The 54,537-nt window shown below is 69.0% G+C and carries 46 protein-coding genes; 30 read left to right on the top strand and 16 right to left on the bottom strand.

Annotation, left to right across the window (positions count from 1 at the left end):
• Positions 1-719: EAL domain-containing protein (locus tag J5T34_RS11565; protein WP_208579862.1), on the top strand; the 719-nt coding region annotated here is incomplete at its 5' end.
• A 1-nt stretch (position 720) separates the two neighbouring features.
• Here the strand turns inward: J5T34_RS11565 and J5T34_RS11560 are convergent.
• Positions 721-2,454 (bottom strand): hypothetical protein, encoded by a 1,734-nt coding sequence (locus tag J5T34_RS11560; RefSeq protein ID WP_208579861.1) that lies wholly within the window; start codon positions 2,452-2,454, stop codon positions 721-723.
• A 724-nt stretch (positions 2,455-3,178) separates the two neighbouring features.
• Between J5T34_RS11560 and J5T34_RS11555 the strand changes: the two genes are divergently transcribed.
• The 4 genes from J5T34_RS11555 (at position 3,179) to J5T34_RS11540 (ending at position 8,605) form a co-directional block, all read left to right on the top strand.
• Positions 3,179-4,489: a dicarboxylate/amino acid:cation symporter gene (locus J5T34_RS11555; protein WP_208579860.1), complete on the top strand. Its 1,311-nt coding sequence runs from the start codon at positions 3,179-3,181 to the stop codon at positions 4,487-4,489.
• Between the two features lie 322 nt (positions 4,490-4,811).
• On the top strand, positions 4,812-6,764 hold the full coding sequence (locus tag J5T34_RS11550; RefSeq protein ID WP_432207660.1) for a sensor histidine kinase: 1,953 nt from the start codon (positions 4,812-4,814) through the stop codon (positions 6,762-6,764).
• Complete coding sequence (locus J5T34_RS11545) at positions 6,745-8,073, top strand: sigma-54-dependent transcriptional regulator (protein WP_208579859.1); 1,329 nt, start codon at positions 6,745-6,747, stop codon at positions 8,071-8,073. Before J5T34_RS11550 ends, J5T34_RS11545 begins: the two co-directional genes overlap by 20 nt.
• Before the next feature lie 160 nt (positions 8,074-8,233).
• Positions 8,234-8,605, top strand: coding sequence for a hypothetical protein (locus tag J5T34_RS11540; protein ID WP_174108371.1), 372 nt, complete (start codon positions 8,234-8,236; stop codon positions 8,603-8,605).
• Here J5T34_RS11540 and J5T34_RS11535 read toward each other — a convergent pair.
• Together J5T34_RS11535 and J5T34_RS11530 are read right to left on the bottom strand one after the other, a co-directional pair.
• Positions 8,602-9,678, bottom strand: a complete 1,077-nt coding sequence (locus J5T34_RS11535; protein WP_208579858.1) for an ornithine cyclodeaminase — start codon at positions 9,676-9,678, stop codon at positions 8,602-8,604. The two genes, J5T34_RS11540 and J5T34_RS11535, sit on opposite strands and share 4 nt — an antisense overlap.
• A 41-nt stretch (positions 9,679-9,719) precedes the next feature.
• Positions 9,720-10,628 (bottom strand): dimethylarginine dimethylaminohydrolase family protein, encoded by a 909-nt coding sequence (locus J5T34_RS11530; RefSeq protein WP_208579857.1) that lies wholly within the window; start codon positions 10,626-10,628, stop codon positions 9,720-9,722.
• Between the two features lie 191 nt (positions 10,629-10,819).
• Between J5T34_RS11530 and J5T34_RS11525 the strand changes: the two genes are divergently transcribed.
• The 5 genes from J5T34_RS11525 (at position 10,820) to J5T34_RS11505 (ending at position 15,482) form a co-directional block, all read left to right on the top strand.
• Entirely contained in the window at positions 10,820-11,242 is a 423-nt protein-coding gene (locus J5T34_RS11525; RefSeq protein WP_208579856.1) for an Lrp/AsnC family transcriptional regulator, read from the top strand.
• A gap of 293 nt (positions 11,243-11,535) precedes the next feature.
• Positions 11,536-12,225: a paraquat-inducible protein A gene (locus J5T34_RS11520; protein WP_432207659.1), complete on the top strand. Its 690-nt coding sequence runs from the start codon at positions 11,536-11,538 to the stop codon at positions 12,223-12,225.
• Positions 12,222-13,007 (top strand): paraquat-inducible protein A, encoded by a 786-nt coding sequence (locus tag J5T34_RS11515; protein WP_208579855.1) that lies wholly within the window; start codon positions 12,222-12,224, stop codon positions 13,005-13,007. The genes J5T34_RS11520 and J5T34_RS11515 overlap by 4 nt, the downstream gene beginning before the upstream one ends.
• A 121-nt stretch (positions 13,008-13,128) precedes the next feature.
• On the top strand, positions 13,129-14,778 hold the full coding sequence (locus J5T34_RS11510; protein ID WP_208579854.1) for an intermembrane transport protein PqiB: 1,650 nt from the start codon (positions 13,129-13,131) through the stop codon (positions 14,776-14,778).
• Positions 14,775-15,482, top strand: coding sequence for a PqiC family protein (locus J5T34_RS11505; RefSeq protein WP_432207658.1), 708 nt, complete (start codon positions 14,775-14,777; stop codon positions 15,480-15,482). Before J5T34_RS11510 ends, J5T34_RS11505 begins: the two co-directional genes overlap by 4 nt.
• Here the strand turns inward: J5T34_RS11505 and J5T34_RS11500 are convergent.
• Positions 15,479-15,991 carry a nucleoside 2-deoxyribosyltransferase gene (locus J5T34_RS11500; RefSeq protein WP_208579853.1) on the bottom strand — a complete coding sequence of 171 codons (513 nt, stop codon included), beginning with the start codon at positions 15,989-15,991 and terminating at the stop codon, positions 15,479-15,481. The two genes, J5T34_RS11505 and J5T34_RS11500, sit on opposite strands and share 4 nt — an antisense overlap.
• 187 nt (positions 15,992-16,178) lie before the next feature.
• Here J5T34_RS11500 and J5T34_RS11495 point away from each other — a divergent pair, with 187 nt between their 5' ends.
• From J5T34_RS11495 to J5T34_RS11475, 5 genes are all read left to right on the top strand, one after another.
• Positions 16,179-17,120: a 2-hydroxyacid dehydrogenase gene (locus tag J5T34_RS11495; RefSeq protein WP_208579852.1), complete on the top strand. Its 942-nt coding sequence runs from the start codon at positions 16,179-16,181 to the stop codon at positions 17,118-17,120.
• Between the two features lie 113 nt (positions 17,121-17,233).
• Positions 17,234-17,734 carry a helix-turn-helix transcriptional regulator gene (locus J5T34_RS11490; RefSeq protein WP_208579851.1) on the top strand — a complete coding sequence of 167 codons (501 nt, stop codon included), beginning with the start codon at positions 17,234-17,236 and terminating at the stop codon, positions 17,732-17,734.
• Positions 17,735-18,003: 269 nt separating this feature from the next.
• The gene (modA, locus tag J5T34_RS11485; protein WP_244258850.1) at positions 18,004-18,726 is read left to right on the top strand and encodes a molybdate ABC transporter substrate-binding protein; all 723 of its coding nucleotides are present in this window, start codon (positions 18,004-18,006) and stop codon (positions 18,724-18,726) included.
• A 41-nt stretch (positions 18,727-18,767) separates the two neighbouring features.
• Positions 18,768-19,439, top strand: coding sequence for a molybdate ABC transporter permease subunit (gene modB / locus J5T34_RS11480; RefSeq protein ID WP_174108381.1), 672 nt, complete (start codon positions 18,768-18,770; stop codon positions 19,437-19,439).
• A 13-nt stretch (positions 19,440-19,452) separates the two neighbouring features.
• A complete protein-coding gene (locus tag J5T34_RS11475) occupies positions 19,453-20,145 on the top strand; it encodes a sulfate/molybdate ABC transporter ATP-binding protein (RefSeq protein WP_208579849.1) in 693 nt (230 codons plus the stop codon).
• 204 nt (positions 20,146-20,349) lie between these two features.
• Here J5T34_RS11475 and J5T34_RS11470 read toward each other — a convergent pair whose 3' ends face one another.
• A complete protein-coding gene (locus J5T34_RS11470; RefSeq protein WP_208579848.1) occupies positions 20,350-21,168 on the bottom strand; it encodes a TOBE domain-containing protein in 819 nt (272 codons plus the stop codon).
• 182 nt (positions 21,169-21,350) lie between these two features.
• Between J5T34_RS11470 and J5T34_RS11465 the strand changes: the two genes are divergently transcribed.
• The 3 genes from J5T34_RS11465 (at position 21,351) to J5T34_RS11455 (ending at position 24,037) form a co-directional block, all read left to right on the top strand.
• A complete protein-coding gene (locus tag J5T34_RS11465; protein ID WP_208579847.1) occupies positions 21,351-22,487 on the top strand; it encodes an HPP family protein in 1,137 nt (378 codons plus the stop codon).
• Positions 22,488-22,722: 235 nt separating this feature from the next.
• Complete coding sequence (locus tag J5T34_RS11460; RefSeq protein ID WP_208579846.1) at positions 22,723-23,418, top strand: transglycosylase domain-containing protein; 696 nt, start codon at positions 22,723-22,725, stop codon at positions 23,416-23,418.
• 151 nt (positions 23,419-23,569) lie between these two features.
• On the top strand, positions 23,570-24,037 hold the full coding sequence (locus J5T34_RS11455) for an MgtC/SapB family protein (RefSeq protein WP_208579845.1): 468 nt from the start codon (positions 23,570-23,572) through the stop codon (positions 24,035-24,037).
• A 32-nt stretch (positions 24,038-24,069) separates the two neighbouring features.
• On the opposite strand, the gene J5T34_RS11450 is transcribed toward J5T34_RS11455, so the two are convergent.
• From J5T34_RS11450 to J5T34_RS11430, 5 genes are all read right to left on the bottom strand, one after another.
• Positions 24,070-24,291, bottom strand: coding sequence for a formate dehydrogenase subunit delta (locus J5T34_RS11450; RefSeq protein ID WP_208579844.1), 222 nt, complete (start codon positions 24,289-24,291; stop codon positions 24,070-24,072).
• A 2-nt stretch (positions 24,292-24,293) separates the two neighbouring features.
• Positions 24,294-25,115 (bottom strand): formate dehydrogenase accessory sulfurtransferase FdhD, encoded by an 822-nt coding sequence (gene fdhD / locus J5T34_RS11445; protein ID WP_208579867.1) that lies wholly within the window; start codon positions 25,113-25,115, stop codon positions 24,294-24,296.
• Between the two features lie 61 nt (positions 25,116-25,176).
• Positions 25,177-28,059: a formate dehydrogenase subunit alpha gene (gene fdhF / locus J5T34_RS11440; RefSeq protein ID WP_208579843.1), complete on the bottom strand. Its 2,883-nt coding sequence runs from the start codon at positions 28,057-28,059 to the stop codon at positions 25,177-25,179.
• 46 nt (positions 28,060-28,105) lie between these two features.
• Positions 28,106-29,713, bottom strand: a complete 1,608-nt coding sequence (locus J5T34_RS11435) for a formate dehydrogenase beta subunit (protein WP_244258844.1) — start codon at positions 29,711-29,713, stop codon at positions 28,106-28,108.
• Positions 29,710-30,255 (bottom strand): formate dehydrogenase subunit gamma, encoded by a 546-nt coding sequence (locus J5T34_RS11430; protein ID WP_208579865.1) that lies wholly within the window; start codon positions 30,253-30,255, stop codon positions 29,710-29,712. Before J5T34_RS11430 ends, J5T34_RS11435 begins: the two co-directional genes overlap by 4 nt.
• Before the next feature lie 164 nt (positions 30,256-30,419).
• Here J5T34_RS11430 and J5T34_RS11425 point away from each other — a divergent pair, with 164 nt between their 5' ends.
• Positions 30,420-31,532, top strand: a complete 1,113-nt coding sequence (locus tag J5T34_RS11425) for a substrate-binding domain-containing protein (protein ID WP_208579842.1) — start codon at positions 30,420-30,422, stop codon at positions 31,530-31,532.
• Here the strand turns inward: J5T34_RS11425 and ppk2 are convergent.
• A complete protein-coding gene (ppk2, locus tag J5T34_RS11420; protein ID WP_174108392.1) occupies positions 31,526-32,443 on the bottom strand; it encodes a polyphosphate kinase 2 in 918 nt (305 codons plus the stop codon). The two genes, J5T34_RS11425 and ppk2, sit on opposite strands and share 7 nt — an antisense overlap.
• Positions 32,444-32,568: 125 nt before the next feature.
• Positions 32,569-33,477, bottom strand: a complete 909-nt coding sequence (locus J5T34_RS11415; protein ID WP_208579864.1) for a LysR substrate-binding domain-containing protein — start codon at positions 33,475-33,477, stop codon at positions 32,569-32,571.
• A 226-nt stretch (positions 33,478-33,703) separates the two neighbouring features.
• On the opposite strand from J5T34_RS11415, the gene J5T34_RS11410 reads away from it, so the two are divergent.
• Positions 33,704-37,342 carry an indolepyruvate ferredoxin oxidoreductase family protein gene (locus tag J5T34_RS11410; RefSeq protein ID WP_208579841.1) on the top strand — a complete coding sequence of 1,213 codons (3,639 nt, stop codon included), beginning with the start codon at positions 33,704-33,706 and terminating at the stop codon, positions 37,340-37,342.
• Between the two features lie 27 nt (positions 37,343-37,369).
• On the opposite strand, the gene J5T34_RS11405 is transcribed toward J5T34_RS11410, so the two are convergent.
• Positions 37,370-39,394 (bottom strand): aconitase family protein, encoded by a 2,025-nt coding sequence (locus tag J5T34_RS11405; RefSeq protein ID WP_208579840.1) that lies wholly within the window; start codon positions 39,392-39,394, stop codon positions 37,370-37,372.
• Positions 39,395-39,675: 281 nt separating this feature from the next.
• On the opposite strand from J5T34_RS11405, the gene J5T34_RS11400 reads away from it, so the two are divergent.
• Together J5T34_RS11400 and J5T34_RS11395 are read left to right on the top strand one after the other, a co-directional pair.
• Complete coding sequence (locus tag J5T34_RS11400; RefSeq protein WP_208579839.1) at positions 39,676-40,590, top strand: LysR family transcriptional regulator; 915 nt, start codon at positions 39,676-39,678, stop codon at positions 40,588-40,590.
• 137 nt (positions 40,591-40,727) lie between these two features.
• A complete protein-coding gene (locus J5T34_RS11395; RefSeq protein WP_208579838.1) occupies positions 40,728-41,753 on the top strand; it encodes a tripartite tricarboxylate transporter substrate binding protein in 1,026 nt (341 codons plus the stop codon).
• A gap of 118 nt (positions 41,754-41,871) precedes the next feature.
• On the opposite strand, the gene J5T34_RS11390 is transcribed toward J5T34_RS11395, so the two are convergent.
• Together J5T34_RS11390 and xseA are read right to left on the bottom strand one after the other, a co-directional pair.
• Positions 41,872-42,453, bottom strand: a complete 582-nt coding sequence (locus tag J5T34_RS11390; RefSeq protein WP_006576536.1) for a superoxide dismutase — start codon at positions 42,451-42,453, stop codon at positions 41,872-41,874.
• Positions 42,454-42,635: 182 nt separating this feature from the next.
• Positions 42,636-44,021, bottom strand: a complete 1,386-nt coding sequence (xseA, locus tag J5T34_RS11385) for an exodeoxyribonuclease VII large subunit (RefSeq protein WP_208579837.1) — start codon at positions 44,019-44,021, stop codon at positions 42,636-42,638.
• A 962-nt stretch (positions 44,022-44,983) separates the two neighbouring features.
• On the opposite strand from xseA, the gene J5T34_RS11380 reads away from it, so the two are divergent.
• The 6 genes from J5T34_RS11380 to adk all read left to right on the top strand — a co-directional run bounded on the left by J5T34_RS11380 (position 44,984) and on the right by adk (position 49,378).
• Positions 44,984-45,604 (top strand): MotA/TolQ/ExbB proton channel family protein, encoded by a 621-nt coding sequence (locus tag J5T34_RS11380; protein ID WP_208579836.1) that lies wholly within the window; start codon positions 44,984-44,986, stop codon positions 45,602-45,604.
• A 13-nt stretch (positions 45,605-45,617) separates the two neighbouring features.
• On the top strand, positions 45,618-46,046 hold the full coding sequence (locus tag J5T34_RS11375; protein WP_208579835.1) for an ExbD/TolR family protein: 429 nt from the start codon (positions 45,618-45,620) through the stop codon (positions 46,044-46,046).
• A 219-nt stretch (positions 46,047-46,265) separates the two neighbouring features.
• Complete coding sequence (gene lpxK / locus J5T34_RS11370; RefSeq protein WP_208579834.1) at positions 46,266-47,378, top strand: tetraacyldisaccharide 4'-kinase; 1,113 nt, start codon at positions 46,266-46,268, stop codon at positions 47,376-47,378.
• Positions 47,359-47,547 carry a Trm112 family protein gene (locus J5T34_RS11365; RefSeq protein WP_208579833.1) on the top strand — a complete coding sequence of 63 codons (189 nt, stop codon included), beginning with the start codon at positions 47,359-47,361 and terminating at the stop codon, positions 47,545-47,547. Before lpxK ends, J5T34_RS11365 begins: the two co-directional genes overlap by 20 nt.
• Before the next feature lie 10 nt (positions 47,548-47,557).
• Positions 47,558-48,367, top strand: a complete 810-nt coding sequence (gene kdsB / locus J5T34_RS11360) for a 3-deoxy-manno-octulosonate cytidylyltransferase (RefSeq protein WP_208579832.1) — start codon at positions 47,558-47,560, stop codon at positions 48,365-48,367.
• A gap of 345 nt (positions 48,368-48,712) precedes the next feature.
• Complete coding sequence (gene adk / locus J5T34_RS11355; protein WP_208579831.1) at positions 48,713-49,378, top strand: adenylate kinase; 666 nt, start codon at positions 48,713-48,715, stop codon at positions 49,376-49,378.
• A gap of 91 nt (positions 49,379-49,469) precedes the next feature.
• Here the strand turns inward: adk and J5T34_RS11350 are convergent, their stop codons facing one another.
• Entirely contained in the window at positions 49,470-51,116 is a 1,647-nt protein-coding gene (locus tag J5T34_RS11350) for a hypothetical protein (RefSeq protein ID WP_208579830.1), read from the bottom strand.
• A gap of 398 nt (positions 51,117-51,514) precedes the next feature.
• Here J5T34_RS11350 and J5T34_RS11345 point away from each other — a divergent pair, with 398 nt between their 5' ends.
• The gene (locus tag J5T34_RS11345; RefSeq protein WP_208579829.1) at positions 51,515-52,273 is read left to right on the top strand and encodes a 3-hydroxyacyl-CoA dehydrogenase; all 759 of its coding nucleotides are present in this window, start codon (positions 51,515-51,517) and stop codon (positions 52,271-52,273) included.
• 139 nt (positions 52,274-52,412) lie between these two features.
• On the top strand, positions 52,413-54,347 hold the full coding sequence (ggt, locus tag J5T34_RS11340) for a gamma-glutamyltransferase (protein ID WP_432207657.1): 1,935 nt from the start codon (positions 52,413-52,415) through the stop codon (positions 54,345-54,347).
• The last annotated feature ends 190 nt before the right edge of the window (positions 54,348-54,537 follow it).

The raw sequence follows: 54,537 nt of genomic DNA, 5'->3' as shown, positions 1-54,537 counted from the left end.
GTATCGTTGACGATCTTGAAGCGGTCCAGGTCGATGAAGCACTGCGCATGGTCGACGAGCAAGGCAGCCTGGTAATGCCCGGCGCCTTCATTCCGGCGGCCGAACGCTACGACCTGATGGGCCATGTCGACCGCTGGGTCATCCAGCATGTGCTGCGCGATTTCGGCGCGCGGCTGCTGGCGGTGCCCGGGCTGTCGGTGTCGATCAACCTGTCGGCCAATTCGCTGGGCGAGCCGTTCCTGCTGCCTTTCCTGCATGCGGAACTGTCGAACTCGGTGCTGCCGGCCAGCCGCATCCGCCTGGAGATCACCGAGACCGCGCTGATCAACAACATGGCCGCGGCCAACCGGCTGGTCGCCGACATGCGCAAGGCGGGCTGCACCATGGCGCTGGACGACTTCGGCGCCGGCCTGTCGTCGTTCGCCTATCTGAAGCAGTTTCCGGTCGACTATCTGAAGATCGACGGCAGCTTCATCCGGCATCTGGCCGCCAGCGCGGTCGATCGCGAGATCGTCAGTTCGATCAACGACATCGGCCACCGGCTGGGCATCCGCACCGTGGCCGAATCGGTGGAGGACGAAGCCACGCTCGACGTGCTGCGCGAGATCGGCGTCGACTATGCGCAGGGCTATGCGATCGGCCGCCCGATGCCGCTCGAGGATTACCTGGCGCGCTGTGCCGCCGTGCCAGGCGAGGCGGCGCAGCGCCCGGGCCGGTAAGTCAGCCGGCGCGAGCGCCGTCGGCCATGCCGGCCAGCAGCGGCGTGCGGGCGTCCTCCTTTGCCGGCCGCGTGCCATTCGACGCGCCGTCGGCGTCGGCGTCGCTCGCGCAGGTACCCGGTTGCTGGGACTCAGGATCGATGCAGCGGCCATCGAGGTAGCGCAGCACCACCTTCAAGGCCAGCCGGCATTGCTTGGGCGTTTGCGCAGCCTCGATCCCCGCGATCACCTCGGCATCGGCACCCAGCGCGCGCATCAGCGCGCGTGCCATGGACCGCTCGGCCAACGCCTGTGCGGAACCGCGCGCCTGCAGATGTTCGATCACGCGGGTCGCAATCAGATGACTGTTCGTGTCGGCCTTGCCCGCACCGACACCCGCACACGCCTCGGCGACGGTCTTGCCGGGCGCGGCACCTTGCGGGGTCAGGGTCTCGAGCGCCTGCCGGGCGGTCTGCGCGGCCGCCCGCGCCTCCCGTCGGGCCCGCCACCACTTCACCATCTTGTAGATCGCGAAGCCCAGCCAGCACGCTCCCAATACGCCGCCGGCCACCATCAGGCCCATCCCGGCCGTCGCCGCCGTCACCGTGGTCAGCGCGGCGACTGTCAAGCCAAGCATGGCGCCGTTGACCCCAAGCGTGCCGGAGCCGTAGCCGATGCGCAGCTCGGCGTTGCGGGCGTCGTCCCTGGCCGATTGCCGGGCGGCGCTCACCTTGTCGTCGCAGTGCTGCAGCACGTTGCGATAGAAGGCCGTCAGTTGCCGCGTCTGCGCCTCGTCGGCGCCGCCAACGATACCCTGCTGACGCGCCGACAACGCTGCTGCCGCGCAGACGGTGGCCGCCGCGCCTTGCTTCTCCAGCCCGGCAAGCGCGGTGGCCAGCGGCGAGCGACGCAGGGCTTCGCCGCGGCGTTGCCACAGCGCACTGTCCTTGCGTGCGTCGTACCGCTGCACGATGCCGGTGACGACCTGAGTCAGGGACATCGCCACCGAGGCCACGCAACCGGCGATACCGACCCCTGGCAGGGCCATGGCCACCGTCGGCAGGAAGCGGCAGAGGATCTGTGCCGCACCGGTGGTCACCACCCCGCCCTGCACCACCGTGTCGCGCGCGAGGGCCAGCCCCGCCTGCCGGCGCTTGCCCTGGCTGTCGCGATACTCGGCGAGCGCGTGGCGGTGCGCCAGAAAGGCATCGAGGCTGCCGTTGTTTCGCATGGCTTGCCGCTGCTCGCGCCGCTGCGCACGCTCGGCAAGCGGCGCCGCCTCGGTGCGCGAGGCCAGCCGCTGGCGCAGCGCCGCCTCGCAATGTCCGTGACTGCCGGCGGTCGCCGCGATCCGCTGTTGCAGATCGCCGCGCTTGCGCACCACGCGGACCCATTTCGCGAACGTGACGCCGATTTCCACCGTGGCGAGCACAGGCATCGCCTCGGCCAGCCGGGAGCCGGCGGCGCCAAGCCATGCGGCGGGGGACACAGCGTGTGCGATGGCCGGCAACTGGGCGGACCGCGCCGCGGTCAGAAGCGCGGCCACGCCGGTCCAGGACCCATACAGCAGCGACTCGATGCAGCGAATCCAGCCGCTCGACGCCGTCGCCTTGCCGGCCGCGATGCGGCACGCGGCGCCGCCCAGCACAACGGGTCCGGCGCCCACCTTGCCGGTCGCCAGATCCGGAGGCGTCTGCCGCCATGGCGCCGACTGGGGCATACGAAGGGAAGCGAAAGCAAAACCGGTCAGGGGCATGATGGTCTTCCTCGCAACGGCCGCCAGGCCAGGTGGCGACACATCGCAAATACACTGCGGACACAAGACCGACGCACCGTATGGTGCGGCGCACTATCGAATTCGGGATGGCGGGAATGTACGACGTGTGCAACTGCAAAAGTCACGCGGAATGCGTGCTTCTTTAGTTTCCGGGCAAGCGAATCGGAAGGACCTCGCCTCGATCTTGATCCGCAGAGGTGGGAAGGCATCGTGCGTGAACGCACAGAGACCGCGAACGCGGCATAGCGCAGGGGGGGCAACGCCGGCAGCCGTCGCCCGAGCTGCCGTTCGGGAATCCGAACACGCCCACGCCACGCCCGCTCGGAAATCCGAACGACGCCGCGGACACGTCGAATTTTTTCCTTTCGCCTCAAGGACTTGCAGGAGGCTTTGCCCTGCACAAGCTGGCACGCCTCGTGCGAACTAGGCCCCATCTATAGCGTCGCCGCCCCCGGCCGCGCCACAACGATGGAGGAAACGACATGGCTGCCCCCGCCCCGCGCATTTGCGCCCTGCAACGCTCCCGACAGCGTTCCCGCCTGCACTGAAGCCGGCCCGCGCCGCCGCACGGGCGCTTCGGCGTCCGGCGGCCCGTGCGGGGCGGTGCGCCGCCTTGCGCGTCTTGCCAGCCCTGTCCTTGCGCCTTGTCCTTGCGTTTACCAAGCTGTCCGGCCCGCGCCGGACGCCTCAGGTTTGAATCACGATGAAACTGAACCGACTGCCCACCCTGATTCTGTTCGCCATGCTGCTGGGCCTGCTGGCCGGCACCGCCGCGCACCACCTCGCCCCGGATGCGGCCGCGGCCAAATCGATCGCCGGCCATCTGTCGATCCTGACCGACGTGTTCCTGCGGATGATCAAGATGATCATCGGCCCGCTGGTGTTCGCCACGCTGGTCAGCGGCATCGCCAGCATGGGCGACGGCAAGGCGGTGGGCCGGATCGGCCTGAAGGCGATGGGCTGGTTCGTGATCGCGTCGGTCACCTCGTTGCTGCTCGGCCTGGTGATGGCCAATCTGCTGACGCCCGGCCACGGCATGAACCTGCCGCTGCCGCCGGCCGACGCGGCCTCGAACCTGAAGACCGGCGCGCTGAACCTGCGCGACTTCATCACCCACATGTTCCCGAAGAGCATCGCCGAGGCGATGGCGAACAACGAGATCCTGCAGATCGTCGTGTTCTCGCTGTTCTTCGGCTTCGCGCTGGGCGCCGTCAAGGACGGTCCGGGCAAGCCGCTGCTGGCCGCGATCGAAGGTCTGGCCAAGGTGATGCTGAAGGTCACCAACTACGTGATGGCGTTCGCCCCGATCGGCGTGTTCGGCGCCATCGCCGCGGTGATCACCGCCGAGGGCCTGGGCGTGCTGACGGTCTACGCCAAGCTGCTCGGCAGCCTGTACCTGTCGCTGGCGCTGCTGTGGGCGGCACTGATCTTCGGCGGCTATCTGTTCCTCGGCCGCGACGTGTTCCGCCTGCTCAAGACGCTGCGCGCGCCGCTGATGATCGGCTTTGCCACCGCCAGCAGCGAGTCGGCCTATCCGAAGGTGATCGACCAGCTGACCCGCTTCGGCGTCAAGGAGCGCATCACCAATTTCGTGCTGCCGCTCGGCTACTCGTTCAACCTCGACGGCTCGATCATGTACACCTCGTTCGCGGCGCTGTTCGTCGCGCAGGTCTATGGCATCGAGCTGACGCTGACCCAGCAGATCACCATGCTGCTGGTGCTGCTGGTCACCAGCAAGGGCATCGCCGGCGTGCCGCGCGCCTCGCTGGTGGTGGTCGCCGCCGTGCTGCCGATGTTCGGCCTGCCGGAGGCCGGCATCCTGCTGGTGCTCGGCATCGACCACGTTCTCGATATGGGCCGCACCGTCACCAACGTGCTCGGTAACGCCATTGCCACGACCGTCGTCGCCAAAAGCGAAGGCGCGATCGGCGCGCCGGTGCCGGAAGAAGCGGACGACACCGCGGAAGACGGCGCTGCCGACCTGGCACCCGTCCAGGTCCTGGCGAGCAAGTAGCCTCCCTGCTTGCTCTCTGGGGCGTGCCAGGGGCCCGACCGCCAATCCGGCGGCCGGGCCTTTTTCTTTGGCGATGTCGGCGACAGGTTTTCTCCCCTCTCCCGCCTGGACGTCCGCCGCAGGTTTTCTCCCCTCTCCCGCCTGGCGGGAGAGGGGCCGGGGGAGAGGGAAAGGGATTCGTCATGTGCGACCGTGTGTCGGTACACCACCGCCCTTGCCCTCTCCCCCACCCCTCTCCCACAAGTGGGAGAGGGGAGCCATCGCCCGGCGTACGGGTCAGCTCACCGGGTGTGATAAAAGAGAGCGCATGCAGATAACCGCAATGCCGAACCGTCAGTCCTCCGCCGTGTCTTCCCCACCTTCCCGCCCGGCCCGCTCCTCGCAGCCTCGTCCGCCCCGCCGCCAGCGCGGCCTGGCCGCCGCTGCGCAATTGCTCGCGCTGCTGGCGCTGGCCGGGCTGGTGGGCCTGGCCGGCTGGCTGGGCTACCGCTATACCTTCGACGCCGCGCTGGCGCGCCAGGCCGAGCGCGGCCAGGTGCAGCTGCGGCTCTACGGCCAGGCGCTGTCGAGCGAACTGGCCCGCTACGACTTCGTGCCGAGCCTGCTGTCGCTGGACGACGAAATCAGCGCGCTGCTGGCGCGCCCCGACGATCCCGCCCGCGTCGCGGCGGCCAACGCGCATCTGGCCGCCGTCAATGCGCGCGCCGGCACGCTCGCCGTGTTCGTGCTCGACCGCCAGGGACGCGTACGCGCCACCAGCAACTGGCAGCGCCCCGACAGCTACCTGGGCGAGGACCTGAGCTTCCGGCCCTATTTCCAGGCGGCCATCGACGGCCAGCTCGGCCGCTTCTACGGCGTCGGCACCACGCGCGACGAATCCGGCTATTACCTGTCGGCGCCCTTGGGCAATGGCAACGGCAACCGGCCAAGCGGCGTCGCGGTCGTCAAGGTCGGGCTCGAACCGCTGGAGCAGCGCTGGCAGAGCGCCGACATGCAGATGCTGTTGTCCGACGAGAACGGCGTGGTGATCCTTGCCTCGGAGCCATCGTGGAAGCTGCGCGCACGCCGGCCGCTGAGCGCGGCGCAGCGCGAGCGGCTGAACCGCAGCCTGCAGTACAACCGCGCGCCGCTGGTTCCGCTCGAATTCACGCGCGTGCGGGCGATGAACAACGGCGACGCGCTGGTGCGCATGCGCCGCGGCCCGTCGATGCTCGAGCAGAACGCCATGCTGCCGGGCACCGACTGGCAGCTGACGCTGCTGACCGATACGTCGCAGGCGCGCATGGCGGCGCTGAACACCGCCGCGCTGTGCGGCGTGCTGACCGCCTTCGTGCTGCTGCTGGGCGCCGCCTGGAACGTGCGCCGCCGCATCGTCAGCGAGCGGCTCGCGGCGCGCGCCGCGCTGGAGGCCGCCAACAGCGAACTCGAGCGCAAGGTCGCCGAACGCACCGCCGACCTGACCAGCGCCAACCACCTGCTGCAGACCGAGATCGCCGAGCGGATCCGCACCGAGCGCGAACTGCGCCAGGCCCAGGACGGCCTGCTGCAGGCGGGCAAGCTCGCCGCGGTCGGACAGATGTCGACCGGCATCGCGCACGAGCTGAACCAGCCGCTGGCGGCGCTGCGCACGCTGTCGGGCAATACGCAGAAGTTCCTGGCGCGCGGCGACCTGGCGACGGCGCAGGCGAACCTCGGCACCATCATCGGCCTGGTCGAAAAGATGGGCCGCATCACCGGTGCGCTGAAATCCTTCGCCCGCAAGCCGGGCCGCAACGGCAAGGGCAGCGCGCTGCTGGCCGACGCGATCGACAACGCGCTGTTCCTGCTGGAGACGCGCGTGCAGGCCGTGCGGCCCGAGATCGTCCGCGATGTCGACCGCACGCTGACGGTCGCCTGCGATCCCAACCGGCTCGAACAGGTGCTGGTCAATCTGATCGGCAATGCGCTCGACGCGATGGGCTCGGACCCCGGCACGCGCGGCGCGTCGCCTCGCCTCGAACTGCGCGCGGCGGTCGCCGAAGGCATGGTCCGCTGCACCGTCCGCGACAACGGCCCCGGCCTGTCCGAGGAAGCGTTCGCGCGGCTGTTCGAGCCGTTCTTCACCACCAAGCCGGCGGGACAGGGTCTCGGCCTCGGCCTGACGCTGTCGGCCGGCATCCTCGACGAATACGGCGGCACGCTGGTCGCCAGTAATCACCCCGACGGCGGCGCCTGCTTCACGATGGTGCTGCCGATGGCCGGCAAGGAGACGCAGGATGGCGCCCACACTCAATGATCTGTCGGTGCTGATCGTCGAGGACGACCCCGACGTCCGGCTCGGCTGCGAGCAGGCGCTGCGCCTCGAAGGCATCGCCACGCGTGCGGTCGGCACCGCCGAGGCCGGGCTGCAGGCGGTGACGCCGCACTTCCCCGGCATCGTCGTCAGCGACATCCGCCTGCCCGGCATCGACGGCATGGCGCTGCTGACCGAGCTCAAGGCCCGCGATGCCGCGCTGCCCGTGGTGATGATCACCGGCCATGGCGACGTCGGCCTGGCCGTGCAGGCGATGAAGCAAGGCGCCTACGACTTCCTGGAAAAACCGTTCGCCCCCGAGCGCCTGGTCGAAGTCGCGCGCCGCGCGCTGGAACAGCGCCGCCTCGCGCTAGAGGTCGAAGAACTGCGCGACCGGCTGGCGGGCCGCGAACGGCTCGAGGCGCGGCTGATCGGCGTGTCGCCGGCGATGGAACGGCTGCGCCGGCTGATCGCGGATCTGGCCGACACCAGCGCCAACGTGCTGATCCACGGCGAGACCGGCACCGGCAAGGAACTGGTGGCGCGCTGCCTGCACGACGCCAGTACCCGCCACGCGCGCAACTTCGTGCCGATCAACTGCGGCGGACTGCCCGAGCAGCTGTTCGAAAGCGAGATCTTCGGGCATGAGGCGGGCTCCTTTACCGGCGCCGCCAAGCGCCGCATCGGCAAGATCGAGCATGCCGAGGGCGGCACGCTGTTCCTCGACGAGATCGAGAGCATGCCGATGTCGATGCAGATCAAGCTGCTGCGCGTGCTGCAGGAGCGCGTGGTCGAACGGCTCGGCTCCAACACGCCGGTACCGGTCGACGCGCGCGTGGTGGCGGCCACCAAGGCCGATCTGAAGGCGCTGTCCGACGCCGGGCAGTTCCGCGCCGACCTCTACTACCGGCTCAACGTGATCACGCTCGAACTGCCGCCGCTGCGCGAGCGGCGGGAGGACGTGCCGCTGCTGTTCGACCACTTCGTCGCCCAGGCGGCCCTGCGCTTCGAGCGCGACGCGCGGCCGGCCTCCCCCGCCGAACTGGCGCGGCTGGTCGCCTATCCGTGGCCCGGCAACGTGCGCGAGCTGCGCAATCTGGCCGAGCGGCATGTGCTGGGGCTGGGGTGCAATCCCGAACAGGGCACCGAGGAACCGGCGCTATTGCCGCTGGGGCAGGCGGTGGAACAGTTCGAGCGGGCGTTGATTGCGGATGCGCTGCGGCGGCATGATGGCAATCTGAGCCGGGCCAGCGAGGCGCTCGGGGTCGCCAAGACCACGCTGTTCGACAAGGTCAGGAAGTACGCGCTGTAGCGGCCGTGGGGTCCGCATGCTCTGTCGGCTAGCGAACAGAGCGGCGGCCAGCGCAACGGGGATACTCTGCGCAAAGCGCCGCGGCCACGATTCGCGGTGCGATGCCCGGAGCGGCCGCACGGCGGCTGGCCCGGCCCGTTCCCTGCCAGGAAGCCCCGCGATGAAGCCCGATCCCAGATCCTGCGCCGGCATGGCGAGTCACCGGGCGCCGTTCGAAAGGACCGTGCTGACGCGCGGCAAGGCGACGCTGATCACCTATATGGGCGCCGGCGATTCGCACCCGACGCTGGTGCTGTGCCAGGTCGAGCGCCTGCGCGAAAGCGATCTCGAGCCGCTGGAGAAGCTGCAGGCGTTCTGCACCGCGCGCCACGTGCTGTTCGCCGTCGTGGCGCCCGACGAGGCGGCGCGCGGCATGGCCGAGACCCTGCAGCGCTGGGGCATCATGGTGTTCCTCAAGGCCCCGACCGACGAGGAAGTCGAGGCCTTCGTGCGAGTGCAACGATTGATGCGCCATCCGGCGGTCTGGGTTTAGGCCGCCACCCTCCGGCCGCCTTCCACCTCGTCCTGCCGCATCAGCCAGCCATACAGATCGCGCGGTTCGTCGGGCGCCGCTACCAGTTCGACATGGCGGCCCGCATGGCGTGCGCATGCCGCGGCGTACAGCCAGCGCAGCGTCGAATAGTCTTCCAGCGCGAAGCCGACCGAGTCGAACAGCGTGATGTCTTCGACGGCGGTGCGGCCCGCTACTTCGCCATTCAAGATCCGCCACAGCTCGATCACGGGGAAGTCCGCCGGCATCTGCTGGATCTCGCCTTCCAGTCGCGACTGCGGCTCGTACTCGACCGCCACGCGCGCGCGCCGCAGCAACGCCGGATCGAGCTCGGTCTTGCCCGGGCAGTCGCCGCCCACCGCGTTGATATGCACGCCGGGCGCGATCTGGTCGTCGCGCAGGATGATGGCGCGGGTCTTGTCGGCGGTCACGGTCGAGACGATGTGCGCGCCGGCCAGCGCTTCGTCGATGGACGTCATCGGCACAATGCGCAGCGCGCCGGCACCGGTCAGCCCGCTCAGGTTCCGCTGCAGCCTGGCAGTCGCGGCCGGGTCCACGTCGTAGGCGCGGATCTCGCGCACGCCGAGCATCGCGTGAAAGGCCAGCACCTGGAATTCGGCCTGTGCACCATTGCCGATCAGCGCCATCGTGGTGGTGCCGCGCGGCGCCATTGCCCTGGCGGCCAGCGCCGAGGTGGCGGCGGTGCGCAAGGCGGTGGCCAGCGTCATGTCCGCCAGCAGCAGCGGAAAGCCGGTGGACACCTCGGCCAGCGCGCCGAACGCCATCACGGTCGGCATCGCATGCGCGGCATTGCGCGGATGGCCGTTGACGTATTTGAACGCGTACTGCTCGCCGTCGGTGACCGGCATCAGCTCGATCACGCCGACCGGCGAATGGCTGGCCAGCCGCGCGGACTTCTCGAAGCGATGCCAGCGCAGGAAGTCCTGCCGCACATGCTCGGCCAGTTGCCGCAGCGCGGTCGGCACGCCGATGCTGCGCACCAGCGCCGCCACCGCCGTCGCATCGAGGAAGCGGGTCATCGCGGTTTCCTTCATCGTGGTCTCCTTGTCGTTTTGTATTCAGTGGCGGCGTGCGCTCACGCTGCCGCAACCGTGCGCGTGCTCCCCGCTGCTTCGCCGATCCCTTGCCGCGCGCCGCTGCTGCGATCCAGGCGCAGCGTCATGCAATAGGCGCCGCCGCCCGACAGCATGAACGGCGCGAGATCGACCTCCTGCACGCGGTAGCCGCGCTTGCCGAGCGCGTCGCGCAGACGCGGCGTGGTGCGCGCCATCACGATGCGGTCGTGCAGATTGACCGCATTGACGCTGAAATGCCGCAAGTCGTCGGCGCTGGCCTCGATGCGCTGACTGGCCGGCAGGCGCGCGTGCAGCTCGCGCAGCGACGCCTCGGTGAAGGCCGGCGGGTAGTACAGGATCTCGCCGCCGGCCAGCGGGCAGAAGCAGACGTCGAGGTGGTAGCTCTGCGCCGTGGCCAGCTCCAGGGCGACCACCTCGCGCCCGAAATACGCGCCGACCGCATCGGCGGCGCAGCGCGCGGAACGCGGCCCGAACCCGGCCCAGAAGTGTCCGCGCACCGCGTCCCAGATACAGTCGCCCGCGCCTTCCTGGTAGCAGCCCTCGGCGAGCGTCGCCACCTCGTCGATCAGGCCGCGCTCGCGCAGCCCGGCGAAGACGCGGGCGAACGGCGCCTCCTCGCCCTGCCGCTGTGGATAGCGAAAGCGCGCGAGCAGCGCGCGGCCGTCGAGCACCACCGCGGCATTGGCGGGAAACACCATGTCCGGCAAGCCCGGTTCGCCTGCGGCGACCTCGACCGCGAAGCCGGCCCCTTCCAGGGCTTCACGCAGCTCGGCGAAGGCGCGCAGCGCGCCGCGATGCATGCCGTGCGGATCGGCAGCCCAGCGCAGCGGGTCCATCCACGGATTGATGCTGTACGACACGTCGTAGTGGGTCGGCTCGACAAGCAGGATGGTGGGTTCGGTGATCACGCCGGCTCCTTCCGAGAGTCAGGGTTGCTGTCGGAATGGATTGTGGTGCACACCGGCGCCATCGGATAGCGCACAAACTGCGCAAAAAGCGCGGTGGCCATGACAGAATGCCGGCATGCGCTGGCGTTTTGCAAAGCCATCCGCCCCGCCTTTCCGCCGCATCGATCTGCCGTACGCACCTGCGAGCCGCCATGGACGATATCGACCGCCAACTGCTGGCGCTGCTGCGCGACAATGCGCGCACGCCGGCCACCGCGCTGGCCAAGGCGCTGCGGCTCTCGCGCGCGACCGTGCAGAACCGGATCGACAAGCTGCAGGAGGCCGGCGTGATCGTCGGCTATACCGTGCGGCTCAAGCCCGAGGCGGAGCCGCACCGCATCCGTGCGCTGACGATGATCTCGGTCGAAGGCAACCGCATCGGCAAGGTCCTGCAGGCGCTGCGGGGCGAACCGAACGTGCAGACGCTGCATACGACCAACGGGCGCTGGGACATCATCGCGGAACTGCGCGCCGACACGCTGGAGGCGTTCGACCGGACGCTGGACCGGATCCGTCTGATCGAGGGGATCGCGGCGACGGAGACCAGCATTCTGTTGTCGACGTACAAGCTGTGAGGCCTTGGGATGGTGTCGGGATGGCGATCGGTGGTTGCCCTCTCCCCCAACCCCTCTCCCGCAAGCGGGAGAGGGGAGCAATCCGCAGAGGGCAGCAAATCGCAGGGGTTGGCAATGCTGCACGGCGTTCTCCCTCTCCCGCTTGCGGGAGAGGGTCGGGGAGAGGGCAGCGGCGGTCGCAAACCAGCGCCGCATACGATCTTTCGAACTGTGACCCAGAAGCCCCACCACCAAATTCCGATATATTGACGTGTTTCCCGCCTGCAAGGCGGAGTAGTTGGAGATCTGTCCGAATGACGTCCGGCAATCCGGTTGAGAAGTCGATGGAGCGGGTCCCGTCGGCGCCCGCCGTTGCCGACCCGGCCGAGCTGGACCGGCTGGTGGCCTGCGAATATTGCGACGCGGTCTACCGCCGCCTGGTCCTCGCCGCCGGCGAACGCGCGCAGTGCCTGCGCTGCGGCGGCGAGCTGTACCACGAGAGCCGGCGCGCCTATCGGCGGCTGCTGCCGCTGGTGCTGACCGCGCTGATCCTGTTCATCGTGTCGAACGCCTACCCCATCGTCGAGATGGACCTGCAGGGCGTGCGCACGCGCACCACGCTATGGGGCGCGGTGCAGGCGCTGCAGGCCGACAACATGACGCTGGTGGCGCTGCTGGTGTTTGCCACCACCATCGTGTTCCCGCTGGCCGAGATGCTGATGATGGCCTATCTGCTGGTGCCGCTCGCGCGCGGCAGCGTCCCCCCTGGCTTCGAATGGATCATGCGCGGCATCCGCCAGACCCGCCCGTGGGGCATGCTCGAGGTATTCATGATGGGCGTGCTGGTCACGCTGGTGAAGCTCTCGACGATGGCCCAGGTGCTGCCCGGCATCGCGCTGTGGTCGTTCGGCGCGCTGGTGATCGTGCTGGCGACGATGCTGACCTACGATCCGCGCGATCTGTGGCGCCACGCCGAGCGGCGCCAGGAGGCTGGGCAGCGATGAACGCCAACGAGCCCAAACCCACCGCGCGCCAGCGCGCGCTGCGCCGCTCGCGCGAGGTGGTCGCCGGCGTGGTGCAGGAGCTGGCCGACGACGACGAGCGCACGCCGCTGCCGGAGGTGCCCACCGCCACATCGATGGGGCTGCTGTCCTGCCACGCCTGCGACGCGCTCAGTCCGCTGGACCAGGAAGGCCAGCCGTGCCGCCGCTGCGGCGCGACGCTGCACCATCGCAAGCCGGCCAGCCTGACGCGCACCTGGGCCTTCCTGCTGGCGGCCTACATTCTGTACATTCCGGCCAACGTGCTGCCGATCATGATCACCCGCTCGATCCTCGGCACGCAGGAGGACACGATCCTGTCCGGGATCATTTATCTGTGGGTGTCGGGCTCGCGCATGCTCGCCATCGTGGTGCTGATCGCCAGCATCGTGGTGCCGCTGCTGAAGATGATGATCCTGACCTTCCTGCTGCTGTCGGTGCATCTGCGCTCGACCTGGCGGCTGCGGCAGCAGACGAAGCTGTACGGACTGGTCGAGCTGATCGGCCGCTGGTCGATGCTCGATATCTTCGTGGTGGCGCTGCTGGCCTCGCTGGTGCGCGCCGGCGCGCTGGCGCAGGTGGATCCGGGCACCGGGGCGGCGGCGTTCGGCATGGTGGTGGTACTGACCATGCTGGCCTCGCTGTCGTTCGACCCGCGGCTGCTGTGGGATGCGCACGATCACCCGCACCCGCACCCGCAGGCGCCTGGCGGCGCGGCGCCGGCGGCTGCCCAGGTCAACGACTGAGCCGCACGCGGCGAACCCCCGAATCCCGAATCCCGAATCCCGATACCGAATCCCGATACTGAACACCCCTGCCGAATAACCCTACCGAATACCGACAAAGACGTACGCTGGACTTTTATCGATGCCCGATCCGGACAACCTCTCCTCCTCCCCTTCGCACCCGCAGCCGCCGCAGCCCCGGGAGCCGGCGCGCCGCCGCCGCGCGCGCTGGCTGCCGTCGGTGGTCTGGCTGATTCCCATCGTCGCCGCCGTGGTCGGGCTGTCGCTGCTGTTCCATACGCTGTCCCAGCGCGGCCCCGAGATCCAGGTGACCTTCCGCACCGCCGAGGGCCTGGCGCCCGGCAAGACGCCGGTGCGCTACAAGGACGTCGATATCGGCCTGGTCAAGCAGGTGCGGCTGGCGCCGGACCGCTCGCATGTGGTGGCGACCATCGACCTGAGCAAGGACGCGGAGAACTTCGCGGTCAAGGACACGCGCTTCTGGGTGGTGCGGCCGCGCCTGGCCGTCAGCGGCGTGTCGGGCCTGGAGACGCTGCTGTCGGGCTCCTATGTCGGCGTCGACGCCGGCAAGTCCGAGGAAACGCAGCGCGAATTCGTCGGCCTGGAAACGCCGCCGGTTGTCACCACTGACTCGTCGGGCAAGCAGTTCGTGCTGCGCGCCGCCGATCTGGGCTCGCTCGATATCGGCTCGCCGGTCTACTACCGGCGCGTGCAGGTCGGCCAGGTGGTGGCCTATCAGCTGGAACCGGCCGGGCGCGACATCACGCTGCGGGTCTTCATCAACAAGCCCTACGACGAGCTGGTCACCGCCGACACGCGCTTCTGGCATGCCAGCGGCGTCGATCTGAAGCTCGATGCGGGGGGCTTCAAGCTCAACACGCAGTCGCTGGTGACGATGCTGCTGGGCGGGGTCGCGTTCCAGGCGCCGCCCAACTCGCACGTGACCGAGGCCGCCAAGGAGAACACGCAGTTCCTGCTGGCGGGCGACCAGGCCGACGCGATGAAGGAGCCGGACGAGCTGGCGCCGACGCTGGCGGTGCTGAACTTCGAGCAATCGGTGCGCGGCCTCGCACCCGGCGCGCCGGTGGACTTCCGCGGCGTGGTGGTCGGCCAGGTACGCTCGATCGGCATCGACTATGTGCGCGAGACCAAGTCGTTCCGTCTGCCGGTGGTGGTCGAGCTCTATCCCTCGCGGATGGGCTTCCGCGAACGCGACCTGGCCGACCGTGAACGAGCGCGCCAGCTGATGCTGAGCATGATCCAGCGCGGCCTGCGCGCGCAGCTGCGCACCGGCAATCTGCTGACGGGCCAGCTGTATGTGGCACTCGACTTCTTCCCCGGCGCCAAGCCGGTCAAGGCGCCGGCCGACACCGCGATCGCCGAGCTGCCGACCATGCCTGGCGCGCTCGACGAGCTGCAGGCCAAGCTGGGCAGCATCGTCGGCAAGATCGAGAAGGTGCCGTTCGACGAGATCGGCCAGGATCTGCGCAAGACGGTGGCCCAGCTCAATACCACGCTGGCCAGCGCCGACAAGCTGGTCGCGCAGCTGCAGGGCGATGTCGCGCCCGAGGTGCTGGCGGCGCTGCAGGACGCGCGCCGCACCATCCAGTCGGCCAACGGCACGCTCGCTTCCGACGCGCCGCTGCAGCAGGACACGCGCCGGATGCTGCAGGAACTGACGCGCACCGCGGTCTCGCTGCGCACGCTGACCGACTATCTCGAACGCCATCCCGAAGCGCTGCTGCGCGGCAAGACGGAGACACAACGATGAAGGGCCTGCCTATCCTGACCCGCCGGCTGCGCGCCGCGATGTTCGCCACGGCCTGCGCCGGCACCCTGCTGCTGGGCGCGTGCGCATCGTCGTCGGAGCCGCGCTATTACTCGCTGGCCCCGGGCGGCGAGGCCGGCGCCGCGGGCGCCGCGCTTCCCGCGACCGTCGTCGCAAGGACCGGCACGGCGGCGGCCGCCGGCTCACCGTCGGCCACGCAGCCGCTGTGGATCGAGGTGGCGCCGGCGCGCGTGCCCGAACGTCTGAACCGCCAGCAGATCGTCGTCGCCGGCGCCGACGGCAGCGTGACGCCGCTCGACATGGCACGGTGGTCGGCGCCGCTGCCCGACGAATGGCGCGATGCGTTGTCGCAGCGCCTGCAGATCGTGCTCGGCGCGGTGGACGTCTATCAGCAGGGATTGAGCGACGTGCAGCCGCTGTACCGGATCACCACCGACGTGGTGCGGCTCGACGCGCAGCCGGGCGCGCGGGTCGGTGCGACGGTCAACTGGACCGTGCGGCGCCTGCCGGATGGCCGCACGCTGGCCGGACGCACGCAGGCCGAATTGCCGGTCACGAGCGGCGGCAATGACGTCGGCGGCGTGGTGGCGGCAATGCGCCAGGTGGTGGACGATACGGCCGCGCAGATCGCGGCCGGCGTGGCCTCGCTGCGGCAGGAGCCGGCGACGGTCAGCCGCAAGCCCTAGGCGGGGCCGCCCGCGCGCGCCGCGGCCATCGCCGCAAGACACTCCGCCGGCCCGCCCTGCACCAGCTGCACCGAGCAGGCCAGCATCAGGTTCTTGCCCAGGCCAAAGTCCTCGACATGAAAGCCGCGCGCGTCGAGCGGCCTGCCCTCGCCATCCCGGCCCACCGCCGCACGCTCGACGATGGTGCCGCGATCGGCGGTATAGGCCCACACCGGCTTGCCCAGTGCGACCGCGAAGCCTACCTCGAAGGCCGTGCCCGAATCCGGCTCCGCCGGTCCGCGGAAGTCGTCCAGATTGGCCATCACCAGATCGGCACGGCGGATCAGCGCGACATTGGCCTGATAGATCCAGCGCGCGGCGGCCTCCCCGGCCAGACCGGCCGGGAGCTGATGGTCCAGCGGAAACAGGCCGGTGAAGCCATGCTGCGCGCACAGGGTCTTCAGGGCCTGGCCATGGGCCATCGCATCGGGACGGAAGACATCGGGGCCGGCAAGGTAGACGGTGGGCATGGTGGCGTGTCGTGTCGTGTCGCGTTGTGTCGCGTTGTGTCGCGTATGTCCCGAATGGAACGGGCGCCGCTGCCGGCGCGGCCGCCAACGGCCCGCCGGCGAGGCCGCCGGCACGGACAAGAGGCCGTCCGGCAGGATACACTCTGCTGTCTTTTTCCCGCCTCGCCCTCAACAAGAAGCTGACATCATGCCCGCCATCGACCTGATCCAGATCGGCCCGCTCGCGCCGCACCTCAACGCCACGCTGCAGGAGCGCCACGGCGCCGCCGCGCTGTGGGAACAGGACGACTGGCCCGCCTGGCTGCGCGAGCATGGCGCGCAGGCGCGCGTGGTGGTGACCTCGGCCCGGCACGGCTGCAGCGCCGCGGTGATCGACGCGCTGCCGCAACTGGCCGCGATCGTCAGCTTCGGCGTCGGCTACGACAGCATCGCGCTGGATGCGGCGCGCGCCCGCGGCATCCAGGTCAGCAATACGCCCGACGTGCTCAACGATTGCGTAGCCGATCTCGCCTTCGGCCTGATGATCGACGCCGCGCGCGGCATCTCGCACGGCGACCGTTTCGTACGCGCCGGCCGCTGGCACCAGGGCCCGTTCCCGCTGACGAGCCGCGTGTCCGGCAAGCGCCTGGGCATCCTGGGCCTGGGCCGCATCGGCGAGAAGGTCGCGCGCCGCGCGCAGGGCTTCGACATGGAGATCGCCTACAACAACCGGCGTCCGCGCGAGGGCGCGCCCTGGCGCCACGAGCCGGATCTGCTGGCGCTGGCCGCCTGGGCCGACTTCCTGGTGGTGAGCTGCGTCGGCGGTCCGGAAACCGAAGGGCTAGTGTCGCGCCAGGTCGTCGAGGCGCTCGGGCCGAAAGGCGTGCTGGTCAATGTCGCGCGCGGCAGCGTGATCGACGAGGACGCGATGGTCGAAGCGCTGCGTGATGGCCGCCTGGGCGCCGCGGGGCTGGACGTGTTCCGCGACGAACCGCGCGTGCCGCCGGCGCTGATCGGGCTCGACAACGTCGTGCTGGCCCCGCATATGGCGAGCGGCACGGTCGAGACGCGCGGTGCGATGCAGGCGCTGATGCTCGACAATCTGCGCGCCTTCCTCGAGACCGGCAAGGTGCTGACGCCGATCCTGTAATACCCCCCGGGCGGGCTTGCCCCGCCCTGCTCCGATACCGCGGCACGGCGTTCCACCGGAGCGTCGGCCGCGATGTTCGATTTTCCATTCCACGCCTCGCCCTCGTGCCAGCCATGCCACGGCATTTTCTTTACCTGTTCGTCTTTATCGCGCTGTATGCCTGCTTCGACCTGGTGTTCGACTACAACGAAGCCGAAGGGCTGCAGCACGTGGTCATCGACGGCATCGGCACGCTGATCACGCTCGCCGGCGTCTTCGTGCTCGCGCGCGAGCGGCTGCGCACCGATCAGGAGATCCGTCAGCTGCGCGCGTCGCTGGGCGAGGCCGAACGGACGCTGGCGCAGCGCGACGCGGCCGCGCATCAGGCCGGGCTGCAGATGCGGCATGCGATCAGCAGCCAGTTCGATCGCTGGAACCTGACCACCAGCGAGCGCGAGGTCGCCTATCTGCTGATCAAGGGGCTGTCGCTGGAAGAGATCGCCGGCGTGCGCGACAGCAAGCCCAAGACCGTGCGCCAGCACGCAACCAACGTCTACGCCAAGGCGGGCCTGCGCGGCCGGCACGAACTGGCGGCCTACTTCCTCGAAGACCTGCTGGTGCCAGAGGTACCCTGAGCGGAACGATTGCCCCCATCGGGGTATCGGCTGCCGTACATCGGCGTCAATTGACGGGCCGCTATATACCGCCGTATATTGCGCTCGATGTGACTCGAGTGTCCCCCTGTGGCACCCGATCCTTGCGGCGACATGGCTTCGATGGCCCTGTCCTCCCGTCACCGAATCCGAAACCCGCCATGCCTGCTCGTCGTTCCCTCGCCATTGCGATCGCGTCCATTCGCCGGCGCTCCCGTCTGTCCGGCGCCTTCGCCGCGGCGGCGGTCGCCATGCTGGCGATGCTGCCCGCCCGGCCAGCGGCCGCCGCCGAACTCGTGGTCTCGGCCGCGGCCAGCCTGACCAATGCCTTCCGTGCGGTCGCGACCGCCTATGAACAGGCGAATCCGGGAACGAAGCTGGTGCTCAATTTCGGCGCCTCCGACGTGCTGATGCAGCAGATCGTGCAGGGCGCGCCGGCCGACGTGTTTGCCTCGGCCGACCAGCAGGCGATGGACAAGGCGCAGGCCGAACACGTGATCGTGCCGGCCTCGCGCCGCGATTTCGCTGCCAATGCGCTGGTGCTGGTCGAGCCGGCCGACAGCGCGCTGAAGCTGGCCTCGCCGCGCGACCTGCTGCGCGACGACGTGCGGCGCGTGGCCTACGGCAATCCCGCCTCGGTGCCGGTGGGGCGCTATACGCGCGACGCGCTCGAAGATGCGCGGCTGTGGCAGGCCGTGTCCGCCAAGGGCGTGCCGGCGCAGAACGTGCGCCAGGCGCTGGACTATGTCGCGCGCGGCGAGGTCGATGCCGGCTTCGTCTTCGCCACGGATGCGGCCGTGATGCCGTCCCGCGTGCGTGTCGTCGCGCAGGTGCCGACGCGCACGGCGATCACCTATCCGATCGCCGTCACCGCCCGCTCGCGCCATAGCGCCGAAGCGGGGCGCTTCGTCGACTTCGTGCTGTCCGCGCAAGGCCAGGCGCTGCTCGAGCGCCACGGCTTCCGGCCGCGCTGAACGGCGCGCTCGCCTGTCCGCCGATGTCGCCGATGTTGCCGATGGAATCGGTCTGGGTCCCGCTGGCGCTGTCGCTGAAGGTCGCCGGCTGGGCCACCGCCATCAACGCGGTGCTCGGTGTGGCCGCCGCGGTGGCGCTGTCGCGCTGGCGCTCGCCGCTGCGCGATCTGGTCGATGCCGTGCTGACGCTGCCGCTGGTGCTGCCGCCGACCGTGCTCGGCTATTACCTGCTGGTGCTGATCGGCCGCCGCGGCGTGTTCGGCGAATGGCTGTCGTCGCTCGGCATCGAGCTCGTCTTCACCTGGCAGGGCGCGGTGCTGGCGGCGACCATCGTCGCCTTTCCGCTGGTGCTCAAGTCCGCCCGTGCGGCGATCGAGGGCGTCGACCCGCAGCTGGAGCATGCCGCGCGCGTGCTCGGGGTCAGCGAGGCCGGCATCGTCTTTCGCGTCACGCTGCCGCTGGCGGTGCGCGGCATCGCCGCCGGCGTGCTGCTGGCCTTCGCGCGCGCGCTGGGCGAGTTCGGCGCGACGCTGATGGTGGCCGGCAATCTGCCGGGACGCACGCAGACGCTGTCGGTCGCGATCTATGAAGCGGTGCAGGCCGGCGACGACAACACCGCCAATCTGCTGGTGCTGGTGACCTCGATCACCTGCGTGGTGCTGCTGGTGATCGCCGGACGGCTGGTGCCGAGCACGCGCCAGCCGGTGCGGTGAAGGGACGGCCGCGATGCAGAACACCGTGCTGCGCGTCGAAGTCAGCAAACGGCTGGATACCGCCGATCGGCATTTCACGCTGGATATCGGCTTTTCTTCGGCCAGCCGCCGCATCGCGCTGTTCGGGCCGTCGGGGGCCGGCAAGACGCTGACGCTGCGCGCGATCGCGGGCCTGCTGCGGCCCGATCATGGGCGCATCGTGCTGGGCGAACGCACGCTGTTCGACGGCGCCGCGGGTGTCGACGTGCGGCCACAGCAGCGGCGGGTGGCGTACCTGTTCCAGGACTACGCGCTGTTTCCCCATCTGACCGTCGCGCAGAACGTCGCCTTCGGGCTCGCGCGCGGCTGGCGCAATCCGCGTCGCGGCGAAAGCCATGACGATGCCGAACGCTGGATCGACGCCTTCGGCTTGCGCGAGGTTCGCGGCCACTATCCGGCCGAGATCTCCGGGGGGCAGAAGCAGCGCGTGGCGCTGGCCCGCGCACTGGCGACCCGGCCCGATATCGTGCTGCTCGACGAACCGTTCTCCGCGCTGGACCCGGCGCTACGGGCCCGCATGCGCGCCGAGCTACGCGCGCTGCAGAGCAGCCTCGAGGTGCCGATGCTGGTGATCTCGCACGACCCCGACGATGTCGCGGCCCTGGCGGACCATGTGATGGAGATTCGGGACGGACGGATCTATGGGCCCCAGGACTCGAGCATGTAGAACGATTGCTCTCCAAGAAAACCAGCGGTGAATACCGACTGTGTTCTCCCTCTCCCCCTCAGGGGGAGAGGGTTGGGGAGAGGGGGTGGTCTCGAACCACAGTGGCCGTACCAGCGCCCCTTGCCCTCTCCCCCGCCCCTCTCCCGCAAGCGGGAGAGGGGAGAAAACCAGCGCATCGTCATGCGATTGCCGTCCGACGGCAACTCAATCCATCGTCCCCAGAATCACGCTAGACGCCTTGAAGATTGCCAGCGCCGGCGCGCCCTCGGTCAGCCCGAGCTCGTCCAGGCCTGCATGCGTGACGATCGCCGCGATGGTGGCGCCGCCGTCGAGCGCCAGCACCACCTCGGCATTGACCGCGCCCGGCACGATGCGCGTCACCGTGCCCGGCAATTGATTGCGCGCCGACAGCCTTAAGCCCGGCGACGGCACGCCGATCAGCACCGACGACGCCTTGACCAGCGCGAACGCCTCGCTGCCCGGCGCCAGGCCCAGCGTCTCGACGCTCTCGTGCGTGACCGTGGCGACCACCTGCTGGCCACCGGGAAGCGCCAGCGTGACCTCGTCGTTCACCGCGCCGGTACGGACCTGGGTCACCGTGCCAAACAGCCGGTTGCGAGCACTGGTCTTGATCATCAGTCGTCGAATCAGGTGGATATCGTGTTGCAGCGCGTCGGCCGCGCTGGCGTCGAGCTGCTCGCTGACGCGCGACAGCTGCGCGACGAAGGCGCGGTGCTCGGCCTCGAGCGCGCGGTACGTGCGCACCAGCCCCTCGCCGCGCGAGGTCAGCATGGTGCCGCCGCCGCCCTTGCCGCCGGCGGCGCGCACCACCAGCGGCTCGCCGGCGCTGTTGTTCATCGCGTCGACGGCGTCCCACGCCGCCTTGTAGCTGAGTCCGACCGCCTTGGCGGCCGCCGTGATCGAGCCGTGTTCGGCGATCGCGGCGAGCAGCGCGATGCGGTCCTTGCCGCCGAGGTCCTGGCTGCCGGCGCGAAACCAGATCGCGCCCTGAAGTTCGAGCATGAGGCATGGCGCCGCCGCAGGGCGGCGCGAGGGTGTTCGGAACGGCGCTATGTTACCGCGCCGGGCCGAGCCGACCCTGTTCCCCTGGGGCGCCGCCGGCAAGGTATGTCATCACGTGATACATTGACGGCTTTTTTGCGCGACGCTTTTTTTGCTGCGTCGCGGCACGCGCTGGCGCCTTCATGTCCTCCCGAACCTCTCCCCTCCTTGCCCTGGCCGGCGAAGTCCGCTTGCGCTGGCGCGGCTGGCTGGCCGCCTTCGTTCCGATGCCGGTGGCGGCAAGCAGCCGCGAACGGATCAAGAGCTGTCTGGGCGCGCTGTTCGCGCTGGCCTGCACGGAGTGGACCAGCCGGCATATGCTGGGCGGCCACAACCCCTGGTTCATCGCGCCGATGGGCGCCTCCGCGGTGCTGCTGTTCGCCGTGCCGTCGAGCCCGCTGGCGCAGCCGTGGTCGGTGGTCGGCGGCAATCTGCTGGCGGCGCTGGTCGGCGTAACCTGCGCGCGCTGGATTCCCGATCCGGGACTGGCCGCGGCCGTCGCAGTGGCCGTGGCGATCGGGCTGATGTTCCATCTGCATTGCGTCCATCCGCCGGCCGGCGCGGTGGCCATCACGGCAGTGTTCGGCGGTCCGGCGGTCGCCAAGCTGGGCTATGCCTTCGTGCTGTTCCCGGTCGCGCTCAATTCGATGCTGATGCTGCTGATCGCGCTGTCGTTCAACAATCTGACCGGCCGCCGCTATCCGCATCGGCCGCCGCCCCCGGTCCCCGGACATGGCACCAGCGATCCGCCCCCGGGCCAGCGTGTCGGCTTCACCCGCGCGGACCTCGACGAAGTGCTGGCGGCGCGCGGCGAATTCCTCGACGTCGACCGCGACGACCTCGAAGAGATCCTGGTCGCCGCCGAGCTGCGCGCGTTCGGACGGCGCTTCGGCGACGTACGCTGCGGCGACATCATGTCGCGCGACGTGGTGGCGGTCCACGCCGACCAGCGCATCAGCGAGGCCTGGACGCTGCTGACCCGCCATCGGCTGCAGGCGCTGCCGGTGGTGTCGCCGCGCCAGCGCCGGCTGGTCGGCCTGGTCGCGCTGCCGGACCTGTTCGCCGGCGACCCCGCCAAGGGCCAACGCCGCCCCGATGGCCTGGTGCGCGACGCGATGCTGACCGAGCTGCCGACCGCGCGCCCCGACCAGCCCATCGTCGAGCTGGCCGGCGCGATGTCCGACGGCGGCTGGCACCTGATGCCGGTGGTCGACGAGCAACGGCGACTGCTCGGGCTGATCACGCAGTCGGATCTGCTGGCGGCGTTGTTGAAGCGGTGACGGGTCGATCGAAGGCAGGCTGCCCTCTCCCCCAGCCCCTCTCCCGCAAGCGGGAGAGGCGAGCGAGATACCGCAAGTGCGTGCGCAATCGCTGTGGCCGCCGCTTGCCGCTGGTGTTCTCCCTCTCCCGCTTGCGGGAGAGGGCTGGGGAGAGGGCAAACGGCGCCCCCCTCACCGATACCGCCCAACCTCGCCATCACGGCACCGCCACCCGACACTGGCAAAATAGCGGCCCATGAAACGTCTCTGGTCGCATCTTCTCGGCTTGTTCGTCCTCGTGCTGGCTACCTGCGTGCTGCTTGGCACGCTGGCAGTGGTGGTCGCCAGCCGGCAACTCCCTCCGCTCGACGCCATCTCGGCGTTCCGCCAGACAGCGGGCTATGTCGCGCTGGACAAGATGCCGCCCGCGCTGACGCAAGCCGTGGTCGCCATCGAAGACGAACGCTTCTACCTGCATGACGGCATCGACTATGTCGGCGTGATTCGCGCAGGTCTGGCCAATCTGTCCGACGACCTGTCGCAGGGCGCGTCGACCATCACGATGCAGGTTGCCCGCAATTTCTTCCTGTCGCGCGAAAAGACCTATACCCGCAAGCTCTACGAGGCGCTGCTCGCCTACCGGATCGAATCGCGCTTCAGCAAGGACGAGATCCTCGAGCTGTACATGAACAAGGTCTATCTGGGCGAAGGAGCGTACGGCTTCGCGCAGGCGGCGCGCACCTATTTCGGCAAGCCGCTGGCCGAACTGACGCTGGCCGAGTCGGCGATGCTCGCCGGCCTGCCCAAGGCGCCGTCGGCCAACAACCCGGTCGTCAATCCGCGCCGCGCCCGCCAGCGGCAGGCCTATATCCTGCTGCGCATGCTGGAACTGGGCCGCATCGACCGGCATCAGTACGACGCCGCGCTGCTCGAGCCGCTGAGGCTGCGTTAGCCCTCTTCGCACTCCCCCTTCGGTCGGGCCGTGTCAGTGCCGAACCGACTGCGCCGCCCGGCGCGCCCATGCTAGGCTGCTGCCAGCCGGGTTCCGCCTGCGCCGGAACCCAACACAACGCCACGACGGCGGACTCTCGGGGGAGGCAACGATGGATGGCATCTGGGCAGACATGCTGGGCGCGCTGCGCACCGAGTTCGCCGACATTCCCGACATCGAGGAAGCGACCCGGGTCGTGATCCGCCTCGGCATGGCGATGCTGCTCGGCGCGATCATCGGCTACGAGCGCGAAGCCGCCGGCAAGGCCGCCGGCCTGCGCACCCATATGCTGGTCGCGCTCGGCTCGGCGATGTTCGTGCTGGTGCCGCTGCAGGCCGGCGTGCCGCTGGCCGACATGAGCCGCGTGCTGCAGGGCATCGCCTCCGGCATCGGCTTCCTCGGCGCCGGCGCGATCATCAAGCTCAACAGCGAGGAAAGCATCAAGGGGCTGACCACCGCGGCCAGCATCTGGATGGTCGCCGCCATCGGCGTCGCCGCCGGCATGGGTCGCGAAGCGACGGCGCTGCTCGCTACGGTTTTTACGCTGGTGATTTTGGAGATTTTGCAGCGGGTGAAGTAGGGACGCGCTACGCGGCCGCTTGAGGCTACTCCCTACAACTGCCCCCGATGCCGCTCCAGCGCCGCGCGCACGATCGGCGCGACCGCATCCGCCTGCCCGTTGTCCACCCCTTCGAGCAAGGCCCGGCGCATCGGCGGGGCCCAGAAGCGGCGCAGGTGGGTGGCGATGTCGGCCAGCGCCTCGTCGCGGTCGGGCATGGCGGAGAAGAAGGTACCGATCTGGTTGGCCATCTTGACCAGGTTGTCGAGGTTCATGATCAGCAGCGTGGCGGCAGCAGCCGCGCGGAATGGGTGTAGACGACATGACGGCCGGGGCGGACGAAGCCGGCCAGCGTGACGCCGGCCTGTTCGGCCAGCCGGACCGCCATCGCGGTGGGACCGGAGACGGCGGCCAGTACGCCGATGCCGGCGCTGGCGGCCTTGACCACCATCTCGTAGCTGGCGCGGCTCGTGACCAGCGCCGCGCCGTCGGCGACCGGCTCGCCGCTGCGGGCCAGCGCGCCGATCAGCTTGTCCAGCGCGTTGTGGCGGCCGACGTCTTCGCGCACAAGGGCCACGCTGCCGTCGGCGCGCAGCCACGCGGCGGCATGCGTCGCGCCGGTATGGCGCAGCAGCGCCTGGCGCCGCTGCAGCTCGGCGAAGCCGGCATGCAATGCTGCACCGTCGAAGCGGGCCACACTGGCGACCGGCGCCGGCGTGCGCGCCAGCTGCGACAGCGACTCGACGCCGCATAGCCCGCAACCCGTGCGGCCCGTCATGGCGCGACGTCGCGTCTTCATTCGCGCGAACGCGTCGCCGGCGATGCGCAGCTGCATCGCGATCCCTTGTTCGCCGACCTGCGTGTCGATCTCGAACACCTCGCGCGCGCTGGCGACGATGCCTTCCGTCAGGCTGAAGCCGAGCGCGAAGTCCTCGAGGTCGGTCGGCGTGGCCAGCATCACCGCATGCGAGATGCCGTTGTATTCGAGCGCGATGGGGACTTCCTCGGCGAGATCGTCGAAGGCAAGCGCCATCTCGTCGCCCGTGCCGCCTTGCTCCTGCTGATGCCAGCGCGCGACTTCGACGGTGGCGTACGGCATCGGCACATCGCGCTCGCTGTCGTCGTGCAGCCCGCGATCGCCGCGCGCGACCGCGCCGCGCTCACAGACCAGCATGGCCTGCCTCCGCCTTCTCGCCTTCCGCGACTGCGCCGGCCGCCCGCAGCAGCCGCAATTGCTCGATGTGAAAGTCCTGATAGCGCCGCTGCCATTCCGACGGCTGCGCGACCGGCAGCACCTGCACTGCGGTGACCTTGTACTCCGGGCAGTTGGTGGCCCAGTCCGAGTTGTCGGTGGTGATCACGTTGGCGCCCGACTCCGGGAAGTGGAACGTCGTGTAGACCACGCCCGGCTGCATCCGCTCGCTGACCAGCGCGCGCAGCACCGTCTCGCCCGCGCGGCTGACGATGCCGACCCAGTCGCCGTCGGCGATGCCGCGTTCCTGCGCGTCGTGCGGATGGATCTCGAGCCGATCCTCGTCGTGCCAGCGCACGTTGTCGGTCCGCCGGGTCTGTGCGCCGACGTTGTACTGCGACAGGATGCGGCCCGTGGTCAGGATCAGCGGGAAGCGGCGGTTGACCTTCTCCTCGGTCGGCACGAACTGCGTGATGATGAATTTTCCCTGGCCGCGCACGAAGGTATCGACGTGCATGATCGGCGTGCCCGTCGGCGCCTGCGCGTTGCACGGCCACTGGATGCTGCCGAGCTCGTCGAGCTTCGCGTAGCTCACGCCGGCGAAGGTCGGCGTCAGCCGGGCGATCTCGTCCATGATCTCGGACGGATGCCGATAGTCCATCGGATAGCCGAGCGCATTGGACAGCAGCATCGTGACTTCCCAGTCGGCATAGCCGGCCTTGGGCGGCATCACCTTGCGCACGCGCGAGATGCGGCGCTCGGCGTTGGTGAAGGTGCCGTCCTTCTCGAGGAACGAGGAACCCGGCAGGAACACGTGCGCGTACTTCGCGGTCTCGTTCAGGAAGATGTCCTGCACCACGATGCATTCCATCGACGACAGCGCCTCGGCCACGTGCTGCGTGTTCGGATCCGACTGGACGATGTCCTCGCCCTGACAGTACAGGCCCTTGAAGCTGCCTCCCAACGCGGCTTCGAACATGTTGGGAATGCGCAGGCCGGGCTCGGGGCTGATCTCGACGTTCCAGGCCTGCTCGAACAGGCCGCGCGTGGTCGAATCGGAGACATGGCGATAGCCCGGCAACTCGTGCGGGAACGAGCCGATATCGCAGGACCCCTGCACATTGTTCTGCCCGCGCAGCGGATTGACGCCCACACCCTCGCGGCCGATATTGCCGGTCGCCATCGCCAGGTTGGCGATCGCCATCACCGCGGTCGAACCCTGCGCGTGCTCGGTGACGCCGAGCCCGTAGTAGATCGCGGCATTGCCGCCGGTCGCGTACAAGCGCGCGGCGCCGCGCAACTGGTCGGCCGGCACGCCGGTGACCTCGGCCATCGCCTCCGGCGAGTTCTCCGGCCGCGCGACAAATTCGCGCCACTGTGCGAAGGCCTTGCCCTCGCAGCGCTCGGCGATAAACGCCTCGTTCAGCAGCCCTTCGGTGACGATCACATGCGCCATCGCGGTCAGCACCGCGACATTGCTGCCAGGACGCAGCTGCAGGTGATAGTCGGCGCGCACGTGGGGCGACTGAACCAGATCGATGCGGCGCGGATCGATGACGATCAGGCGCGCGCCGGCACGCAACCGCTTCTTCAGCCGCGAGCCGAACACGGGGTGGCCGTCGGTCGGATTCGCGCCGATCACCAGGATCACGTCGGAGCGCTCGACCGAACGGAAGGTCTGCGTGCCGGCGGACTCGCCCAGCGTCTGCTTCAGCCCATAGCCCGTCGGCGAATGGCAGACGCGCGCGCAGGTATCGACGTTGTTGTTGCCGAACGCCGCGCGCACCAGCTTCTGCACCAGATAGCCTTCCTCGTTGGTACAGCGCGACGACACGATGCCGCCGATCGCGTCGCGGCCGTGCTGTTCCTGGATGCGGCGGAACTGCGTGGCCGCGTAGTCGATCGCCTCTTCCCACGACACCTCGCGCCACGGGTCCTGGATGCTCGCGCGGATCATCGGCTTCAGGATGCGGTCCTGGTGCGTGGCATAGCCCCAGGCGAAGCGGCCCTTGACGCAGGCATGGCCCTCGTTGGCCTGACCGTTCTTGTACGGCACCATGCGCACGACCTCGTTGCCCTTCATCTCGGCCTTGAAGGCACAGCCGACGCCGCAGTAGGCGCACGTCGTCACCACGCTGTGCTCGGGCTGGCCCATGCGGATCAGCGAGGTCTCGGTCAGCGTCGCGGTCGGGCAGGCCTGCACGCAGGCGCCGCACGACACGCAGTCCGATTCCATGAACGACTCGCCCTGCCCCGCGGTTACGCGCGAATCGAAGCCGCGGCCGCTGATGGTCAGCGCGAAGGTGCCCTGGGTTTCCTCGCAGGCACGCACGCACCGGTTGCAGACGATGCATTTCGACGGGTCGTATTCGAAGTACGGATTCGACTGGTCCTTGACCGCGTCGAGATGGCTGGCCCCGTCGCTGTCGTAGCGCACCTCGCGCAGCCCGACCGCGCCTGCCATGTCCTGCAGCTCGCAGTTGCCGTTGGTCGGACAGGTCAGGCAATCGAGCGGATGGTCGGAGATATAGAGTTCCATCACGCCGCGACGGATTTCGGCGAGCTTGCCGGTCTGCGTGCGCACCTTCATGCCCGGTTCGGCCGGCGTCGTGCACGACGCGGGATAGCCGCGCCGCCCTTCGATCTCGACCAGGCACAGCCGGCACGAGCCGAACGGTTCGAGGCTGTCGGTGGCGCACAGCTTGGGCACATGGACGCCGGCCTCGACCGCGGCGCGCATCAGCGAAGTGCCCGCGGGCACGGTGACGGCGATGCCGTCGATCTCCAGCGTGACGGTTTGTTCGGCCCCGCGCCGCGGCGTGCCGTAATCGATATCGTGTTGGGGGTGCAAGGTCAGACTCCGCGGGGTCGGTGATTGGGCGAGGTGCTTGTCGTGTTCATGCGGCGCGCGCCGGCAGCGCCGGAAGGCCGAAGTCCTCGGGGAAGCCGTCGAGCGCCGACAGCACCGGATACGGCGTCATGCCCCCCATCGCGCAAAGCGAGCCGTGCAGCATGGTGTCGCACAGATCGCGCACCAGCCGCACCTGCTGCGTGCGCTGCGCGGGGTCGGGCTGGGCCATCAGCTTGTCGATGACCTCGACGCCGCGGGTCGAGCCGATCCGGCACGGCGTGCATTTGCCGCAGGACTCGACCGCACAGAATTCCATCGCATAGCGCGCCTGCCTGGCCATGTCCACGGTGTCGTCGAAGGCGACGATGCCGCCGTGGCCCACCACGCCGCCGACCGCGGCATAGGCTTCGTAGTCGAGCGGCACGTCCCAGCGCGATTCGTTCAGATAGGCGCCGAGCGGGCCGCCGACCTGCACCGCGCGCAGGGGCCGGCCGCTGCGCGCGCCGCCGCCGTAGTCGAACAGCAATTCGCGCAGCGTGACGCCGAACGCCTTCTCGACCAGTCCGCCGCGCGCGATATTGCCGGCCAGCTGGAACGGCAGCGTGCCGCGCGAGCGGCCCATGCCGAAGTCGCGATAGTGCTGCGCGCCCTCGGCCAGGATCACCGGCACGGTCGCCAGCGAGATCACGTTATTGATGATCGTGGGCCGGCCGAACAGGCCCTGGATCGCCGGCAGCGGCGGCTTGGCGCGTACCATGCCGCGGCGCCCTTCGAGGCTTTCGAGCAGCGCGGTTTCCTCGCCGCAGACATAGGCGCCCGCTCCCTTGCGCACCTCCAGCATGAAGCGCCGGCCGCTGCCGCGGATATCGTCGCCAAGCCATCCGGCCTGGGTAGCGAAGGCGATGGCCTGCTCCAGCACCGCGATCGCATGCGGATATTCCGAGCGCACGTAGACGTAGCCCTGCTCGGCGCCGACCGCCAGCCCCGCGATCGTCATGCCCTCGATCAGCATGAAGGGATCGCCTTCCATCACCATGCGGTCGGAGAACGTGCCCGAGTCGCCTTCGTCGGCGTTGCAGACCACGTATTTGACGGGGCTGTCCGCCTTCAGCACCGTGTTCCACTTGATGCCGGTCGGAAACGCCGCGCCGCCGCGGCCGCGCAGGCCCGACTCGGTGACCTCGCGCACGATGTCGGCGCCGCCCATCGACAGCGCACGGGTCAGTCCGCGATAGCCGCCGTGCGCGAGATAGTCGTCGAGCGACAGCGGATCGGTGATGCCCATGCGGACGAAAGTCAACCGCTCCTGCTCGCGCAGGAAGGGAATCGATTCGGTCATGCCGTGACACAGCGGATGGTTGCCGCCGCGCAGGAAGCCGGCATCGAACAGCGCGGGCAGGTCGGCCGCAGTGACCGGCCCGTAGGCGATGCGCCCGGCCGGCGTCTGCACCTCGACCAGCGGTTCGAGCCAGAACATGCCGCGCGAGCCGTTGCGCACGATCTGTACGGCCTCGCCGCGTGCCGCGGCTTCCCTGCCGATGGCACGGGCCACGGCTTCGGCGCCCATGGCCAGCGCGGTGGAATCGCGCGGGACGAACACCGTCACGGGCGCGGCGGCCATCGACATCGACCTCGACATTGGCGTCGCGCTCATCGGCCCACCTCGTCATCCGACATTGCCACGACCGATTCCTGTCGCGCATCGCCCTGCCGCAGCGCGGTCAGCAACGCGTCGAGCCGTGCCGGTGTCACGCAGCCATGCAGCTCGGTGCCGGCCATCAGCGCCGGCCCGACCGCGCACTGGCCCAGGCAGTAGACCGGCTCCAGCGTGATCGCGCCGTCCGCGGTGGTCTGGTGCCAGCCGCAGCCCAGCTCGCGCTGCGCGTGCTCGGCCAGCGCATCGGCGCCCACCGCCTGGCAGGCCTCGGCACGGCACAGTTGCAGCACGTGCCGCCCGGCGGCTTGGTCACGGAAATGGTGATAGAAGCTGATGACCCCATGGACTTCGGCGCGCGACAGGTTCAGCGCGCGGGCGATGGCGGGCACCGCATCGGCGGGAACGAAGCCGAGCGCGTCCTGGATGTCGTGCAGGATCGGCAGCAAGGCGCCGGGCTGTTGCTGGCGGGCGCGCAGGATGGCGGCGATGCGCTCGGCGGCGTCGGTCGCCGATTCCGGGGCGGCCTTGGCCTGCGCCATCGGCGTCTCGGTGGTCGCGCCTTCCAAATAGGCTATTTTTTGCATATTGTCGGGACTCCATCCCGGCCATCTTGCACGCCGTTTGGCGCCCAATTCCCGGGTTTTTTTCCATGCCGGGACTATAGGCAGCCCGCGCCGCAGCGGCAATATGCTATTTTTCGCCTATGTTAAGGATCGCCATCCACCCGCACCTGCAGGTGCGCGACGACAGCAACGGGGCCGCGCCGCTCGATGTCTCGCGGCTGGTGACGCTGCTCGCCCAGATCGAACGCACCGGCAGCATCCGCCAGTCGTGCGAGGCGATCGGGCTGTCGTACCGCTATGCCTGGGGCCTGCTCGAAGATGCGCAGTCGCTGTTCGGCGGCCCGCTGATCGACAAGCGCCGCGGCCGCGGCAGCGTGCTGACGCCACTGTCGCAGCAACTCGTCTGGGCCAGCAAGCGCATCGCCGCGCGGCTGTCGCCGACGCTGGAGAGCCTGGCGTCGGAGCTGGAGATCGAATTGAAGAAGGTGCTCGACGCGTCGGTCAGCGCGCTGCGGCTGCATGCGAGCCACGGCTTCGCGGTGGCCGCGCTGCGCGACTTTCTGGACGAGCACAAGGTCCGCCATGACCTGAAGTACTGCGGCAGCCTGGAAGCGGTGGCCGCGCTGGCGGCCGGCGACTGCGATATCGCGGGCTTCCATGTGCCGATCGGCGAGTTCGAGGCGGAGACGTTCGCGCGCTTTGCCGGCTGGCTGCATCCCGAGCGGCATTGCCTGATCCATCTGGCGGTGCGCACGCAGGGCCTGTTCGTCGCCCGCGGCAATCCGAAGGGCATCACGCAGCTGGACGACCTGCTGCGGCCCGAGGTGCGCTTCGTCAACCGCCAGGTCGGATCGGGAACGCGGCTGCTGCTCGATCTGATCCTGCGGGCGCGCGGCATCGACCCGGGGCGCATCGATGGCTACAGCAACGGCGAATTCACCCATGCCGCGGTGGCCGCGTATATCGGCAGCGGCATGGCCGATGTCGGCTTCGGTGTCGAAACCGCGGCGCGGCGCTTCGGGCTGGACTTCGTGCCGGTGCTCAAGGAACGCTACTTCTTCGCGATCGAACGCGAACGGCTGCAGAGCCCGATGCTGGCCGATGCGGTGGCGGCGCTGACCAGCGGCGGATTTCGGGAACGGGTCGATGCGCTGCCCGGCTACGATGCCACGCTGACGGGCACGGTGCTGACGCTGCCGCAGGCGTTCCCCGAGCTGCAGCGCCCGCCATCACCCCAAACCCGCGCTCAATAAACCTGCGGCACCCACATCTCGTCGGGCACCGGCTGGCGCGCGTAGTCGTCGCTGCGCTGGCGCTCCGGCAGCACGATCTCCGGCTGCTCGATCTCGCGATAGGGAATCAGCGTCAGCAGATGGTGAATGCAATTGAGCCGCGCCACCTTCTTGTCGTCCGCGTGCACGACCCACCAGCGCGCCTCGGGGATATGCGTGCGCGCCAGCATGATTTCCTTGGCCTTGGTATAGGCCTCCCAGCGGCGGCGCGATTCGAGATCCATCGGGCTAAGTTTCCACTGCTTGAGCGGGTCGTGGATGCGCGACAGGAAGCGCAGTTCCTGCTCCTCGTCCGAGATCGAGAACCAGTACTTGATCAGCCGGATGCCCGAGCGCACCAGCATCTTCTCGAACTCGGGCACCGAGCGGAAGAACTCCTCGTACTGATCGTCGGTGCAGAAGCCCATCACACGCTCGACGCCGGCGCGGTTGTACCAGCTGCGATCGAACAGCACGATCTCGCCGGCCGCCGGCAGATGCGACACATAGCGCTGGAAATACCACTGGGTCCGTTCGCGGTCGTTCGGCGCGGGCAGCGCGGCGACGCGGCACACGCGCGGATTGAGCCGCTGCGTGATGCGCTTGATCACGCCGCCCTTGCCGGCGGCATCGCGCCCCTCGAACACGATCACGATCTTCTGGCCGGTGGCGACCACCCAGCTCTGCAGCTTGACGAGCTCGCCCTGCAGGCGGAACAGCTCGCTGAAATAGTGCCGGCGCGATTCGCGGTCGACGGCGCCGCCGGGCAGCGACTCGGAGTTCAGCAACGCCTGCGCGTCGCCGTCCTCGAGCGCGAGCTCGAATTCCTCATCGTAGTGGTCCGCCACCTCGCGATGGATGCGGCGTACCAGTTCTTCTTCGCTCGGGGTCATCTCACGCTCCTTCACGCTTCATCACGCTACGCCAACACGCCGGCCGGCCCTCGCCCGCGGCCGGGCGGCTCGCCAGCGTAGCGGACCGGTATGTCAAAGCCGTGAACGCGCGGGCCGAAGCGACATCACGGCGCTCCACAAGCGTAGACCAGAAAGTCCCGCAGCAGCTGCGCCGGCTCGCTCAGCGGCACGTCGCGCCGCCAGATCAGCCCGACCTCCATGTCGGGCACCGCGTCGGCCAGCGGCCGCACCTCGATCTCCTTGCCCTCCAGCGACCACGGACGGAACACCATGTCGGACAGCACCGTGACGCCGAAGCCGTGCGCGACCAGCCCCCGCAGCGCTTCCATCGAGGTGGTGCGAAACGCGATATCGGGCGACAGCCGCTTGCTCTTCCAGTAGCGCAGCGTCGAGGTCTCGCCCTCGTCGACGGTCAGCAGGATGTACGGATAGCCCGCCACCTCCTTCAGCGTCGGCGCGCCGCCCTGCATCAGCGGATGGCCCGGGGGCGCCCACAGCTGCCGGCGCGAGCGGATCAGTGTGCGATGCGCGAAGCGCTGCGGGCGCGCGACGTTGGACAGCAACACCACGCCGAGCTCGATCTCGCCGGACAGCACCGCCTCCTCGATCTCGACGCGGTCGAGGTCGCGCAGGTCGAAGACGATGTCGGGATAGTGCGCACGAAAGCGCGCCAGCAAGGCGGGCAGCAGATAGCCGAGCACCGTGTACGAGGCAGCGAACGACACCGTGCCCTGCTGACTCGGCCCCTGCAGCGAGGGTTCGCGCAGCATGTCCTCGACCGAGTCCAGAATGCCGGCCACCCGCTGCAGCAGCCGGTGGCCTTCGGCCGTCAGCGCCACGCCGTGCGGCAGCCGGTCGAACAGCCGCACGGCCAGGCGCTGCTCCAGCGCCAGCACCGCATTGGTGATGGCCGACTGCGACACGTGCTCGCGCGTCGCCGCCATCGAGAACTGGCCGGTTTCTGCGGCGGCCTGGAAATAGCGCAGCTGCCGCAGCGTGATGTCGCGCGCCAGCGGCGCCGGGCGCGTCTTGGCGTCGCCGGTCGGCGAGCCGGCGATACCGGCTGACAGGGACGGCGAACCTACGCGGGAAGGGGGACGTGCGGCCATGCGATTTCCAAATATCAGCGCTCCGATTTTGTGATTTTACGATAGCGAAGCGCTTTCCTACACTCGTCCGGCAAACGATAACGATAGGTCCGCGGATCGCCAGCGATCGCGACAAGCCGGAGACACCCCCATGAACAGCCCGCTTTCCCCCACCCAGCAACAGGCTCTCGCCGACGCGCTGGCCAACGTCAGCCTCGACGACAAGTACACCGTGGAGAAAGGCCGCGTCTACCTGAGCGGCACCCAGGCGCTGGTGCGGCTGCCGATGCTGCAGAAGGCGCGCGACCGCGCGGCGGGATTGAATACGGCTGGATACGTGTCCGGCTATCGTGGCTCGCCGCTTGGCGGGCTGGACCAGGCGCTGTGGCAGGCAAAGACGCATCTGGCCGGCAGCGACGTGGTGTTCCAGCCTGGGCTGAACGAGGATCTGGCCGCCACCGCCGTCTGGGGCACGCAGCAGGTCAATCTGTTCCCCGGCGCCAAGCGCGACGGCGTGTTCTCGATGTGGTACGGCAAAGGGCCGGGCGTCGATCGCTCGATCGATGTGCTCAAGCACGCCAACTCCGCCGGCTCCGCGCCGCATGGCGGCGTGCTGCTGGTGGCCGGCGACGATCATGCCGCCAAGTCCTCGTCGGTGGCGCACCAATCCGAGCACGTGCTGATCGCGGCCGGCATTCCGGTGCTCTACCCGTCCACCGTGCAGGAATACCTCGACTATGGACTGCACGGCTGGGCGATGAGCCGCTATTCGGGCCTGTGGGTGGCGATGAAGTGCGTCACCGACGTGGTCGAATCGAGCGCCTCGGTCGAGATCGATCCGGACCGCGTACAGGTCGTGCTGCCGCAGGACTTCACGATGCCGGAAGGCGGGCTCAATATCCGCTGGCCCGACCCGCCGCTGGCGCAGGAAGCGCGGCTGCTGGACCACAAGTGGTACGCGGCGCTGGCCTATGTGCGCGCCAACAAGCTGAACCGCGTGGTCGTCGATTCGCCGCGCGCCCGCTTCGGCATCATGACCGCGGGCAAGGCCTATCTCGATGTGCGGCAGGCGCTGACCGATCTTGGGCTGGACGACGACACCTGCGCGCGCATCGGCATCCGCGTGATGAAGGTCGGCTGCGTGTGGCCGCTCGATGCACAGGACGCGCGCGAGTTCGCCACGGGTCTCGACGAGATCCTGGTGGTCGAGGAAAAGCGCCAGATCCTCGAATACGCGCTGAAGGAAGAGCTGTACAACTGGCGCGACGACGTGCGCCCGCGCGTGTTCGGCAAGTTCGACGAGCGCGACAACGAAGGCGGCGAATGGTCGGTGCCGCGCGGCAGCTGGCTGCTGCCGGCGCACTACGAGCTGTCGCCGGCGATCATCGCCAAGGCGATCGCGCGGCGCCTGGACAAGGCCGATCTGCCCGACGATGTGCGCGCGCGCATCGCGGCGCGCGTCGCGCTGATCGAGGCCAAGGAACGCGAGGCGTCCCGGCCACGGCTGTCGGTCGAACGCAAGCCGTGGTTCTGTTCGGGCTGCCCGCACAACACGTCGACGCGCGTGCCCGAGGGCTCGCGCGCGCTGGCCGGCATCGGCTGCCACTACATGGCGATGTGGATGGACCGCAATACCGACACCTTCAGCCAGATGGGGGGCGAAGGTGTGGCGTGGACCGGCCAGATGCATTTCACCGACGAGAAGCACGTGTTCGTCAATCTGGGCGACGGCACCTACTTCCATTCGGGACTGCTGGCGATCCGCGCGGCGATCGCGGCCAGGGCCAATATCACCTACAAGGTGTTGTTCAACGACGCGGTGGCGATGACCGGCGGCCAGCCGGTCGACGGCGTGCTGACCGTGCCGCGCATCGCGCATCAGGTGCTGGCCGAAGGCGCGCGCGAGATCGTCGTCGTGACCGACGAGCCCGACAAGTACGCCGGCGGCGGCGGGCTGCCCGCCGGCATCGCCGTGCATCACCGCGACGCACTCGACGACGTGCAGCGGCGCCTGCGCGATACGCCGGGCGTCACCGTGCTGATCTACGACCAGACCTGCGCGACCGAGAAGCGCCGCCGGCGCAAGCGCGGCGACTATCCCGATCCGGCGCGGCGCGCCTTCATCAACGACGCGGTCTGCGAGGGCTGCGGCGACTGCTCGGTGCAATCGAACTGCCTGTCGGTCGAGCCGCTGGAGACCCCGCTCGGCACCAAGCGCGCGATCAACCAGTCATCGTGCAACAAGGACTTTTCCTGCCTGAACGGCTTTTGCCCGAGCTTCGTGACGGCCGAGGGCGCGCAGGTGCGCAAGCCGGCGGCGGCGGGGACGGAAACCGGAAAGAAGGCAGGCGCCATCGATCTGGACGCCCTGCCCTCGCCGACGCTGCCCGTGCTGGAGCGCGCCTACGGCATCGTCGTGACCGGCGTGGGCGGCACCGGCGTGGTGACGATCGGCGGCATCCTCGGCATGGCCGCGCATCTCGAAGGGAAGGGCGTCACCGTGCTCGACATGGCGGGGCTCGCGCAGAAAGGCGGCGCGGTGCTCAGCCATGTGCAGATCGCCGCCACGCCGCAGGGGCTGCACGCCACGCGCGTGGCCACCGGCGAGGCGCGGCTGGTGATCGGCTGCGATGCGATCGTGTCGGCCTCGGCCGAGGTGCTGTCCAAGGTCCGGCGCGACATCACGGCCGCGGCCATCAACAGCGCGCGCACGCCGACCGCGGACCTGATCGCCAACCCGAAATGGCGCTTCCCCGGCGCGTCGGCGGAGCAGGACCTGCGCGACAACATCGGCGAGGCCTGCGCCTTCATCGACGCGAACGCGTGGGCGGTCAGGCTGCTCGGCGACGCGATCTTCGCCAACCCGCTGCTGCTGGGCTTCGCGTGGCAACGCGGCTGGGTGCCGCTATCGCTGGCCGCGCTGACGCGCGCGATCACGCTGAACGGCGTCGCGGTACAGAAGAATCTGCTGGCGTTTGCCTGGGGCCGCGCGCTTGCATATCACGGCGAGACGGCGGTACGCGCCACGCTCGATGACAATGACAAGGCTCCGCGCGAGGCGGGTGCTGCATCGACGCACGTGGTGGCGCTGCCGCAGACGCTGGACCGCTTGATCGAGGACCGTGCCGCGCTGCTGCGTGCCTATCAGAACGACGCCTATGCCGCGCGTTACCTGGCCGCGGTCGGCAAGGTACGGCAGGCGGAACTGGCCCTGGGCGCGGACCGCAAGCTGCCGCTGACCGAGGCGGTCGCGCGCAACCTGGCCAAGCTGATGGCCTACAAGGACGAGTACGAGGTCGCGCGGCTGTACGCCGATCCGGCCTTCCTCGACAAGCTGCGCGCGCAGTTCGACGGCGAGCCCGGCCGCGACTATCAGCTGCACTTCTGGCTGGCGCCGCCGCTGCTGTCCGGCGAGACGCGCAATGGCCGCCCCATCAAGCGCCGCTTCGGTCCGCGCACGATGACGCTGTTCAGGCTGCTGGCCAGGCTCAAGGGACTGCGCGGCACGCCGCTCGATCCCTTCGGCCGCACGGCGGAGCGCCGCGAGGAACGGCGGCTGGTGGACGAGTATCTGGCGATGGTCGACGAGTTCGCCCGCAGCCTGAATGCCGACCGCATCGACGCGGCGCTGGCGTTGGCGACGCTGCCCGACGATATCCGCGGCTTCGGACCGGTAAAGGAAGCCAGCATGCGCAAGGCGGCCGAGCGCCGGGCCGAGCTGATGGCGCGCTACCGCGGTCGCACTGCCGGCGGTGGGGCTGTCGCGGACAGCGAGCGCGCCGCGGCCTGATGCGGAACGCTCGGGCCGGCTACCGCATCACGCCGTAGCCGGCGCCGCCGCACGCGGCGAATCGCCGCGTTCCCATTGCGCACGCAGATCGTCGAACGACAGCAGCCGCCCTGCAATCGCGCTCGCCGCGACCGTCGGCGGACTGGCCAGCCACACCTGTCCCGGGCCCGAGCGGCCGGGGAAATTGCGATTGATCGAGCTGACCGTGACCTGCTCGGCCGCCGTCGACGAGCCCGGCCCGCAGTTCGCGCAGGCGCCGCAGGAAGGCTGCAGGATCGTCGCGCCGACCGCGTCGAAGGCATCGAGGTAGCCCTGCGCGATGCAGTAGTCGCGCACCGCGGTGGTGCCGAACTGCAGATACAGCGTGACGCCGTCCGGCACGCGCAATCCGCGCTCGGCGGCCCAGCGCAGCACCGCGTGATAGTGGTCGAAATCCTCGCGTTTGCCGGCCGTGCACGAGCCGCCGTAAGCGATGTCGATCCGCACTGGCTCGTTCAGTTCGGACAGCGCGAGACCGTTGCCGGGATCGCCGGGCCGCGCCACCATCGGCGCGAGAGCGCGGCAATCGACCTCGATCGTCGCGGCATAGCTGGCGCCCTCGTCGCTGCGCATCCACGGCTCGATCGTGAAATCGACGCCGCGCCTGGCCTTCAGGAAGCGCACCGTTTCCTCGTCGGGTGCGACGATGCCGGTGAAGCCGCCGAGTTCGGCGCACATATTGGTCAGCGTCGCGCGTTCGTCGGTCGACAGCGACGACACCACCGGACCGGTGAACTCGAACACCTTGCCGACGCCCGCGCCGCCGCGAATCGCGGGCAAGGCGAGCAGATGCAGCACCACGTCCTTGGCGGTCACGCCCGCCGCCAGCGCGCCGTCCAGCACGATACGCAAGGCGGCGGGCAACGTCATGCGCACCGCGCCCGTCACGAACGCATTGGCCATGTCGGTGGTGCCCACGCCGAACGCCACGCAGCCGAGCGCGCCGCTGTGCGGCGTGTGCGAGTCGGTGCCAACCACCAGCTGGCCCGGCAGCGCGTAATGCTCGGCCATCATCGCGTGCGAAATGCCGGCGACATTGCTGCCGTCGTCGCGCAGGGCCTCGTCCTCGGTCAGCGTCCGATGCAAGCGAAGCGCGTAGTCGGCGACGAAACGCCGCTGCGCATCGCGCATCTGCACGACGTTCTGCACGAGGCCGCCGCGCACATGGGCGGGACTTTGCTGGACATACGAGGTGTGGTCCTCGAAGACGACGACGCGCTCGGGCTCGTGCAGCGGCAGCGGCCGGCCCAGCGCGGCGTGCAGCATATGGGCCGCCATGCCGGTGTAGTACTCGTGGATGAAGCGCCAGTCGGCGCGCACGAAAATGCCGTCGCCCGGTGCCGGATCGGCCGGCGTGACGGCGGTGGCGATCGCATGGCGGGCCACGATCTTCTCGAACAGCGTACGCGGACGATCCACCGGTTGCCGCGCGGCTTGCCCCCGCGGCGCAGGGTCCTTGTCGAGGCCCCGCAGATGCCGCTGGCCGAAGCGCAGCAGTCCGCCCTCGCGCAGGATCTGCGCGGCCAGCGCATCGCGGCCGGCCAGCAATTCGTCGAGCGGGATCGCCTCGCCGGCCAGCAAGCGCGGAATCAGGCCGAAGTCGGTCGAGGTCAGCAGCCCGATGTTGTCGGCATTCTGCCGATAGATCCGTTCGAAGCTGCGGGCAATCACCAGGCGGATGCCGGCCAGCTTCTCGGCCGCGGGGCTGTGCTCGCGCGACGAGCCCTTGCCGTAGCGGTTGCCGGCCACGGTCACGGCAAAGCCGCCCTGCCGGATCGCATCGACCCCGATCGGCTGGGCCCCGCCCGCGCGCAGGCCGGTATAGGGATAGCGCCCGAGCTTGTCGTCGAAATGGGTCAGGATCGGTACCGGCGTGATCTCGTCGGTCGAGACATCGTCGCGCAGCGCGCCGGCCTGCTCCGGCGTCAGCGCCTCGCCGCGCAGCTGCCGTTCGATCGTCTGCGGGCAATCGGCAAGAAACAGAATGCGGCCATCGATCTGCAGGCGGTCCATCGCGATCTTCTCCAGTCCCGAAAATCCCCGAATCTACGCGTGCCGCCGAGGGGCAGCCAAGCGCCGATGCGGCATCGGGGCTATCTGCGGCAGACATATCCGGGTAAACCTGCAGTTCCGCCCGCCGGCGACCCACCGGCGGCCCACCGGCGACGATCGCGGCGGGCAACGCACCCTTGTTGCGTGCCCGGGTTTTGCGGGACACTTGCGCCGCCAGGTCGAGCGCCGTGGGTCCGCCCGATGACCGTCCGACCTGAAGTCCGATTCCCCATGCACCGCCCATGCACCGCATCGATCCCGTCAGCATCCAGCTCTTTCTCGCCGCCGCGCGGGAGGGCTCCATCAAGCGCGCCGCCGAGGCCGAACACATTGCGCAATCGGCGCTGAGCCGCCGGATCGCCGACCTGGAGCGCAGCCTGGGCGTGGCGCTGCTGGTGCGCTCGCCCTCCGGCGTGACGCTGACCGAAGCGGGCGTGCGCGCACTGGAACTGGGCCGCAAGCTGAACGAGGACATCGCCGCCTTTGCCCGCGAGGTGCAGGACCTGGGCGATCAGGTGGCCGGCACCGTGCGGCTGTCGGCCAGCCCGTCTTCGATCGTCGGCTTTCTGCCCGAACGGCTGCACGCGTTTCGCGCCAGCCATCCGCACGTCGATATCGCGCTGCACGAGCGCTCCACCAGCGAGACGCTGCGCGCCTGCCTCGACGATCATGCGGACGTCGGCGTGGGCGTGGCGATCGACGGTGCGCGCGGGTTGGAGTCGTGGCATTTCGCGCAGGACCCGTTGATGGTGCTGCTGCCCGCGGGCCACGCGCTGGCGGGCCGCGCCGGACTGCGCTACGCCGATGTCCTCCAATATCCGCTGGTCGTGGTGCAACAAGGCGGGGCGCTCGACACCGAATTGCGCGATCGCGCGGCCGAAGCCGGCTTGCCGATGCGGCAAAGCGTGGCGGTATCGAGCTTCGAGGCCGCGTGCCGGATGGTCGAGGCAGGGTTGGGCCTGGCCGTGATTCCCCACAGTGCGACGACCGCCTATGCGGGCACGCGGCGCTTCGTTCGGCTGCCGCTGGACGAGCCGTGGCGGCAGCGCGAATTGCGCGTCTATGCGCCGCGCAAATCGCCGCGGCTGCGCGCGGTCGACGCATTGATCGCGGCATTGCGGGACGAAGCACCCGCGGCGTCCTCCGACGCCGTCTGAGCGGTTGGCCGGGCGGCTATCTCCGAACGCGATACCCCGTCCGTCGCAACAGCATTTCTTGCCGGCAGGCTCGCCGCTCTAGACTGGCGCGCAGAGGAACCATCCACAGGTTCCCGCCTCGCGACAACGGAGACAGCATGCCCCCCTTCCTTCGCACCGTCGGCCGCCTGCGCCACGTCCTGCTTCCCCTTCGCCGCGCCGTTCCGCTGACGGTGGCCCTGACCGTCGCCGCTGCATCGGTGGCCGCGCCCGCCGCTCACGCCCAATCGACCGACGGCAAGCCGCTGCGGCTGATCGTGCCAACTCAGCCGGGCTCGCAGGCGGACGCCGTGGCGCGCGCCTTGAGCGAATCGATGGGCCGCCAGCTCGGCCATCCGATCGTCATCGAGAATATCGCCGGCGCGGGCGGCATCCCGGGCACGCAGCAGATCGTGCGCGCGCCCAAGGACGGGTTGACGCTGGGCCTGGTGTCGTCGAACCACGTGATCAATCCCGCGATCTACCGCTCGATGCCGTTCGACTCGCTGCGCGACATCACGCCGATCACGGTGATCGGCACGCTGCCGCTGGTGCTGGTGGTCAATCCGTCAGTGCCCGCCAACAACGTGCAGGAGCTGATCGCGCTGCTCAGGAGCAAACCCGACCAGCTGAACTACGGCTCCTCGGGCAACGGCACCGTGCTGCATCTAGCCGCCGAGCTGTTCGCCAGCGAGGCCAAGGTCCAGGTCCGCCACGTGCCCTACAAGGGCGCCGGCAACTACACCACCGATCTGCTCAGCGGCCAGGTGCAGATGGGCTTCCTGACGGTGCCGGCCGTGCTGCCGCAGTTGAAGGCCGGCAAGCTCAAGGCCATCGCGGTGTCCACGCCCAAGCGCATCCCGATGCTGCCGGACGTGCCGTCGCTGGCGGAGTCAGGCCTGCCGCGCTACAGCTTCGATGCGTGGCTGGCGATCGTCGGTCCGGCCGGACTGGCGAAGGACAAGGCAGCGGATCTGCAGGGCAGGATCAAGGCCGCGCTCGATGAAAAGCCGGTGCAGCAGAATCTCGCCGCACAAGGGCTGGTGATCGTCGGCAGCACGCCGGAGCAGGCGGCGCCGTTCTTCCAGAGCGAGCTCGACAAGCATGCGCGCATCGTCAAGCAGTCGGGGGCCAGCCTGAACTGACCGGAACATGTCGCTTTCGCGGAAACGACAGCGGCACCGCCGAACACCGTCCAGCAAAAGAAAAGGCCCTCCAGTTGGAGGGCCTTGTCGCGTCGAAGGACAGCCGCGCTGTCGTCGATCAGCCAGCGAAGTTCTTGCTGACGAAGTCCCAGTTCACGACGTTCCAGAACGCCTCGACGAACTTCGGACGGGCATTGCGGTAGTCGATGTAGTAGGCGTGCTCCCACACGTCGCAGGTCAGCAGCGGCTTGGCATCGGTGGTCAGCGGGGTGGCGGCGTTCGAGGTCGACACCAGGTCCAGCGAACCGTCGGCCTTCTTGACCAGCCAGGCCCAGCCCGAGCCGAAGGTGCCGACCGCGGTCTTGGTGAACTCTTCCTTGAACTTGTCGAACGAGCCCCACTTGGCGTTGATGGCGTCGGCCAGCGCGCCGGTCGGTTGACCGCCGCCTTGCGGCTTCAGGCAGTTCCAGAAGAAGGTGTGGTTCCACACCTGGGCGGCGTTGTTGAAGATGCCGCCGGAGGACTTCTTGACGATCTCTTCGAGGGTCGCGTTCTCGAATTCCGTACCCTTGATCAGATTGTTCAGATTGGTGACGTACGTCTGATGATGCTTGTCGTGATGGAACTCCAAGGTCTCCTTGGACATATGCGGGGCCAGCGCATCATGAGGGTACGGCAGCGGGGGGAGAGTATGTTCCATTGTTCTGTCTCTGTGGGTTGTGGGACGGGAGACACCGATTGTAGGTGACTTGCCATAGTGGCGCAAACGAGTGGCAATGCCCCTTCGAGGCGCGGCAGTATGCGGCCGGGCGCCCTGCCGCAACGGCCTGGCGGCGGGCGTCGAGGACAAGGGAGAGGGCAAGGAAGCGCGCCATCGAGGGGCTACAGATCCAGCAGTTTGGCCTGCACGCTGGCGATGCCGATATCGGCCACGCCCTCGGCCAGATGGACCTCGACCCGGCCGCCGGCACGCAGCTCGGACGGCGCGCGCAGCGCCTTGCCGCGCGGGTCGAGCAGCACCGCATAACCGCGTTCGAGCGTGCGTTGCGGCGCCAGCAGTTCGAGCGCGCCGGCGGCGCGATGCAGGCGCTGCGTCGCGCGTTCGTGCTGACGTTCGCTTGCCGCCTGCATGCGGGCCACGAGTCGGGCAAGTTCCGCTTGCCTGGCGCTGGCATCGGGACGCTGCGCGGTCCAGCGCATCGCCCATAGCTGCAGCCGATGACGTCGCGCCACCAGATTGTCGCGCCATGCCGCGCGCAAATGTCGTGCGAGATTGTCGAGCTGTCCGCGCCGCTCCTGCAGTTGCGCCTGCGGGCTGCGGACGCGCCGCGCCAGCCAATCCAGATGTTGGGCACGCCGCTCCAGCTGGCGGCGCATGCATTGGCCCAGCGCGTCCCGTGCCCGCGCCGCCTGCGCCAGCAGATGCGCGCGATCCGGGCTGACCAGTTCGGCCGCGCCGGTCGGCGTCGGCGCCCGCACATCGGCCACAAAGTCCGCAATGGTGAAGTCGGTCTCGTGGCCGACGCCGCAGACCACCGGCAGCGCGCAGCGCGCCACCGCATGGGCCACCACTTCCTCGTTGAACGACCACAGGTCCTCGATGCTGCCGCCGCCGCGGCACAGGATCACCACGTCGCACTCGGCGCGCGCGCTGACCGTGTCGAGCATCGCCGCAATCTTGTCGGCGGCGCCCGCGCCCTGCACGGGCACCGGATAAACCAGCACCTGGATATGCGGCGCGCGGCGGCGCAGGGTCGTCAGCACATCGCGCAGCGCCGCCGCCTGCAGCGACGTGACCACGCCGATGGTGCGCGGATGAGAAGGAATCGGCCGCTTGCGTGCGGGATCGAACAGACCGTCGCGCGAGAGCTTGTCCTTCAGGCGCAGAAAGGCCTCGTACAGATTGCCGACGCCGGCGCGCCGCATCGCTTCGACATTGAGCTGAAGCTCGCCGCGCGCCTCGTACATCGAGACCAGCGCGCGCACTTCGACGGCCTCGCCTTCGCGCACCGGAAAGTCGACGTGCTGGTTTCGTCCGCGGAACATCACGCAGCGGATCTGCGCACGTGCGTCCTTCAGCGAGAAATACCAGTGCCCGCTCGATGCCCGCGTGAAATTGGAAATTTCTCCACGCACCCAGGCCAGCGGAAAGTTGCGTTCGAGTACCGATGCGATCGCATGGTTCAATTCGCCGACCGGGATCACATCGCGTCCGCCGGGTGCCGTCCGGGTGACTGGCGCAGGCGGAAACGAGAATGGTTCAGACATGGCAAATCGCCGCCGAAGCGGCGCCAGATGGACATGTCCACAGCATAACCGCTCTGTCAAGCCCTTCGCTGTAGGGTGCCTGAAACGGCCCGTGTGACGAGGGGCTTGACACAAGCCATTGATTCTTAATGACTTTCCCGGACATCACTTTTTAAGCAATGTAAGAATTTCTCTTACGCGTCAATCACTTACCATTTGTCCACACCAGCTTGTTCACAAAGTTATCCACAGGAACTCTGGACAACTACAGAGCGGTAACACGGACCGTACGGCAACCCACACTGGACGGTGACCGAAACGTCGCTCCGGCACCGAAGCGAAAACCGCCGGTCCGGAAAAACGGTACCGCCCGAATCGGCGTGCGTTGCCACTTTATTAGGCAGCGGCAGGAATACCGTTACGGATCAAGCCCTTGTCCTGCTTCTCCCTCGCTTATCCACAGGCGCTCCACAACACTGTCCCTGCGGGATGTGGAAAGAGGTCGACTTTTAAATTTCCGTTGCCGAACCGCGACGCAGCAAGCGGTTCGGGCCCGGTTGCACATTTTTTAAGCAACACGCCGGAATGCCATACGAATCAAGGAGTTGCCTCGCTTGTCAGGCGCCTGTCCACACTTGTTCCACAATCCTGTCCCGCTGCGGTGTGGAAAGCCGGCGTGCGGGATGGCGAGGATGCACGCGCCGCGTCGCTTCCGACGGCCATGCCGCACCTGCCGCCGCATCTGCTCAAATTTTAAGCAGACCGGGGTACATTCTTTAGAATCAAGGACTTGGCGAGCCTGTCCGCCAGCTTTCCACAATCGATCCACAGCACTGTCCCTGCCGGGTGTGGACATGTCCGAAAGTGGATGGCGCCCGCCATCTCGGCTTGCCCCGCGGGGGGCCGCGCGTTAGAGTGGCGCCTGTTTTTTTACGCCGGCCTTCCGCAGTCCCTCCTTTGCGCCGGCGACTCGGGGTGTCCTTGTGTTTTCCATCATTGAAGCGGCCGGTTGGCCGATCTGGCCGTTGCTGCTGGCCTCGATCATCGCACTGGCCTTGATTGTCGAACGTTCGCTGAGCCTGAAGCGCAGCAAGGTGCTGCCAGCGAAGCTGTACGACCAGGCGCTGACGGTCGCGCGGCAACGGCGCGCGACGCCTGACGTGGTCGACTCGCTCGAACGCGATTCGCCGCTGGGCCGCGTGCTGGCGGCCGGGCTGCGCCACGTGATCGCCCAACCGGACACGTCGCGGGACGCCGCCAAGGACGTCATCGAGGAAGCGGGCCGCGCGGTCGCGCATGAGCTCGAACGCTATCTGAACGCGCTGGGAACGATCGCCTCGGTCGCGCCGCTGATGGGCCTGCTCGGCACCGTGATCGGCATGATCGAGATCTTCGGCAGCCAGGGCGGCACCGGCGCCAATCCCGAACAACTGGCGCACGGCATCTCGGTGGCGCTGTACAACACGGCCTTCGGCCTGATGGTGGCGATCCCGGCGCTGATCTTCTGGCGCTATTTCCGCCGGCGCGTCGACGACTACGTGGCCGAACTGGAATCGCGCGCGGCCACCTTCCTCGACGCGATCCTGCCGCAGCGGCGCGCTTGAGGCGGATCGAGCCATGCGTTTCCGTACCCGTCCCCGGCGCGACGAGCCCGAGATCAACCTGATCCCGCTGATCGACGTGCTGCTGGTGATCCTGATCTTCCTGATGATCACGACCACCTATTCGCGCTATACCGAGCTGCGCATCCAGCTGCCGACCGCCGAGGCCGACGCCGCGCAGCAGCGGCCGCGCGAGATCGTGGTGTCGGTGTCCGCCAGCGGCGAATACGCGATCGACAAGGAGCGCGTGGGCGCACGCGATGTGGCCGGCCTGGCCGAGCGGCTGCGCGCGCTGGCCGGCACGGCGGCGGCGCAGGCGCCGGTGCTGATCGTCAGCGCCGATGCCCAGGCAAGCCACCAATCGGTGGTCAACGTGATGGAAGCCGCGCGGGTCGCCGGGCTGTCGCGGCTGACGTTTGCGACGCAGAGCGGCGGGGCGCGGTAGGGCTGCTCGCCGCGGACACTGCATCAAGGTTCCTTGACCGCTTGTGTTCTCCCTCTCCCCCTCAGGGGGAGAGGGTCGGGGAGAGGGGGTGGTCTTCAAGCAGCGTCGACATGGCGCACGCCGCTTGCCCTCTCCCCCAACCCCTCTCCCGCAAGCGGGAGAGGGGAGCAGAACTACCCGACACGATAGACTCTGGCGAAAATCGCTCTCTTCCTACCCATGCCCGCTGCCCGCCATCTCCTGTCCGACTTCGTTACCCGTCAGTGGCAACGCCGCGGCTGGTTTGCCTGGCTGATGCTGCCGTTCGCCGGCCTGTTCGGCGCGATCAGCACGCTGCGGCGGCTGGCGTATCGGCGCGGCTGGGTCAAGGCGACGCGGGCGGCGATGCCGGGGGGGGGGGTCGGCAACGTGAAGGTCGGGGGCACCGGCAAGACGCCGGCGGTGATCGCGCTGGCCGATGCGCTGTGCGAGGCGGGGCTGCGTCCCGGCGTGGTGTCGCGCGGCTATGGCGTCAAGCTGGAGCGGCCCCGCCGCGTCAAAGCGACCTCAAAGGCGGAAGACGTGGGCGACGAACCGCTGCTGATCGCGCGCTCGACCGACGTGCCGGTCTGGGTCTTTCCCGATCGCGTGGCCTGCGCGCAGGCGATGCTGGTCTCGCATCCGGGCATCAACGTGCTGCTGCTCGACGACGGCCTGCAGCACTATCGCCTGCAGCGCGATTTCGAGATCGTGATGTTCGACGGCCGCATGGGCGGCAATGGCTGGCTGCTGCCGGCCGGGCCGCTGCGCGAGCCGCTGTCGCGCCGCCGCGATGCCACGCTGATCAACGACCCGTATTTCCGCGCGACGCCGGGCCGGCCCGAGGTCTACGGCATGCGGCTCGAACTCGAGCAGGCCTGGCAGCTGGCGGACCCGACCATGGTCCGTCCGCTGTCGGCCTTCGCGGGACGGCGCGTGCTGGCCGCGGCCGGCATCGGCAACCCCGAGCGCTTCTTCGCCAGCCTGCGCGGTGCGGGCCTGCAGCCCGATACGCTGCCGCTGCCGGACCACTACGATTTCGCCGAGGACCCGTTCATCGAGCATCCGGCCGCGCAGGCCGCCGAGGCGATCCTGATCACCGAGAAGGATGCCGTAAAATGCGACCGGCTTCGCGAGCCGCTTGACCCGCGCATCTGGGTCGTCCCCACCAGGCCCGTGATCGATCCGGGTCTGATCGATCGAATTCGCCGCACGGTCATCGCGCGCTGCCAGGCAGCGCCGACCGCGGCCACCGGCGCCGCTGTCGCGGCCAGCCAAACCAAGGAACACCAAGATGGACAACCGGCTGCTTGAAATCCTGGTTTGCCCGCTCTGCAAGGGCAAGCTCGAATACGACCGCGCCACGCAGGAGCTGATCTGCCATGCCGACAAGCTGGCCTATCCGATTCGCGACGGCATTCCGGTGATGCTGGCCGACGAAGCGCGCCAATCGGGGCCGGGCCGCGTCGTCGATCCGACCTGAGGGCGGTTCGATGTCGCTGGCCGATTTCACCGTCGTCATTCCCGCCCGGCTCGCGTCGACGCGTCTGCCCAACAAGCCGCTGGCCGATATCGGCGGCAAGCCGATGATCGTGCGGGTCGCCGAGCGCGCCCTCGCCTCGTCGGCGCACCGCACCGTGGTCGCCACCGATGCCGACACGGTACGCGCGGCCTGCGCCGAGCATGGCATCGAAGCGGTACTGACGCGCGCGGACCATGCCACCGGGACCGACCGGCTGGCCGAGGTGGCCACCCTGCTGTCGCTGGGCGACGATGCGATCGTGGTCAATGTGCAAGGCGACGAACCGCTGATCGCGCCGGCGCTGATCGACGCCGTGGCGCATCATCTGGCCGCGCATCCCGACTGCGCGATCGCCACCGCCGCGCATCCGCTGCACGAGATCGGCGAGATCTTCAATCCGAACGTGGTCAAGGTGGTGTGCGACAGCGCCGGCCGCGCGCTGTACTTCTCGCGCGCGCCGATTCCATGGGCGCGCGATGCCTGGTCCGGCGTGCCGTCGATGCCCGCCGCCAACGCCCAGGTGCCGCTGCCCGAGATGCCGGTGCTGCGCCATATCGGCCTGTACGCCTATCGCGCCGGCTTCCTGCGCCGCTTCCCGACGCTGGCCGCCGCGCCGCTGGAACAGACCGAAGCGCTCGAACAGCTGCGCGCGATGTGGCATGGCGAACGCATCGCGGTGCTGGTCACCGAGGCCGCGCCCGCGCCCGGCGTCGATACCCCGGCCGATCTGGAGCGCGTGCGCGCGCTGTGGTCCGAGGCCGCGGCACAGCGGGGCCGCTGACCGCTGACCGGCGCAATCCCACACGGGGCCGGGCATTCGCCCGCTCCGGTTTACACACCGTTGACCGCCGCGGCAGGCCGATTTCCGGCTGCCTCGTGGCATAATGCTCGCCAATAAAGAGCCGCTGTCGCCGTCATTGCGGGCGACGACGCAAGCTCGGTGGGGAGATGAAGAAAGAGCCGTCCGGCTTGCGCCCATGCCCTGCGGCATGCGGACCGCACCGGTCAGCCGCCATGGCAGCGCCCGCGCGCCCGGCCATCGCGCGGTAAGCCACACGTCAAGATTCGGCGTTACCCTCCTTCCATTCCCCCGCTGTACCGGATTCAAAACTCTGAGGACCCGTAAATGCGTTTGATCCTGTTGGGCGCGCCCGGCGCCGGCAAAGGCACGCAAGCCAAGTTCATCTGCGAGAAGTTCGGCATCCCGCAGATCTCCACAGGCGACATGCTGCGCGCCGCCGTCAAGGCCGGTACCCCGCTGGGCGTCGAGGCCAAGAAGGTGATGGACGCGGGCGGACTGGTTTCCGACGACATCATCATCGGCCTGGTCAAGGACCGCCTGAAGCAGGACGATTGCCGCAACGGCTATCTGTTCGACGGCTTTCCGCGCACGATTCCGCAGGCCGAGGCGATGAAGGAAGCCGGCGTGCCGATCGACTACGTGCTGGAGATCGACGTGCCGTTCGACGCCATCATCGAACGCATGAGCGGCCGCCGGGTGCACGCCGCCTCGGGCCGCACCTACCATCTGAAGTACAACCCGCCCAAGACGACCGGTGTCGACGACGAAACCGGCGAGCCGCTGATTCAGCGCGACGACGACAAGGAAGAGACCGTGCGCAAACGTCTCGATGTCTACGCGCAGCAAACCCGTCCGCTGGTCGATTACTACTCGGACTGGGCCGCCAAGGGCGACGCCGGCGCCAGTGTCGCGCCGCCGCAGTATCGCAAGATCAGCGGCGTCGGTTCGGTGGACGAGATCACCGCGCGCGTGTTCGAGGCGCTGAAGTAAGTCACCGAAGCCATAGCACCGAATTCGGCGCGACCCGAACGAAGCAAAGGCGGCCATTGGCCGCCTTTTTCATTGCCTGTGCGCCGGGCAGCTAGCCACCATGCGCTGCGGGCCGCCGCTCGCCGGCCGCCTCCATCCGATGGAAGGTCCCCTCGCTCCAGGCCGACTGCGCGCCGTCGCCGTGCAGGTAGAGAAAGATCGTTCGACAAGCCAGCTCGAAGCCCGCGTGCTTGAGCAGCGTGGTGGACAGCTTCGACATGCCCAGTGCCTGCAGCAGGGCCGAGGTCTCCAGTCGCGCCGCCTTGCCGGCGGTCTTGTCGGCCGCATCGTCGATCAGCAGCCGCCGGGCCAGCACCGCGGCCTGCCAATAGCGATTGGCGGACAGCGCCGGAAATTCGCGCGGCAACGACTCGAGCTGCGCCAGGCTGCATTGCGACAACGTGTCGGCACACAGCCCACGCGCCGCGCCGCGCCGGACCGCGCGCGCCAGCAGCTTGTTCTCGCGGGAATCGGCACGGCTCTGGCCGAAGCGCCTGGCGATCTTGATCAACGTGAACAGGAACCAGGCCCCGCCGAGTACCACGCCGCCCGCTACCAGCACGGTCCCGGCGGTGGCCGCCAGCGCCGCCGTACCCAATATCAGCATCGTGGCGATACCCGCGCTCGACAGCAGCACGGTGCCGACGCCGTAGGCAATCCGCCCGACCGCCCAGCCGGCGAGTTCGACGGCGCGCTGGCGCCAGCGGCGCTGTCCGTCGGCAAACCAGCGCAGCGCCTTCGTGGCAGCGGGCGACTGCAGCCGCTCGCGCCGTGCCGGATCGGCCGACATCCGGCTCAGATTGTCGCCAACCGCCCGCCCGACCTGTTGCAGCGTCGCCATGCGCTGCCTTGCCTCGTCCAGTTCGCCGATACCGCAACCGACATGGGCCAGACCGATGGCCGCGCCGAAGCCGAAGGACAGCATCTCGGCGGGAATCATGCCCAGCTCGAGCGGCGCCTGCCACGCGCTGTCCGCGAGCGGACTGGCTTCGTAGCCGACACGCAGTCCTTGCAGGCCGCTGTCGCGCAGGCAGGCGATGGCGCTGCCGCGCAGCCGCTGCGTGGCGCGGCGATCGTCGCGGCTGGCGCCCTGGTAGTCGAGCACGTCGGCGCAGTGCTGCCGAATGATGGCATCGCGCTCCCCATCGATGGCAGCGAGTTCGCGGTCGATGACACCCATTGCGGCCTGGCCGAGCGCGCACGCGTTGGCGCTCCCTGCCGTCAGGGCCTGGTGGAACGTGTCGTGGAGAAGCGGCGTTGCGTCCTGCCGCAGTCGATGCGCGGCGATGGCCGGCGCCGGTGCGCCATCGGGCCGGTCCGGATTCGCTCGTGCCGTCGCCAGGCAAGACCGGATCCACTGCCGCGTCGCCTTCAGCGCAGCCTTGCGCCGCTCCGCCTCGGCCGGCAGCCGGGAGTGGGCCAGCAGCGCCACCGCGCGCCGGTAGCGCGGCTCCGAGGCCGCGACGCGCCGCCAGGCCGCGAACTTGCCGGCCGCCGTCCCGACCAGATCCACCACGCCGAGCACGGCGTCCCCCGCCGGCAGCACCTCGCTGGCCTCGACCAGGTTCGGCGAGATGGCGTCGGTGGATTCGAGCAGCGGCTCGACCTCCTGCACCGCCGACGACATCAGCGAGACGCCGGTGGTATCCAGGCGCAGGCTCTGCCGGCCCGGCCGCAGATCGCGCAGGAACTGCCGCAAGGCCCCCGGCTTTCCCTCCGGCTCGGCAAGGTCTCGTCGGATCGCGTCATCCGGCGGCACCCTGCTGGCCGGTACCGCACCCCGGCCGGTGGCATCCGCCGCCGGATTCGGCCTTGGCGATGGCGGACCGCTGCGAATCCATGAGGCGTGGAACTCGCTCACTGCAGACTCCCGATGTGTGGCGTGCGCGCACTCTAGCCAGATGCGGCGGCAACATCTCGCCCGAATGGTTCCGGGCTTACGATTCTCGTGACGGCTATCGGCGTATCGGCTGGGCCTTTACAATACGGCGCGATGCTTGACGTTTACGTAAACGTTATGTTGCCCGTCATGTTGCGCATCATGTTTCGGCGCCGGTGCGGTGTCGGTCGGCGCCCCCAACCCCGAGGAGACAATCCATGCAGATCCGAGACAACGTATTCATCGTCACCGGCGGCGCTTCCGGCCTGGGTGCGGGCACCGCCCGCATGCTCGCCGAGCAGGGTGGCAAGGTCGTCATCGCCGACCTGAACGAGGCCGCCGGCACGGCGCTGGCCGAAGAATTGGGCGGCCGCTTCGTGCGCTGCGACGTGACCTCGGAAACCGATGGCCGGGCCGTGGTCGACACCGCGGTCGGGCTCGGACGCCTGGCCGGCCTGATCAATTGCGCCGGCATCGCGACCGCCAACAAGACCGTCGGCAAGAACGGTCCGCATCCGCTCGACGCCTTCGAGAAGACCATCCGCATCAATCTGATCGGCACCTTCAACATGATCCGGCTGGCCGCCGCGGCGATGGTGCAGAGCACGCCGGACGACGGCGGCGAGCGCGGCATCATCGTCAACACCGCGTCGGTGGCCGCCTTCGACGGCCAGATCGGCCAGGCCGCGTATGCCGCCTCGAAGGGCGGCGTGGTCGGCATGACGCTGGCGGTGGCGCGCGATCTGTCGCGCGACGGCGTGCGCTGCATGACGATCGCCCCGGGCATCTTCGAGACGCCGATGCTGCTCGGCATGCCGCAGGAGGTGCAGGACGCGCTCGGCAAGATGGTGCCGTTCCCGCCGCGGCTGGGCCGTCCGGCCGAATACGCGCAACTGGTGCAGGCCATCATCGGCAACACCATGCTCAATGGCGAGGTGATCCGGCTGGACGGCGCGATCCGGATGCAGCCGAAGTAAGCGATGCGGAACGGCGGCCCGGCGGCGGTCCGGCGGCGCGCCGGTACCGCTCGCGGCGGCCAATTGTGCTTTACATGACACGGTGGCTGATCGCAGTGACTACAATCGCTGTACCTGATCCGTCTCATGGGAGTCCAGCATGCCGCCACGTTCGCCGGTTTCGCCGTTCCGTTCCACCGCAGCCGCCGTCATGCGCGTGCCCCCGGCCGCCATGCTGGCCGGGGCGTTGACCGCCCTGCTGCTGTCCGGCTGCGCGGCCCGCCAGGCCGGGCCGGAATCCGGCGCCGCGGCGGCTCCCGCCACCAGCACAGCTCCCGGCACCGGGACCAACGCCAGCACCAGCACCACCGCCCTTCCGCCCGCACCCGAAGGCGCTTCCGGCTGGACCGACAAGCCGGGCTGGACCGCCAGTTCCTTCATGGTGGCCGCCGCCAATCCGCTAGCCACGCAGGCCGGCTACGACATGCTCAAGGCCGGCGGCACCGCCATCGACGCGGCCATCGCCACGCAGATGGTGCTGAACCTGGTCGAGCCCAACTCCTCCGGCATCGGCGGCGGCGCCTTCCTGATGCATTTCGACGGCAAGCAGGTCCAGGCCTTCGACGGCCGCGAAACCGCGCCGGCCGCCGCCACCGACCGCCTGTTCTATGGCCCCGACGGCAAGGTGATGCCGTTCCGGCAAGGACTGGTCGGCGGCCGCTCCGTCGGCGCGCCCGGCGTGCTGCGCATGCTCGAACTGGCGCATCGCCAGCACGGCAAGCTGCCCTGGCGGCGGCTGTTCGAGCCGGCGATCCGGCTGGCCGAACAGGGCTTCGCGATCAGCCCGCGGCTGGCGACGATCATCGCGCAGGACCAGGACCTGATGAAGGACCCGACCGCGCGCGCCTACTTCTACAACGCCGACGGCACGCCCAAGGCGGCCGGCACGATGCTGCGCAATCCCGAACTGGCGGCGGTGCTGCGCAGCGTCGCCGCGCGCGGTGCCGACGCCTTCTATCGGGGCGATGTCGCCCGCGATATCGCCGCCAAGGTCCGCTCGCACCCGACCAATCCCGGCTTGCTGACCGCGAAGGACATCGCCGATTACCGCCCCAAGGTGCGGCAGCCGATCTGCACCGACTATCGCCGCTGGACCGTCTGCGGCATGCCGCCGCCGTCGTCGGGCGGCATCGCGGTGGCGCAGATGCTGGGCATCCTGCAGGCGCTGCCGCCGTCGCGGCAGATCGGCGCCGCCCAGCCGCAGCGCAACGCCGTCGGCCTGGAGCCGTCGGTCGAGGGCGCGCATCTGTTCTCCGAAGCGGGCCGGCTGGCCTACGCCGATCGCAGTCAATACGTCGCCGATACCGATTTCGTGCCGCTGCCCGGCGGCGACTGGCGCAGCCTGGTCGATCCGCGCTATCTGGCCAGCCGCGCCGCGCTGATCGGCGAACGCAGCATGGGCAAGGCCAGCGCCGGCACGCCGGCCGGTGCGACGGTGGCGATGGGCCGCGACCGCGCGCCCGAGTTTCCGTCGACCTCGCACATCTCGGTGGCCGACCGCTACGGCAATGCGCTGTCGATGACCACCACCATCGAAGATCAGTTCGGCTCGCGCCAGATGGTGCGCGGCTTCCTGCTGAACAATCAGCTGACCGACTTTTCCTTCGTCGCCGAGGAGGACGGCAAGCCGGTGGCCAACCGCGTGCAGCCGGGCAAGCGGCCGCGCTCGTCGATGGCGCCGACGCTGGTGTTCGACCGGCAAACCCGCGAACTGGTGATGACGGCGGGCTCGCCCGGCGGCTCGGCCATCATCAACTACGTGGCCAAGACGCTGGTCGGCACGCTGGACTGGGGACTGAATGTGCAGCAGGCCATTTCGCTGCCGAACGTGGGCTCGCGCAACGGTCCCACCGAGCTCGAAAAGGGTCGCGTGTCGGACGCGCTGGTGGAAGGGCTGAAGGCGCGCGGGCATGACGTGCGCGTGATGGACCAGACCTCGGGCCTGCAGGGCATCATGCGGGTGCGGGTCGACGGCAAGCCGATGTGGTTCGGCGGCGCGGACCCGCGGCGGGAAGGCGTGGCGATGGGGGATTGACGGCGATGGCGGCGGCGATGGCATGACGACCGCCGCTGCCCTCTCCCCCACCCCTCTCCCGCGAGCTGTATGGACCGGGGACATGGGTAACAGGTGTGCCAGGACATGGGTAACACTTTTCCCGCCTAGTCAGCGGGAGGAAGAAGTTGCCCTGGAGCCAAACCACCGTGAAGCAGCAGAGGGAAGAATT

The sequence above is a fragment of the Cupriavidus gilardii genome, from assembly GCF_017598945.1.
GTDB lineage: Bacteria > Pseudomonadota > Gammaproteobacteria > Burkholderiales > Burkholderiaceae > Cupriavidus > Cupriavidus gilardii_E.
Note: the sequence above shows the minus strand (reverse complement) of the source record. Positions and strands in the feature narration are given on the sequence as shown.

Coding starts and splice junctions, on each gene's coding strand:
- J5T34_RS11470 (WP_208579848.1), bottom strand. CDS start 21,168: ATGCTCGAACTTCAGGGCGCGATCTGGTTTCGCGCCGGCAGCCAGGAC.
- J5T34_RS11490 (WP_208579851.1), top strand. CDS start 17,234: ATGCCACGGCATTTTCTTTACCTGTTCGTCTTTATCGCGCTGTATGCC.
- J5T34_RS11435 (WP_244258844.1), bottom strand. CDS start 29,713: ATGAGCGCGACGCCAATGTCGAGGTCGATGTCGATGGCCGCCGCGCCC.
- ggt (WP_432207657.1), top strand. CDS start 52,413: ATGCCGCCACGTTCGCCGGTTTCGCCGTTCCGTTCCACCGCAGCCGCC.
- modA (WP_244258850.1), top strand. CDS start 18,004: ATGCTGGCGATGCTGCCCGCCCGGCCAGCGGCCGCCGCCGAACTCGTG.
- J5T34_RS11550 (WP_432207660.1), top strand. CDS start 4,812: ATGCCGAACCGTCAGTCCTCCGCCGTGTCTTCCCCACCTTCCCGCCCG.
- J5T34_RS11450 (WP_208579844.1), bottom strand. CDS start 24,291: ATGAACCTCGACAACCTGGTCAAGATGGCCAACCAGATCGGTACCTTC.
- J5T34_RS11505 (WP_432207658.1), top strand. CDS start 14,775: ATGAAGGGCCTGCCTATCCTGACCCGCCGGCTGCGCGCCGCGATGTTC.
- J5T34_RS11540 (WP_174108371.1), top strand. CDS start 8,234: ATGAAGCCCGATCCCAGATCCTGCGCCGGCATGGCGAGTCACCGGGCG.
- J5T34_RS11535 (WP_208579858.1), bottom strand. CDS start 9,678: ATGAAGGAAACCGCGATGACCCGCTTCCTCGATGCGACGGCGGTGGCG.
- J5T34_RS11525 (WP_208579856.1), top strand. CDS start 10,820: ATGGACGATATCGACCGCCAACTGCTGGCGCTGCTGCGCGACAATGCG.
- J5T34_RS11375 (WP_208579835.1), top strand. CDS start 45,618: ATGCGTTTCCGTACCCGTCCCCGGCGCGACGAGCCCGAGATCAACCTG.
- J5T34_RS11460 (WP_208579846.1), top strand. CDS start 22,723: ATGAAACGTCTCTGGTCGCATCTTCTCGGCTTGTTCGTCCTCGTGCTG.
- J5T34_RS11465 (WP_208579847.1), top strand. CDS start 21,351: ATGTCCTCCCGAACCTCTCCCCTCCTTGCCCTGGCCGGCGAAGTCCGC.
- lpxK (WP_208579834.1), top strand. CDS start 46,266: ATGCCCGCTGCCCGCCATCTCCTGTCCGACTTCGTTACCCGTCAGTGG.
- kdsB (WP_208579832.1), top strand. CDS start 47,558: ATGTCGCTGGCCGATTTCACCGTCGTCATTCCCGCCCGGCTCGCGTCG.
- ppk2 (WP_174108392.1), bottom strand. CDS start 32,443: ATGACCCCGAGCGAAGAAGAACTGGTACGCCGCATCCATCGCGAGGTG.
- J5T34_RS11395 (WP_208579838.1), top strand. CDS start 40,728: ATGCCCCCCTTCCTTCGCACCGTCGGCCGCCTGCGCCACGTCCTGCTT.
- J5T34_RS11400 (WP_208579839.1), top strand. CDS start 39,676: ATGCACCGCATCGATCCCGTCAGCATCCAGCTCTTTCTCGCCGCCGCG.
- adk (WP_208579831.1), top strand. CDS start 48,713: ATGCGTTTGATCCTGTTGGGCGCGCCCGGCGCCGGCAAAGGCACGCAA.
- J5T34_RS11365 (WP_208579833.1), top strand. CDS start 47,359: ATGGACAACCGGCTGCTTGAAATCCTGGTTTGCCCGCTCTGCAAGGGC.
- J5T34_RS11390 (WP_006576536.1), bottom strand. CDS start 42,453: ATGGAACATACTCTCCCCCCGCTGCCGTACCCTCATGATGCGCTGGCC.
- xseA (WP_208579837.1), bottom strand. CDS start 44,021: ATGTCTGAACCATTCTCGTTTCCGCCTGCGCCAGTCACCCGGACGGCA.
- J5T34_RS11405 (WP_208579840.1), bottom strand. CDS start 39,394: ATGGACCGCCTGCAGATCGATGGCCGCATTCTGTTTCTTGCCGATTGC.
- J5T34_RS11425 (WP_208579842.1), top strand. CDS start 30,420: ATGTTAAGGATCGCCATCCACCCGCACCTGCAGGTGCGCGACGACAGC.
- J5T34_RS11430 (WP_208579865.1), bottom strand. CDS start 30,255: ATGGCGCAGGCCAAGGCCGCCCCGGAATCGGCGACCGACGCCGCCGAG.
- fdhD (WP_208579867.1), bottom strand. CDS start 25,115: ATGCCGTACGCCACCGTCGAAGTCGCGCGCTGGCATCAGCAGGAGCAA.
- J5T34_RS11455 (WP_208579845.1), top strand. CDS start 23,570: ATGGATGGCATCTGGGCAGACATGCTGGGCGCGCTGCGCACCGAGTTC.
- J5T34_RS11475 (WP_208579849.1), top strand. CDS start 19,453: ATGCAGAACACCGTGCTGCGCGTCGAAGTCAGCAAACGGCTGGATACC.
- J5T34_RS11410 (WP_208579841.1), top strand. CDS start 33,704: ATGAACAGCCCGCTTTCCCCCACCCAGCAACAGGCTCTCGCCGACGCG.
- J5T34_RS11560 (WP_208579861.1), bottom strand. CDS start 2,454: ATGCCCCTGACCGGTTTTGCTTTCGCTTCCCTTCGTATGCCCCAGTCG.
- J5T34_RS11500 (WP_208579853.1), bottom strand. CDS start 15,991: ATGCCCACCGTCTACCTTGCCGGCCCCGATGTCTTCCGTCCCGATGCG.
- J5T34_RS11555 (WP_208579860.1), top strand. CDS start 3,179: ATGAAACTGAACCGACTGCCCACCCTGATTCTGTTCGCCATGCTGCTG.
- J5T34_RS11545 (WP_208579859.1), top strand. CDS start 6,745: ATGGCGCCCACACTCAATGATCTGTCGGTGCTGATCGTCGAGGACGAC.
- J5T34_RS11510 (WP_208579854.1), top strand. CDS start 13,129: ATGCCCGATCCGGACAACCTCTCCTCCTCCCCTTCGCACCCGCAGCCG.
- J5T34_RS11345 (WP_208579829.1), top strand. CDS start 51,515: ATGCAGATCCGAGACAACGTATTCATCGTCACCGGCGGCGCTTCCGGC.
- modB (WP_174108381.1), top strand. CDS start 18,768: ATGGAATCGGTCTGGGTCCCGCTGGCGCTGTCGCTGAAGGTCGCCGGC.
- J5T34_RS11520 (WP_432207659.1), top strand. CDS start 11,536: ATGACGTCCGGCAATCCGGTTGAGAAGTCGATGGAGCGGGTCCCGTCG.
- J5T34_RS11515 (WP_208579855.1), top strand. CDS start 12,222: ATGAACGCCAACGAGCCCAAACCCACCGCGCGCCAGCGCGCGCTGCGC.
- J5T34_RS11495 (WP_208579852.1), top strand. CDS start 16,179: ATGCCCGCCATCGACCTGATCCAGATCGGCCCGCTCGCGCCGCACCTC.